The organism is Streptomyces sp. NPDC001868 (assembly GCF_040297125.1).
Lineage (GTDB): Bacteria > Actinomycetota > Actinomycetes > Streptomycetales > Streptomycetaceae > Streptomyces.
Window position 1 is genome coordinate 57,547 of record NZ_JBEOYO010000004.1, and the last position, 57,671, is coordinate 115,217.

Sequence of the window (57,671 nt, forward strand, 5' to 3'; positions counted from 1 at the left end):
ACCACGCCGGTAGTTGTCGACGTAGTCGCCCACGATCTTGACGCCGGCCAGCGCGAGCGGGGCGACATAGCCGCGCAGGACGTTGAAGTGGCCGTTGAAGGCGGGGTCGGGCACGAGATGGACGCGTGGCTCGACGACGGTCTTCCCGAGGCCCTGGGCGCGCAGCCCGTCCTCGACGGCGTCGAGTATCTCGATGTCGGTCAGTTCGAGCCGGGCGATGTCCGAGCCGTTCAGAAAGCTGAACCAGACCGGTTGCATATGGTCTCTCCCTATGTCTGAAGCAGCCTCATTATGAAAGGGGCGATAAGGGGCATCCGAGGGCAATTCCTGGCATTCCTGGTCCGGCTTAGTGTGAACGTAACGTGCCGTTCACGGAATTCCATTGACTGTCATTCAGTCACCGACAACCCTGAATGGCCATATGCAGTCGGGTAAGGGGCAGTCTTGATCAGATTCGACGCGGTGAGCAAAAAGTATCCGAACGGCACGACAGCGGTGGACGAACTGTCGCTGGAGCTGGCCGAGGGTGGCATCACGGTCCTGGTCGGCCCTTCCGGCTGCGGCAAGACCACCACCCTGCGCATGATCAACCGCATGGTGGAGCCGACCGACGGCACCGTGAGCCTGCGCGGCCGGGACATCCGGGAGGTCAACGCGCCCGAACTGCGCCGGGGCATCGGGTATGTGATCCAGCACGCGGGGCTGTTCCCGCACCGCACCATCCTGGACAACATAGCGACCGTTCCGCTGCTGCTGGGGTGGGGCAAGAAGAAGGCGCGGGCCCGGGCGGCGGAACTGCTCGAACTGGTCGGCCTGCCCGCCGAGATGGCCAAGCGCTATCCGAACCAGCTCTCCGGCGGGCAGCAGCAGCGCGTCGGGGTGGCCAGGGCGCTGGGCGCCGACCCGCCGGTGCTGCTGATGGACGAACCGTTCAGCGCGGTCGACCCGATCGTGCGGGCGGAACTCCAGGCCGAGTTCATCCGGCTGCAGAAGGAGCTGCACAAGACGATCGTGTTCGTCACCCATGACATCGACGAGGCGATCAAACTCGGCGACAACATCGCCGTGTTCCGCACCGGCGGCAAGCTCGCCCAGTTCGACACACCCGAGCGGCTGCTCGCCAGTCCCGCCGACGACTTCGTGGCCGACTTCGTGGGGCAGGACCGGGGCATCCGCCGGCTCTCCTTCGTCGACGCGGCCGAACTGCCGCTGCGCGACGGCCCGGTGCTGCCGGCCACCTCGTCCGTAGCCGAGGCGCGGGCGGTGGACGCGCCCTGGATACTGGTCGTCGACGAGGCCCGCCGCCCGCTCGGCTGGACCGCGACCGACGCGCTGCCGGACACCGGCACCCTCGCGGACGCGCCCCTGACCCCCCTCGGCCACACCTTCAGCCTGGTCGGCGACTCCGCACGCGCCGCCCTCGACTCGGCCCTGCTGTCCCCCGCCCGCCTCGCGGTGGCCGTCGACGCGGAGGGCGCGTTCGCGGGAGTCGCCGACGCGCACGAGCTGTCGGCCGGAGCGGTCGCGGCGGAGCGGTCCGCTGACAAGCCGGCCCCGGACAGGACCGCCCTCGCCAAGTCGGCCCCCGCCGACACCCCGGGCGGCGGTGACCGATGAGCGACGACGAACCGCTGATCCGGTGGCAGTGGATAGCCGACCACACGGCCGAACTCGCCGAGTACACCGGCATCCATCTCAGACTCGGCCTGCTGCCGGTGCTGTTCGGGCTGATCATCTCCGTGCCGCTCGGCATCCTGTGCCACCGCTGGCGCTGGCTCTATCCGCCGGTGCTGACCGTGTCGAACATCCTGTACTCGATCCCCTCCCTCGCCCTGTTCATGATCTTCGTCCGCTACACCGGGCTGACCGAACAGACGGTGATGATCCCGCTGACGCTCTACACCCTGTCGGTGCTGGTGCCCAACGTCGTCGACGGCCTCGCCTCGGTCCCCGAACCCGTACGGCTCGCGGCCACCGCGATGGGCTTGGGTGCCGTACGCCGGGTCGTCCAGGTCGAGTTGCCGATCGCCGTCCCCGTCGTCATCGCCGGCGTACGCGTCGCCGCCGTCTCGTCCATCAGCCTCGTCGCCGTGGGACAGCTGATCGGACAGGGCGGCCTCGGCTACTACATCACCCGCGGCCTCCAACTCGACTTCCCCACCCCGATCGTCACCGCGATCGTCCTGATCATGCTGCTGGCGCTCACCACCGACGCTCTGCTGGTCCTGGCGCAGCGACTGCTCACCCCGTGGTCCCGGAACAAGGTGAGGTCGGCATGAACGACTTCCTCAACCAGATGGAGCTCGTGGGGGACTGGCTGACGTCCTCGGCGCAGTGGCACGGCGACGAGGGCATCCCCAGCCGGCTGCTGGAGCATCTCACCTACAGCGGACTGTCGTTGCTGTTCGCCGCCCTCATCGGGCTGACCTTCGGACTGCTCGTCGGACACACCGGCCGGGGCGCCTTCGCCGTGGCCACCGTGGCGAACCTCGCCCGCGCGATCCCGACGTTCGGCCTGGTCGTCCTCGTCGTCACCCTCGCCGGGCTCAGCACCACGCCCGTCCTGGTCGCCCTGGTCGCACTCGCGGTCCCGCCGATCCTCATCAACACCTTCGAGGGCGTACGGGGCGTGGACCCCGCCACCCGGGACGCCGCGCGCGGGGTCGGTATGACCGAGTGGGAGGTCCTGATCCGGGTCGAGGTGCCGATGGCGCTGCCGTTGATCCTCCTCGGACTGCGGGTCGCCGCGATCCAGGTCGTGGCCACCGCTACCGTCGCCGCCTACCCCGGGCTCGGCGGGCTCGGCCGCTACATCGTCGACGGACTCTCCCGTAACGACTACGGGCTGGTCATCGGCGGCTCCGCCGTCGTCGTCACCCTCGCGCTCGTCGTGCAGATCGCGTTCACCGCACTGCGACGCGTCATGGTCTCGCCGGGCCTACGGGTCTCGGCGTCGAAGTCCTGAACCCCCGAATGCCGAACTCCAGAACTGCTGAATTTTTCGAGCCCCCGGGCTCCGAGAGAGGAAAAACCCATGCGAGGCATGTACCGAGGCGCCGCGTTCGGCCTGATCACCGCGCTCACGCTGACCGCCTGCGGCGGTGGCGGTGACAGCGACGACAATCCGCTGGCCGGCGACAGCGGCGGCGGGGAGGGCAAGTCCATCGTCGTCGGCTCGGCGAACTTCCCCGAGAACCAGCTGCTCGCCGAGATCTACGCACAGGCCCTGGAGGACAAGGGCCTGAAGGTGACCCGGAAATTCGACATCGGCGCCCGCGAGGTCTACTACGACCAGGTGGTCAAGGGCGGCATCGGCGTCTTCCCCGAGTACAACGGCGCCCTGCTCTCCGTGGCGGTCGACAAGAACAGCACCGCGACCAGCACCGAGGACATCAACGCCGAACTGAAGGAGAAACTCCCCTCGTCGGTGGAGATCCTCGACTCCGCCGCGGCCGAGGACAAGGACTCGGTGACGGTCACCGCCGAGACCGCCGCCAAGTACAACCTCAAGACCCTCGCCGACCTCAAGCCGGTCGCCGGGGACATGACGATCGGCGCCGGGTCGGAGTTCAAGACCCGTACCCAGGGCGGCGTCGGCCTGAAGAAGGTCTACGGCGTGGACTTCGGGAAGTTCCAGCCGCTCGACGCGGGTGCCCAGACCACCCTGGTGAAGCTGCTCAAGGACGGCAAGGTGCAGGCCGCCAACCTCTACACCACCGACCCCGCCATCGTCGCGGACAAGCTGGTGGTCCTGGAGGACCCGAAGCACCTCTTCTCCTCGCAGAACGTCACCCCCCTCGTCTACAAGAACGCGGTGAACGACAAGGCGAAGGAGGCGCTCAACGCCGTCTCCGCCAAGCTCACCACCGACGACCTGCTGGAGATGATGAAGAAGCTCGTCAACGACAAGGAGGACGCCGACACCGTCGCCGAGGAATGGCTGACGTCCGCCGGTCTCGCGGGCTGACCTTCCCGGTCACACCGACACCGACACCGTCCGCCCTCCGCTCCTGCCCGGCACCGCGCACCGGCCACCCCGCCGGGCAGGGGGAGGGGACCGCGCACGCCGACCGGCTGGGGGACCATGGGGGACCAGATGACTGACGGAGGCAGTGGGGGCGGCGCGTCCGCGCGGCTGCAGCAGCTCTTCGAAGGCCGCCGGCTCACCCCGACCCAACGCCGTATCGCGCACTGCCTGGTCCTGCAGGCGGCGGACGTGCCCTTTCTGTCGAGCGTGGAACTGGCCCACCTCGCCGGGGTCAGCCAGCCGTCGGTGACCCGCTTCGCGGTCGCCCTCGGGTTCGACGGCTATCCGGCCCTGCGCGCCCATCTGCGGGCGGTCGCGCCCGCCGGGCACGGCTTCGACGGGCGGTCGGCCAACCCGTACCAGCGCGCCGTACAGGCCGAGATCGACAATCTGCGGCACCTGGCGTCCCTGCTCACCGACCCCGGACCCGTCGAACGCGCGGGCCGGCTGCTCGCCGCCTCCCGGCCCCTGCCGGTGCTCGGGCTGCGCGCCTCCGCCGCCCAGGCCCGGGGCTTCGCCTACTTCGCGGCGAAGGTCCACAGCGACGTGCGGCTGTTCGACGAGGGTGGTTCGCTGCTCGCCGACCGCATCGACACGGCCCGGCAGGCAGGCGCGAGCGCGCTGCTGTGCTTCGCGCTGCCCCGCCACCCGCGTGAACTTCTCGACGCCCTCGCCCACGCCCGTGGTGCCGGGCTGACGGTGGTGACCGTCGCCGACGGCACCTTCGCCCCGGTCGCCGCCCACAGCGATCTGCTGCTCCCCGCCGCCGTGGGCACCGGCCTGGTCTTCGACACCGTCGGCGCCCCCATGCTGCTGGGCCAGGTCCTCCTGGAGGCGATGTGCGACGCCCTCCCGGACGCCCAGGCCCGACTGGAGGAGTTCGACGCGCGGGCCGCGGCGCGCGGACTGTTCGTCGACTGACGGACAGGGCCCCACGAGCCGCCGGCCTCACTCGGCGGAGCGCAGCATCTTCCAGACACGGGGACGTACGACGCCGTCGGTGACCAGCAGCCCCTTGTCCCGCTGGAAGCTCTGGACTGCGGCCTCCGTCCCGGCGTCGAACTCGCCGTCCACGCCGCCGCCCCCGATGCCGTAGCCGCGCTTGGTCAGCATGCACTGCACCTGGAGGACGCGGTTGCCGGTGTCGCCCAGGCGGGTGCGTCCGTTGCCGTTGTAGTACGCGCAGTCCGAGAGCCAGGCCGGGGCCGCGGGCTCGGAGGTCGCGTCGGTCGCGGGCGGCGTGTTCTCGGTGGGCGCGCCGGTGCCGGGGGCGGGTGTGGAGGGGTCGGTGTGCGGGTCGTCGTCGGTGGTGCCGGACGCGTCGGGGTGTGGGGTGTCGCCGTCCGCCGGGGGCCGTTCGTCCTTGCCGGACACCTCCGAGACCGCCGACCCGCCGTCCGGGTCGGCGTCCGCCCCGTCCGGGCTCTCGGCCGCCGGGACCGAGACGGTGTCGCCGGGCCGGGCGTCGGCCGACGCCGTCGAACCCCTCTGCGGCGAGGCCTCGGTGACGGCCGGGCCGGGGAGGGTGAGGAAGGCGACACCGGCGGCCGCCAGGCAGAGAGCCAGACCGGCGGCTCCGATCAGCACCCGCTTCCGACGGGTTCGGGTGTGGGGCGGCGCGGGAGGTAAAGGCTGAGCCGGTGCGTCGGCGGACGGACTCGGCGGTGCGCCGGCGGCGGCCGGGGCCGACGCCTCGACCGGCGGTGCGGGGGCGGCCTGTTCGAGCGGAACGCGGCGCAGCGTCTCGTACGCCCGCTGCCGGGCGAGCACTCTGCCGCCCAGCGGTTCCGGCCAGTTGACCACCTCGGACGGTCCGGCCGCCTCGGGGCCCGGGGAGCCGGACGCGGTGGCCCCGGACGCGGTGGTCCCGGACTCCCGGATGCCTGCCTCGGCCGCCTCGATCAGCCGACCGGGTGTCGGCCGCTGTCCGGGTTCCTTGGACAGACAGGCGGTGAGCAGGGAGGCGAGCGCCGTGTCGGTCGCCGCGATCTCGGCGAGCACCTTCGGGTTGGGCTCCTCGAACGCCACCCGGTGCATGACGTCGACGCCCGTGCCATCGCCGAACGGGGCGCTGCCTGTCGCCGCGAAGACCAGGGTGCAGGCCAGGGAGAACACGTCCGAGGCCGTGTCGCACGCGCCGGTCCGCAGATACTCCGGCGACATGTAGGCCGGGGTGCCGACCCGGTTGCCCGTGCCGGTGATCGCGCTCGCGTCGGCGGCCTTCGCGATACCGAAGTCGATGACGTGCGCGCCCCGGGCGGACAGCAGCACGTTGGACGGCTTCAGGTCCCGGTGCACGATCCCCGCGGCGGAGAGATCGGCGAGCGCCTGCCCCAGCTCCGCCACCAGCCGCCGCACGGCGACGACCGGCAGCGGGCCGTCCTCGTGCACGGCGACCGCCAGATCGAGCCCCGGCAGATACTCGGTGGCCATCCACAGCAGTTCGTCCCGGAAGCCCGTGCCGGCCAGCCGGGGCATGCGCGGTGTGCGCACCCGGCTGTGCACCGCCGCCTCCTGCTCGAACCGGCGGCGGAACCGGACGTCCTCCGCGTACTCGGGCCTGATCACCTTCACCGCGACCAGCTGCGGCCCGCCGTCCGTGGGGCGCGCCAGATAGACGCGCCCCATCCCGCCGCTGCCGAGCAGCCCCAGCGGCACATAGGGACCGATACGGTCCGGGTCGCCGGGCCGCAGGGGCAGAGCGCCCGCCTGTCGCAGCGCCGGAGCCCTGTCCGCCGTCGATGATGGCGGCACCGGCCGCTGCTCTGACACAACACCCCCGAAGTGACTCTTGGCGTACGTCAGTTCGCCCCCAGTAAGTTGAGGCTAGCTCAGCTCGGGCCCGCGGTCCGGGTTTCGGTCACTTCCGCCCCACCAGTGGTTCAGGAGGCCGCGCGTCGCACCTCCGCCGTGCCCGAGCCGACCGGGCCGATCCGCAGCACGGTCCCGGTGAGGTCGGTGAACGACTCGACCTTCACGTCCCCCTTCCCGGCGTGTCCTCGGCGCGGCGCACCCGGACCGACACCGGCCCGCGTACGGAGGGCACGGTGCCGTCGACCTCGGTCAGCGACACTCGGAGAGCTGGTTGATCAGCGCGTCGCCCTCGTACGGGCCGCGCTCACGGGTGGGCGTGTCCGTGTAGAAGTCGCCGAGGGTGGCCTCGATGGAGTAGCGGCACAGCTCCGGGACCCGGTCCAGATCCGCGTTCGAGCCGCGGAACGAGGCGTCCGAGTCGTCCCGGTCGAGCTTCCAGGCACGGCCGGTGACGACCGCCTTCGACAGATCGAGCGAGGTGCGCAACTCGGCCCAGCGGAAGCCCCGGTAGCCCCAGTGCTCGGACCTCGGCGGGCCCGGGCTCGGCCGGTGCACCGCCCTCCGTGATAATCACTTCGCCACGTTCGCCGGAAACGCCGGAGGCCACCGTTGCCGTCCACGCTGTACGACTTCGCGACCTGGGAGCCGCTGCTGCGGGTCCTGCGGGCCGACAAGGCGAAGTCCCTCGCCGCGCCCGGAGGTTACGTGACCGGACGGGTCGGCCTCCACGGCTGGAGCCTGCCGCTGACCCGGCGGACGCCACCGCCCGGGCAGGCGGCCCAGATGGAGGACTCGCAGAACGAGTACGACGCCGTCGCCCGGATCCACGGCGCGCTCATCGAGGCCGGCGTCGACGACATCGCGTTCACGGCGGAGATCGCGCCGAGCGGGCGGGCCGTGCTCCGGCTGCTCGGCCCCAGCCCCGCCGTGGAGCCCGGCGTCGGCACTGTGCACCCCGCCGCGCTGATCCTGGTCGAGGGCGCCGTCGCCGAGCCCTGGCGCCGCGCGCCCGAGCCGGCGCCCGACGCGGCCCCGGCCCCGACCGTGGATCCCGCGCTCCTGGAGCGGACGCTCCGCGAGCGGATACCCGATGCCGTCGGCGCCACCGAGGAGGAGCTCGCCGCCACGGAGGCCCGCCTCGGCGTCGTCCTGCCCGACGAACTCAAGGCGCTCTACCGGGTGACACGGGCCCGGTGGGAGGACTGGGACGGCGACTACGCCGTCGCCGACCGGGTGTTCGAGGCGGTGGGCTGTGAACTCCTGCCTCTGGAGGGGCTGTACCTCGCCGAGCCGGAGACCCGGCCGGCCATGTGGTCGTTCGCGGCGATGGACGCGGTCGTCACCCTGCCCGACGCCGAGGTGCAGGGGCTGGTCGGCTCGCCCGGCTGGATCGTCTTCGGCGACAACGGCGGCGGCGACCGGATCGCGGTGGACCTGACCCCGGGGCCGCGCGGACATCTGGGCCAGATCATCCTCATCGGCCACGAGGAGCACACCGGCGCCGACCTGGTCGCCGACTCGCTCACGGACATGGTACTGAACGGCCCCGACGAAAACCCGAGGCGGCACCGTCGCGATGACGAACCGCCGCTGGTGGCCCACGTCAACCACCGTGCCATCACCGCCGTCGAGGCCGCCGCCCACCCCGGTCTGGAGGTGCTGAGCCTCGGGGTCTGGGACGGCGAACCGTTCGGCCTCGCCCCCGTCATCGGGCTGCCCCGCCTGAGAACCCTCTCCGCCTACCCGGGGACGCTCGCCGACCCGTTGGAGATCTCCCGGCTGACCGGCCTGGAGTTTCTGGAACTCCCGCCCGAGGAATGGCGCGTCCTCCTCGACGCCGGAGCGGTTCCGCGCACCCTGCTGGCCGCCGCCGTCGTCGTCCACGGGAACCCGCACCCGCTCCCGATCGTCGACCTGGCCAACGAGATCCTCGCCCTCTGGGACCGCCCCCTGATCGTCCCGACGCTCCTCGAAGACGACCTCGGACCCCTCTCCTAGGCCCTTGCGGCGCCGGGGGGCGAACTCCCTGGGCCCGTCCGGTGCGTGGCGGACTCCCGGGGCCTGTCCGGTGCTGGTGGGCGGACCCCCGAGGCCGTCCGGTACCGGTGGACGGACCCGGCGTTCCGCTGTCACCGGGCTCGGCTAGAGTCTCGCCTCACCTCGGCCGGACGTCCTGGCCGGGGCTGTGCGCTGGGGGTACGGCACCATGGGGCCCGAAAGAACGGACCTGCCCGGTTACGAGATCCAGGAAGTCCTGGGCCAGGGCGGATTCGCCACCGTGTACCGGGCACGGCAGCTGGCCGTGGGCCGGGAGGTCGCGCTGAAGGTCGACAGCAGGGTGCTGTCCACACCGCGCGACCGGCAGCGCTTCCTGCGCGAGGTCACGGCCGCCGGGCAACTGTCCGGGCACCCGCACGTCGTCCCGGTGTACGACGCCGGCGTCCTCGCCGACAACCGCCCCTACATGGTGCTGGAGCTGTGCCCCGGCGGCTCCCTCGGCGACCGGCTGCACCGGCAGGGCGCGTTCCCCGCCAAGGAGGCGCGCGACATCGGTGTGGGCCTCGCCGACGCGGTGGCCGCCGCCCACGCCACCGGGGTGCTGCACCGCGACATCAAGCCCGGCAACGTCATGGTCAACCGGTACGGCGGAGTCGCCCTCACCGACTTCGGCCTCGCCGCCATGCCCCGGCCCGGACGCGAACTGTCCGTGACCCGGGAGGCGTTGACCCCCGCGTACGCGCCGCCCGAGGCCTTCCACATGGCCGACCCCAGCCCCGCCGGCGATGTGTACTCCCTGGCCGCGACCGTCTACGCCCTGCTGTGCGGCCGCCCGCCGCACTACCCGGAGGACGGCACCCAGCTCAGCCTCGCCGAACTGATCGTGCGCCACACCTGGCCGTACGCCGACCTCCCCGGACTGCCGCCCGCCTTCAACTCGGCGCTCCGGCACGCCCTCGCCCCCGACCCCGCCCACCGCCAGTCCGACGCGGGCGCGTTCCGCGACGCCCTCGCCGCGGTGGACCTCGACACCGTGGACCTGCGAGGCGGGGCGGGAGACGGCGGCGGCTTCGGACCGGCGCCCGCCATGACGACGGTTCCGGGGTACCGGGGCGCACCGCCCACGACGATGCCGCCCTACGGGGGAGCCCCGCCCACTACGATGCCGCCCTACGGGGGAGCCCCGCCCACGACCATGCCGCCGTACGGAGGTGCGCCGCCCACGACGACCCCGCCTGGCGGGGCCGTGCCGCCGGGCGGGGGCGGTACGACCGTGGCTCCCGGGGCGGGTGGCACCACCGTCGTGCCGGGGCCCGGCTCCCGGCCCGGTGGCGACGGCGACGGCGGGCGGAAGGGGTCGGCGCGGCGCAGACCGGCGGTGATCGCCGTCCTCGCGGCCGTGGCCGTCTCCGTGAGCGTGTCGGTCACCGTGGTGACGTACGAGCGCGACGAGCGGAACAGCGGGGGCGGTGACTCCTCCTCGGCCGCCTCGCCGTCCTCCGGCGCCACGGCCGAGGGCAAGGGCAAGGGCACGTCGGAGTTCGGGGTGGCGACCACGACGGAGAACTGCCCCGCGACGGATGTCGACGGTGTGGGCGGCCGGTGCGTCGCGACCCCGGAGTGCTGGAGCGGCATCGTCGACATCTCCGGCATCGTCACCGTCAGCCGCGCGGACTGCCAGACCAAGCACGTGTGGGAGACCTTCGCGATCGCGCCGCTGCCGGAGGACGGCATGACCAACAACGCCCGGGACCTGATCAAGCACCCGGACGTCAAGGCGCTGTGCTCGCAGAAGGTCATGGCCGCGACGATGACCGCCGAGGGCCGTGGGGTCGCGGACGAGTGGAACGTCGACATCATCCCGCCGTCGACGGCGGAGTGGGACAAGGGGCTGCGCGTCCTCCGCTGTGTGGCCGCGGCGGTCACGGACGACGGCGAGAAGACGGGGAGCCAGTTCGCGGTCAGCGGTTGAACATGGGACATGCCCCTGTCACCTGGGACAGACCTCCGATCACCAGTCAGTGACGGGACTCTCATGGCACGTCGGCCACAATGCCGCGACCATGGTGTTCCTCACCAGGCAGGCCGAAGGGAACGGGAATGCTCCGCAAGGTACTGGTCGCCAACCGAGGCGAGATCGCGATCCGGGCGTTCCGCGCCGGCTACGAGGTGGGCGCGCGGACGGTCGCCGTCTTCCCCCACGAGGACCGCAACTCGCTGCACCGGCTCAAGGCCGACGAGGCCTATGAGATCGGCGAACCGGGACACCCCGTGCGGGCGTATCTCTCCGTCGAGGAGATCGTGCGCGCCGCCCGCCTCGCGGGCGCCGACGCCGTCTACCCGGGCTACGGCTTCCTGTCCGAGAACCCCGAGCTGGCCCGGGCCTGTGAGGAAGCGGGCATCACGTTCGTCGGCCCCAGCGCGCACATCCTGGAGCTGACCGGCAACAAGGCGCGCGCGGTGGCCGCAGCCCGCGCCGCCGGCGTACCGGTCCTCGGCTCCTCCGAGCCCTCCACCGACGTGGACGAACTGGTCCGCGCCGCCGACGACATCGGTTTCCCCGTCTTCGTCAAGGCCGTCGCCGGCGGTGGCGGTCGCGGGATGCGCCGCGTCGAGGACCCCGCCGCGCTGCGCGAGTCCATCGAGGCCGCCTCCCGCGAGGCCGCGTCCGCGTTCGGCGACCCCACCGTCTTCCTGGAGAAGGCCGTCGTCGAGCCCCGCCACATCGAGGTGCAGATCCTCGCCGACGGGCACGGCAACGTCATCCACCTCTTCGAGCGCGACTGTTCGGTGCAGCGCCGCCACCAGAAGGTCATCGAGCTGGCCCCGGCCCCGAACCTCGACCCGGCCCTGCGCGACCGGATCTGCGCCGACGCGGTCCGTTTCGCCCGGGAGATCGGCTACCGCAACGCCGGCACCGTCGAGTTCCTCCTCGACCGCGACGGCAACCACGTCTTCATCGAGATGAACCCCCGTATCCAGGTCGAGCACACGGTCACCGAGGAGGTCACCGACGTCGACCTCGTGCAGGCCCAGCTCCGTATCGCCGCCGGCGCCACCCTCGCCGACCTCGGGCTCTCCCAGGAGACGGTCACCCTGCGTGGCGCGGCCCTTCAGTGCCGTATCACCACCGAGGACCCGGCGAACGGCTTCCGCCCGGACACCGGCCGGATCAGTGCCTACCGCTCGCCCGGCGGCTCCGGCATCCGCCTCGACGGCGGCACCACCCACGCCGGTACGGAGATCAGCGCCCACTTCGACTCCATGCTGGTCAAACTGACCTGCCGGGGCCGGGACTTCACCACCGCCGTCAACCGGGCCCGGCGCGCGGTCGCCGAGTTCCGGATCCGGGGCGTGGCCACGAACATCCCGTTCCTCCAGGCGGTCCTCGACGACCCGGACTTCCAGTCCGGCAACGTCACCACCTCGTTCATCGAGCAGCGCCCGCATCTGCTCACCTCCCGGCACTCCGCCGACCGGGGCACCAAGCTGCTCACCTATCTGGCGGACGTCACGGTGAACAAGCCGCACGGCGAGCGGCCCGCCCTGATCGACCCGTCCACCAAGCTGCCGCGGCCCACCGTCGCCGAACCCCCGGCCGGCTCCAAGCAGAAGCTCGTCGAGCTGGGCCCGGAGGGCTTCGCCCGCTGGCTGCGCGAGTCGCCGACCATCGGCGTCACCGACACCACGTTCCGGGACGCCCACCAGTCGCTGCTGGCCACCCGGGTCCGTACGAAGGACATGCTCGCCGTCGCCCCCGTGGTCGCCCGGACCCTGCCGCAGCTGCTCTCCCTGGAGTGCTGGGGCGGCGCCACCTACGACGTCGCCCTGCGCTTCCTCGCCGAGGACCCCTGGGAGCGGCTGGCCGCCTTCCGTGCCGCCGCCCCGAACATCTGCCTCCAGATGCTGCTGCGGGGCCGCAACACCGTCGGCTACACGCCGTACCCGACCGAGGTCACCGACGCCTTCGTCCAGGAGGCCACCGAGACCGGGATCGACATCTTCCGGATCTTCGACGCGCTCAACGACGTGGGCCAGATGCGGCCCGCCATCGACGCCGTACGCGCCACCGGAACGGCCGTCGCCGAGGTCGCCCTCTGCTACACCTCCGATCTCTCCAACCCCGCCGAGCAGCTCTACACGCTCGACTACTACCTCCGGCTGGCCGAGCAGATCGTCGAGGCCGGCGCCCACGTCCTGGCCGTCAAGGACATGGCGGGCCTGCTGCGCGCCCCCGCCGCCACCAAGCTCGTCACCGCCCTGCGCCGCGAGTTCGACCTGCCGGTGCACATCCACACCCACGACACGGCGGGCGGCCAGCTCGCCACCTACCTGGCCGCGATCCAGGCCGGCGCCGACGCCGTCGACGGGGCCGTGGCCTCCATGGCGGGCACCACCTCGCAGCCCTCACTGTCGGCGATCGTGGCCGCGACGGACTACTCCGACCGGCCCACCGGACTTGACCTCCAGGCCGTCGGCGACCTGGAGCCCTACTGGGAGAGCGTCCGCCGCATCTACGCCCCCTTCGAGGCGGGCCTCGCCTCACCCACCGGCCGCGTCTACGACCACGAGATCCCCGGCGGCCAGCTCTCCAACCTGCGCACCCAGGCCGTCGCGCTCGGCCTCGGCGACCGCTTCGAGGACATCGAGGCGATGTACACCGCCGCCGACCGCATCCTCGGCCACCTGGTGAAGGTCACCCCGTCCTCCAAGGTGGTCGGTGACCTCGCCCTGCACCTCGTCGGCGCCGGAGTGACCCCCGCCGACTTCGAGGCCACCCCGGACCGGTTCGACATCCCGGACTCCGTCATCGGCTTCCTGCGCGGCGAGCTGGGCACCCCGCCCGGCGGCTGGCCCGAGCCGTTCCGCAGCAAGGCCCTTCAGGGCCGCGCCGACGCCAAGCCCGTCCAGGACCTGAACGCCGAGGACCGCACCGGACTGGAGAAGGACCGCCGCGCCACCCTCAACCGGCTCCTCTTCCCCGGCCCGACCCGCGAGTTCGAGACCCACCGCCAGACCTACGGCGACACCAGCGTCCTCGACAGCAAGGACTTCTTCTACGGCCTCGGCCCCGGCAAGGAGTACGCCGTCGACCTGGAGCCCGGCGTCCGGCTCCTCATCGGTCTGGAAGCCGTCGGCGAGGCCGACGAACGCGGCATGCGCACGGTGATGTCCACCCTCAACGGCCAGCTCCGCCCCATCCAGATCCGCGACAAGGCCGCCTCCTCCGACATCCCCGTCACCGAGAAGGCCGACCGCTCCAACCCCGGCCATGTCGCCGCCCCGTTCGCCGGAGTGGTCACCCTCGCGGTCGCCGAGGGCGACGAGGTCGCGGCCGGTGCCACGGTCGCCACCATCGAGGCCATGAAGATGGAGGCCACCATCACCGTCCCGAAGGCCGGCCGGGTCTCCCGCCTGGCCATCAACAAGATCCAGCAGGTGGAGGGCGGCGACCTGCTCGTCGAGATCGTCTGACCCGCACGCGGGCGGTGGCCCGACCTACGCCCCGGGCGCGATGCCCCGCACGAAGTCGGACAGCGGCAGTTCGGCGGTGTCGCCCCGGGTGCCGCGTACGAGGACGCGGTCGGCGGTCAGATCGGCCACCGCCGTGCACAGGGTCATCAGCGGGTCGCCGCCGGTGGCCGTGCGATGGACCCCGTGCGGGAGAGGAGCGCCGGTGAGGGCGTTCAGGAACCAGGCGCCCGAAGGCTCCGGGCCGTCGGCGCTCAGCGACTCCAGCGCGCGGCCCCGGGCGAGGCTCTCCTCGTGGCGGCCGAGGGAGTCGGCGGACGAGCCGGCGTCCGCCGTGTCCAGGGCGTCGGGCAGGTGGCGCAGATGGTTCGTGTGCCAGTGCAGCGGCTCGGCGGGCATCGCCTCGACGAGGGCGGTCCGGCCGCCCGCCGTCTCCGCGACCACGACCCGGCCGGTCGCGCACTCCCCGAGCGCGTAGGAGAAGCCACCCGCGCCGGGACGTGTGCGCAGATGCTCCAACGCGGCGTCCAGCGTCGGGGCCTGCTGCATGGCGCGGGCGACGAAGTGACGTCCGGCGCCGCCGGGCACCGGACGGGCGACCTGGAGGTGGTTGATGCCCCAGACGAGGCCATGACCGGTGGCCGTGAAGGCGTTCGCGGGCAGGAAACCCGGATACCACTGGACCGTCACCGGCGCGAGCCCGTCGAGCACGAGGGTGAGCAGCATCAGCCGTCCGTCGAGCGCGGGCGCGCCGTCCTCGTTGTGCGCGACGAAGGAGTGCTCGCCCCGCCAGATCAGGTCCGAGCAGCCGGTTCCGTCGCCGGTGCCCAGATCGCCCCGGAGATTGGCCAGGAGCAGATCGTCGAAGGCGACCCCCGCGCCCTCCGCCAGGGCCTCCAACTCCGCCCATTCCAGCGGATGTTGCTCACGCGTGGCCCGCACGACCCGGTCGAGCCGGGCGGCGCCCTCCGCCGTACCGATCCGGCGGCGCAGCGCCTCCCGCTCCGGCATCCCCTCCTCGACGGCCCGGACGTCCGCCCGCGCGGTCTCGCCGAGCGCCCGGAACGCGTCCCGCCGGGGCCCCGACACCACGAGCCAGCGCAGCCCGGCCAGCCGCTGCTCCCGTACGACGACACCCATCCGCCACGCCTCCCCGCGCACCAGGGCACTCAGGCGCGGGGGAAGAACTCCAGCACCGCCGTGCCGCCTTCGAGGGACTTTACGCGGAACCCGAGTCCGTTGAGGCCGCCGGTTCCGCCCTCACCGATCGAGGAGCTGAGGAAGGTGCCCGCCCCCGAGGACCGGAGCACCACGGTGTCGTCGGTGACCTTCGTGACCCGCAGATCGCCGACACCGAACCGGCTGTCGACCTTGATGGACAGGGGCTTGGACACGGCGATCTCGCAGCGGCCGTCGAAGCAGGCGCCGACATCGGTGCCGTCGGCCGCCTCGGATCCACCGTCGCGGTCGTCGCGGTCGTCGCGGTCGCCATCGCCCTTGGGACTGTCGCTGTCGCCGTCATCGGTTTCGGTGGCGGAGGTCGTGGGGGAGGTCGGCCGTTCCGCCTCCGGCGGCGGTGTGCCCGTACCGTCGCCCCCGCCCGTCGCGGACGGTGTGCGGGTCGTGGACGACGGCTCCGTCCCCTCCCCGGAGCCGTCGTCCTGACCGCCGCCCCCGCCGCAGCCGGTGAGTACCACCGCCAGGGTCGCCGCCACCGCGAAGCCGAACCGGCCCTTGCCCGTGCCCATATGACGACCCTTCACTTCACTTCGACCCGTAACTCGTCCTCACTCGTCCTCTTAAACTACGAGCGTTCGGCGAAGTTACTGCGGGTGGCGACGAGCGATGTCGTGAAGGTGTGCCGTGGGGTGGTGAGGAGCTGCCGGGCGGGCCCCTGTTCGACGATCTCGCCCGCGTCCATGACCGCGATGCGGTGGGCGACGGCGGCGGTCTCCAGGTCGTGGGTGATCAGGATCAGGGCCGGTCGGGTGCGCCCCGGCCCTGCGTCCGTCTCGGCGTCGTGGCTGTCGCTGTCGCCGTCGTCGAGCAGGCCCGTGAGGACGTCGAGGATGCCGCGTCGGGTGACCGTGTCGAGGCCTGAGGTGATCTCGTCGCAGATCAGGACGCGGGGGTGGGCGAGGAGGGCGCGGGCCAGGGCGGCACGCTGGAGTTCGCCGCCGGAGAGCTGGGCGGGGCGCCGGCGTACCAGTTCCGGTGGGAGGCCGAGGCGTGTCAGGGTGGTCAGCGCCTCGGCCTCGGCGGTACCGGTGTCCACGCCGCGCAGCCGGACCGCCGTGCGGGCGACCTGGCACAGGATCGGGCGGTGCTCGTCGAAGGCGGCGCGGGCGTCCTGGAAGACGTACTGCACCGCCGCCAACTGCCCCCGGCCACGGTCGCGCAGGCTGCGCGGCAGGGGAGTGCCGTCGAGGAGGATCACGCCGTCGTGGTCGCGGTGGAGACCGGCGAGACAGCGGGCGAGGGTGGTCTTGCCGCTGCCCGAGCGGCCGACGACGGCCAGCAACTCCCCGGCGCGCAGGGCGAGTTCGGGTACGCGTACGGTGATCGGCGTGTGGCGGGAGCCGTCCCGGTGGCGGGCCGTGAGGTCGCGGACGCGCAGCACGGCCGCCGAGCCGACCGGGTCGGCGGCCTCGTCCCCGGGCTTCTCCTCCACCTCCGCACTGGTCAACAACGGCTGTGCGGCGAGGAGTTGGCGGGTCCACTCGTGCCGGGGTGCCGACCACACCCGCTGTGTGGGGCCCGACTCCACGACCCGCCCCGCTCGCATCACATGAACCTCGTCGGCGAGCGCGTGGACGACGTCGAGGTCGTGGCTGAGCAGGACGACCGCGATGCCGCGCGCCGCGACCGCCGCCAGCTGCTCCACGATGAGGCTCTTGGTCAACGCGTCCTGGCCGGTGGTGGGTTCGTCGGCGACGACGACCCGGGCGCCGAGCAGGAGGGCCTGTGCGAGGACGACGCGTTGCTGCTGGCCGCCGGAGAGCTGGTGCGGGTAGCGGCGCAACAAGGGTTCGGCGTCGGGCAGTTGGGCATCGGAGAGGGCGCGCAGCACGCGTTCCCGGGCCGCTGCCCGGCGTGCGGCGCGAGGCAGGTGGCCCACCTGCGTGCGGGCGATGTCGGTCAGCAGGGCGCTGATCCTGCGGGCCGGGTTGAGCACGGCCGCCGGATGCTGGGGCACGTACCCGACGAGGCCGTCAGCCGCCACCCGGACGTCGCCGGTGACACGGGCGCCCGCCGGGAACTCGCCGAGCAGCGCCAGCCCGGTGGTCGTCTTCCCGCTCCCCGAGGCGCCCACCAGCGCGATGACGCCGCCGGGCGGCACGCGCAGGCTCACCCCGTCGACGATCGCCCGGCCGCCCACCTCGACCCGTAGGTCCGTGATCTCGGCCAGGGCTGCCGAGTCGGTCCGGCCGGTCTCGTGGTCGTACCGCTTCACGAGCGTCGTTCCTTCCGTGCCCGGCGGTCGCCGGGCTTCTCCAGCGCGGCGTCGAAGAGGAGATTGGTCCCCGTGGTCAGCGCGACGATCAGCAGGGCGGGGACGACCACGGCCCACGGCTGTACGAACAGCCCCGTACGGTTGCGGTCGACCATCACCGCCCAGTCGGCGGCGTCCGGGGCCACCCCGACACCGAGGAACGCGGCCGTGGCGACCAGATACAGCACCCCGGTCAGCCGGGTGCCGGCGTCGGCGCCGAGGGTGCGCAGAATGGTGCGGCCGACATGGCCGACGGCCGTGTGCCACCAGCTCTCGCCCTGGAGGCGTAGTGCCTCGACGACCGGCCGGGCGGCGGCCTCCGTGGCGGCGGCACGCACCAGGCGGGCCGCGTCCGGCACATTGACCAGCGCCACGAGGAGCGCGACACCCACGGCTCCGGGCGTGAACACGGAGGCGACCAGCAGGATCAGCAGCAGCGACGGGACCGCGATCAGCACGTCCAAGGGCCGCATCAGCAACTCCTCCAGCCAGCGCCGGTGCGTCAGCGCGGCGAGCAGACCGACCGGCAGCGCGATCAGATAGGCGAGGGCCCCGGCGCCGAGCGCGGTCAGCACGACCGGCCGGCCGCCGTGCAGCACCTGCCGCCACACGTCCCGGCCCACGAAGTCCGTGCCGAGCCAGTGCCCGTCGCCGAGCGTGAAGGACGCGGCCCGCGCCCCCGGCTCCCCCGCGAACACCGGTCCCAGGAGGGCGAGGAGGAGAGGTACGGCGATGACCGCGACGCCGAGCGCGAAGCGGCCGGTACGCCGTCCCGGGCCGATGCCGCCGGTGCCGGTGGCTGTCACGCGGCCACCCCCGCCCGGGGTGCCAGCCGCCGCGCGACCACGTCCGCGCCCAGGTTGAGCACGACGGTCAGCACGCCGAAGACGACGGCGAGGCCCTGGACGACGGGGACATCGCGTTCGGCGACGGCGTTGAGGAGGACGGTACCGAGTCCGGGGATCACGAAGAGGGCCTCCACGACGATGACGCCGCACAGCAACCAGTCGACGGTGCGGGCGAGTTGCTGGGCTGCGGGGGCGAGGGCGTTCGGGAGGGCGTGGGCGTAGCGGACACGGGCGCCGGGGACGCCGTACCGGTGGGCGTGGGCGACGTACGGGGAGGCGAGGGCGTCGACCATGCCGGCGCGGACCAGCCGGACCAGGGAGCAGACCGGCCGGGAGAGCAGGACGAGGACGGGGAGGACGAGCGCGGCCGGGTGGGCGAGGAGGTCGGTGCCGTAGCCGACGGCGGTCGGCGGCAGCCAGCCCAGCTTCAGCGCGAACACGGTCACCAGCAGCACCCCGAGGGCGAACTCGGGAACCGCGTACACGGCCAGCGTCAGGGAGCTGACCAGCCGGTCGACGAGTCCGCCCTCGTGCCGGGCGGCCAGTACGCCGAGGCCGAAGCCGATCGGCACGAGCAGGGCCACGGTGAGCGCGGCCAGCAGCAGGGTCGGGCCGAAGCCGTCGGCGATGTACCCGGCGACCGGGCGGCCGGAGGTCAGCGAGGTCCCGAAGTCGCCGTGCGGCAGGCCGAGCGCCCAGTCGGCCAGCCGCTCGTGCACCGGCCGGTCGAGGTGCATCGCCTCGCGGATGGCGGCGATGCGCGCCGGGTCCGGCTGGTCGCCGGCCAGGGCCACCGCCGCGTCGCCCGGCAGCGCCTCGGTGAGCGCGAAGACCAGCAGCACGACGGCCACGGTCTGCGCGGCACCGAGGAGGAGCCGCCGGGCGACGAAGGAGCGAAGGCTGCCTCCACTCACGCGAGCCACACCTTGTCAAAGCGCGCCCAGTCGAGCGTGTTGGCGGGCGCCTTGACCTCAACTCCCTTCACTGTCTTGGCCGTTCCGATGATCCAGTCGGCGAATCCCCAGATCAGGAAGCCGCCCTCGGCGTACAGCCTGCGCTGCATCCGCTCGTACACGGCGGCCCGCTCGGTCTTGTCGCGGGTGGACTGCGCCTGCTGGTACAGCGCGTCGAAGTCCTTGTGTCGCCACTTGGTGGCGTTGGTGGTGGAGTCGGTGAGCAGCCGCTGCGAGAGGTGCGCCTCGATGGGCATGGCGCCGGAGCGGTAGCAGGCGAGGGTGCCGGAGTCGAGGATGTCGCTCCAGTACGAGTCCTTGCTGCCCATCTTCACATCGATCGTGACGCCCGCCTTCGCGGCCTGGTCGCGGAAGATGCTGGCCGCCTCGGTGAACCCGGCGGCCACGGCCGAGGTGTCCAGCGTGACCTTCAGCTTCTCGGCGCCGGCCTGCTTCAGCAGGGCCCGGGCCCGGTCGAGGTCCTGCTCGCGCTGCGGGAGGTCGGCGGCGTAGTACTCGTATCCCTTGCCGAACAGGTCGTTGCCGACCACGCCCGCCCCGGACAGTGCCCCGTCGACGAGTTCCTGACGGTCGGCGATCAGGAAGAAGGCCTCCCGCACCCGCTTGTCGTCGAAGGGCGCCCGGTCCGTCTTCATGCAGAAGGCCTGCATGGCGCTGTTGCGGAGCCGGACGATCTCGATCTGCCCCTTGCCCTCATGGGCGCGGGCGGTGGTGGGGTTCAGCTCGTGCGCGTACTCGACCTGGCCGCCGAGGAGCGCGTTGACACGGGCCGACTCCTCGTTGGCGACGACGAATTCGAGCTCGTCGAGGTGTGCGGCGCCCTCCCAGTAGGCGTCGTAGCGGCGGAGGACCGCCGAGCGGCCGGGGGAGAAGGACACGAATCGGAAGGGGCCGGAGCCGATCGGCTTCGTGTCGAAGTCGGTGGCGTTCTTCCCCGTGGCCGCCCCCGCGTTCTCCGGCACGATGTACGCGCCGAACGCGGCCAGCACATTGGGGAATTCGGCGGTCGGCCGCTTCAGCACGAACTCGATGGCCCGCTCACCGGTGGCCCGGCTCGCGTCGAGGTCGATGGGTTCCAGGGACGCCTTCGCGCGGAACGCCTTCTCGGGGTCGGCGATCCGGCGGTAGCTGTACAGCACGTCCTTCGCGGTGACCGGGCTGCCGTCGTGGAAGGTCGCCTCGCGCAGGGTGACCTGCCAGCGGTCCAGGGCCTTGTTCGGCTCCCACTTCGCGGCGAGACGCGGCTGCGCGGACAGGTCGGCCCCGTAGTCGGCGAGCTTGTCGAACAGCGCCTTGGCTCTCGCGACGTCGGCGAACAGACTGGCCAGATGCGGGTCGAGGGTCTCACTGGCGCCGCCGCCCGCGAACGCGGCCCGCAGCCGCCCGCCCCGCTTGGGTGTGCCGTCGTCGTCGCTCGCCTCGGAATCGGTACCGTCTGAGCCGCACGCCGTCAGGGCGAACGCGCCGAGCGTGGCGGCACCCGTGGCGGCGAGGAAACCGCGTCGGCGCAGACCGGGGAAGAGTTCTTCGTGCATGAGGGTTCCTTGCGTGGATGGGGATGAGGGATCAGCGGGCGGAGGTGAGGCGTGCGACGAGGTGCAGCCGGTCCGCGTCCGTCGAGCGACCGGGCAACTGCCCGTCCTGCCACGGCGGTTCGGTGCGCGGGCCCGGACCGTCGTGCAGTTCGAGCACCTCGAAGCCGTGCGCGGCCAGAGCGCGGCGCAGCTCCTGCGGGAACAACAGCCGCCAGGCGGACCGCTGTTCGGCGGGCGCCGCGCCGTCGTCGGAGGTCCAGACGCGGGTACGGCGCAGCAGTTGGGCGGTGCGGTCCACGGTGAGCGTGGTGGTGGACCGGTAGGCCGTGCCCTGCCAGGTGAAGGCGTTCACGGCCGGGGTGTCGAGCAGATCCGTACGGCCCAGGAAGTAGGCGCCGTTGCGCATCTCCGCGACCAGCAGCCCGCCGGGGGCGAGCGCCTGGCGGCAGGAGGCGAGGAAGCCGTCGAGCTGGGGGTCGGTGTGGCAGTACAGCAGGGAGCTGTCCAGGCAGACGACCGCGTCGAAGGCCGCCCGTCCCAGGTCGAAGCCGTGCAGATCGGCCTGTACGTAGACGGGACCGGGGTGCCGGGCCCGGGCGTGGGCGAGCATCGGCTCGGAGAGGTCGGCGCCGGTCACCGTACGGCCGGCGGCGTGCAGATGGGCGGCGTCGCGCCCGGTTCCGCAGCCCATGTCCAGGACCCGTGGTCCGGCCCGGTGGCGCCGCAGACAGTCCTCGGCCCAGCGTCCGGCCAGCCGCCCGGGATCGGGGAAGCGGGCCTCGTACAGCTCGGGGTTGTCGGTGAGGAGGTTGCCGTCCGTCATGAGCCGCTCCTCCCGGCAGCCGAAGCGGTGGAAGGGGCGGGGACGGCGGGCGCGGGGCTCGCGGGCAACGCCCCCAGCCGGTGCAGCCAGGCCACTCCGCTCGCCGAGACCAGCCCGAACAGGGCGCAGCACACCCAGGGCAGCCAGGCGTGGCCGCCACGCTCCCCGGCGTCCATGGCCCAGCCGACGAAGGTGTTGCCGGCGGCCGCCGCGATGCCCGAGACGACGTAGAAGATCCCGAAGTAGGTGCCGGTCAGCTCGGGGCGTCCGAAGCGGGGGATCAGCTCCATCACGAACGGGGAGGCGATCATCAGGCCGAGGTAGAGGAGCAGCGCGCCGAGCAGAACGGGTACGGCGGCGAGCCACCCGGAGGCGCCGAATCCGATCCCGAGGGCCGGTGGCAGGAACGCCAGACCTGTGACGGCGAGTCCGACACCGATCCAACGGGCCCTGTCGCCACGTGACTTGAGCGCTTTGGTGATGCGCAGCTGCAGCGCGAGGTTGGCGAGCGTGCCGACGAGGAAGACGAGACCGGCGGCGCCGTCCCAGCCGGTGGCCTCCCGTGCCCCGGCCGGCAGCAGCAGATACAGCTGGTTCTCCAGGGTGAACATGCCGACCATGGCGAGCGCGAACGCCAGGAAGGCCCGGTTGCCGAGCACCTCCCGCCAGTCCCCGAGGACACCGCCGCCGCTCGGCTCCACCTTCCGGGCGGGCAGGACGAGGGCCTGCGCGACGGTGAGGACCGCGAAGATCCCGGCGGCGGTCAGCGCGGAGGTACGGAAGTCCACGAGCAGGAGCACACTGCCCAGCAGTGGCCCGATCAGCGCCCCCGTCGTCGCGAAGACGTTGAACAGCGCGAACGCCTCCGCCTTGCGCTCCCCGGCCTCCTGCGACAGATAGGCCCGCACCGCCGGGTTGAACAGCGCTCCGGCGAGCCCGCTGAGCACCGACGCGGCCAGCAGTACGGCCAGCCCGTCGCCGAGCGCGAACAGCCCGAACCCGACGGTCCGCAACGCACACCCGGCGATGATGACGCCCCGGGCGCCGAGCCGGTCCGAGGCGGAGCCGCCGATGATGAACAGGCCCTGCTGGCTGAGGTTCCGCACGCCCAGGACGATGCCGACGACGGCCGCCGACATGCCCAGGTTCTCGGTGAGGTGGGTGGCGAGGTAGGGGATCAGGAGGTAGAAGCCGATGTTGACGCCGAGCTGATTGACCAGGAGGAGTCGGACGGCGAACGGGAAGCGGCGTATCTCATGCCACGTCTGCACGGCGTATCTCCTCCGTTCCGGTGCGCGTTGCGTGGCTTGTTCCGGTGCTTGTTCCGACGGTTGTTTCGACGCGTGCTTCGGCGACCGCTCCAGTGGCCGTTCCGGAGGCCGCGCGGGGGTGAACTCCCAGCCCCGGCAGGTCGGTTGTGCGGACGAACCCGTCGGTGCCCCCGATGCCGGTCCACGGGTCGTGGGCGAGCAGGAGATGGCCGTCGAGGTCCACCCAGCGGGCCCGGTCGGCGAGGTGGACGGCGGGCGCGAGGCCGAGGCTGCTGGCGGTGAGGCAGCCGAGCATCAGCTCGGTGCCGCTGCCCTCGATCGACTCGGCGATGCGGAGGGCCGCGTGGACGCCCCCGCACTTGGCGAGCTTGACGTTGACCCCGTGCACGCGCCCCGCCAGCCGCCGGACGTCCTCCAGGCCGACCGCGTCCTCGTCGGCGATCACGGGCAGCGGCGAACGCTCGGCGAGGGCGGCCAGCGCCTCCGGATCACCTGGTGCGAGGGGCTGCTCCACGGCCTCCACGCCCAGCTCCGCGAAGCGCGGCAGCAGGGCGCCCGCCTGGGCCACCGTCCACGCGCCGTTGGGGTCGAGGAGCAGCCGGACCCGGGGCGCGGCGTCCCGGACGACCCGGACGCGCTCGATGTCCTCCTCCGGGTCCGGCGCCCCGGCCTTGACCTTGACGACCTCGAAGCCGCTCGCGGCGAGGCGGCGCGCCTCGGCCCCGGCACGCATCGGCGAGGTGATGCCGATGGTCCGGGCGGTGGCCGCCACCGGAGCGGACGGCGCGCCCAGCAGACGGTGCACGGGGCTGCCCGCCCGCTTGCCGACGAGATCGAGGAGCGCGGCGCCGACGGCGGCCGTCACGGCGGGAGGAGTCTCCGGGGAACCGGCCGGCTCACCACTCCGCAGGGCCTCCAGCGCGCTCTCCGGATCCCGGAACCGTACGAGGTCGGTGGCGACGTCAGCGAAGAGCCGCTCCAGGGTGTCGGCGTCGAGGCCGTAGTAGACGCTGGTGACGGCCTCGCCGTGACCGGTGAGCCCGTCGTGCTCGACGGTCAGCCACACCGCGTCCCGCGCGGACATGGTGGAGCGGGAGATGCGCAACGGCTCGGTGAGTTCGAGGCGTACGGTGCGCTGGGTGACCTTCACGGGCTCTCTTCCGGACGGGGGACCTCATGGGGGACCGGGGGGACCTTGAGCGGGTCGGTGACCCTGCCGCAGCGGACCCAGCCGACGGCCTCGGCCGCCCCGGGGTGGGGGATCTCGACGGGCCGGACGGCGGCGGAGGCGGGGTCGATGCCGTGGGCGGTGGCGAAGTCGTCGTCGTAGACGCTGCCGAGGTAGCGGTGCGGGCCGTCCGGGAAGACGGTGGCGACGACGGCGCCCGGGTGGACACGGGCCGCCCAGGCGGCGACGACCGCGACCGCGCCGGTGCTCCAGCCGCCGCTGACGAAGCTGCCCCGGGCGAGACGACGGCAGCTGTCGACGGCCTCCGCAGGGCCGACCCAGTGCACCTCGTCGAAGGCGTCGTAGGCCACGTTGCGCGGATGGATACTGCTGCCCAGACCGCGCATCAGTCTCGGCCGGGCGGGCTGGCCGAAGATCGTCGAGCCGGTGGAGTCGACGCCGATGAGCCGCAGCGCGGGCCAGTGCCGCCGCAGCGGGCCGATGATGCCCGCGCTGTGGCCGCCGGTGCCGACGCTGCACACCAGGATGTCCAAGTGGTCCAGCTGGACGGCGAGTTCGGCGGCGAGGGAGGCGTAACCCGCGGTGTTGTCGGGGTTGTTGTACTGGTCGGGCCAGTACGCCCCCGGCAGCACGGCGAGCAGTTCCCGCAACCGTGCGAGGCGTGCCGCCTGCCAGCCGCCCCGGGGTGCCGGGCGGTCCACCAGCTCCAGCCGTACGCCGTGGGAGCGCAGCAACTGCCGCATGGACGGCTCCAGTTCACTGTCGCCGACCAGGACGACAGGGTGGCCGAGGGCCTGTCCGGCGAAGGCCAGTCCGATGCCCAGGGTGCCGGATGTCGACTCCACCACCGGTGCGCCGGGCCGCAGTTCACCGCGCTCGCGGGCACCCAGCAGCATGGACACGGCAGCCCGCGCCTTCATCCCGCCGGCCGCGAGCCCCTCCAGCTTGGCCCAGAACCCCGGCTGCGGACCGGGCAGATCGGCGGTGATGCGCGCCAGCGGCGTCCGCCCGACGAGCGACAGCAGCTCCGGGCGGGCGACGGAACGGAGAACGGTCGACGAGGTCATCGGCCGTCACCCGATCCTGGACAGGCAACCGGGCCGGAAACCGGGCAAGAAACCGGGCCGGCATCCGCCCCGCCGACTTCGTCCGCCCCGTCCGCTCCCTCAGCCCAGTCCGCTCCCTCGGCTCCGTCCCGACGGTAGCGGTGCAGCGTGCCCGGCCCCGCGTCCAGCCAGAAGAAGGGATACGGCTCCGCGCACACCGCGCTCACCCCGTGCCCGAGGAACCGGGGCAGCACCGCACTGCCCGTCTGGGCGAACATCACCAACTGCTTGCCGGACGACAGCGCGTGCCGCCGCAGGGTCTCGAAGCTGCCGTTGCCCAAGGTCATCCCGGAGACCAGCAGCGCGTCACAGCGGTCGGCCGCGCCGAGCGCGTCGGTGACGATCTCCTCGCCCCACTCCGTGACCCCGCCCTTGAGGTCGCACGGCACATAGCGCAGCCCGCGTGAACGCAGCGCCTCCAGAAGGGAGTTGACGACCCCGACCACGAGCACGGTCGCTCCCGCCGGCAGATCGAGCAGCTCGACGACGGCCCGGGCCCGGGCCCGCGACTTGTCCAGCGACGTACCGGCCGGCAGCGGGAACGGCCGCGCCCCGTTCTCCGGTGTGTGCGGGCCGACATGCATCAGATAGGCGTCCAGCGCGGCCACCCGCACCGGAAGCAGCGGATGTTCCAGGAGCCGGGCGACGTCGGCGCCGACACAGTCGTCGATCGCCGCGTCCGGCAGCGCACCGGGTTCGACCGCGCAGGACCCCACGGCCCCGGCGAGACGCAGACTGAGCACCTCGTTGCGGTAGCCGGTGCCCCGCCCGTCGTGCCGCACGGCCTGCCGGGTCACGAACGCCACGGCGATGCGCAGCGTCCGTGGATCCGGGCCGAGCCGACCGGCACGGGCACCCTCCACCAGCTCCTCGTACGTGACCGCGCGGGCCACCGGGACGACGGCGGTCACCGGATCACCAGCGTGGAGCGCAACTCGCCCAACAGCGCCTCGACCCGGCCGCGCGCACCTGGTCCGTCGGGGTCGCCCACCATGACATGGCCGAGATACTCGTTGTTGCTGCCGGCCGACTTGACCTGCCGTCCCGGTTCGGCGAGCTGGACCTCCAACACATTTGTGGCGTCGGCGAGTTGCCCGCCGTCCAGCGCTTCGAGGGTGCCCGAGGTCTCCGGTACGAGGAAGCCGACGGCGGCGCTGCGCAGCCCGGTCTCCCGGCGCCGCAGATCGGGTGCGCGGCCGAGGGCCACCTCCACGGCGGCCGCGGCGAGGTCGATGCCGGTGACATGGCGGATCAGCTCGGTGATGCGGTTCCCGGCGGGCCGGGGGTTCACCTCGACCACGCGGGGACCGGCCGGGGTCAGCTTGATCTCGGTGTGCGCGACGACGCCGTCGGTGAGCCCGAGCGCCTTGAGCGCGCCCAGCGCGGTCTGTTCGGCGGCCTCCGCGTCGGCGGAGCTGAGGGCGGCGGGGAACATGTGCCCGGTCTCGATGAACGCGGGTGCCCCGCCGATGCTCTTGTCGGTGACACCCACGACCTGCACGGCCCCCGCGTGCGACACGGTCTCGACGCTCACCTCGGGACCGGTCAGCAGCTCTTCGAGGAGGACGGCCGGCACCCGCCGCTGCCCGCGCGCGTTCAGCGGAAAGTCGGCCAACTGTCGTACGGCGGCGGCGAGTTCGGTCTCGTTGTCCACGCGCCGTACGTACATGCCCGCGCACAGGTCGACGGGTTTCACGACCAGCGGATAGCCGATCTCCCGCGCGGCCCGGGCGAGGTCGGCCCACTCCTCGTGGAGGGCGAAACGGGGTCCGGGCACGTCGGCGTCGGCGAGGACACGGCGGGTGGCGTCCTTGCGGCAGGCGTTGGCCACGGCCTCCGGGCCCGGCCCGGGGAGCCCGAGGTGTCCGGCGATCCGGGCCACCGTCGGCAGGTAGTAGTCGCAGGACGAGATCACCCCGTCGAAGCCGAACACCGTGTGCAGGCGGTCGACCTCCGGCAGGAGGGTGTCGAGGTCGTTGGTGTCGGCCGTGACCACGTTCCGTGCGCCGAGCAGTGGATGGGCCGTGCCCTCGGGCGCCGAGCGCAGATAGTGGTGCAGGTCGCGGGTGAGGAACGTGAACTCGTGACCGCCTTCCCGGATGGCCCGTGGCAGCAGCCTGCTCATCGATCCGACCCAGCTCTCGACCACCAACAGATGAGCCACAGCTCCCCTTTTCGTGCGGTGCGTTCAGGCATCAGGGCAGCCCGACGACACCTCGAAGAGGAGGAGGCGCCCGGCTTGACATGCTCACCTTATCGATAATCGTTTTCATTGTCATGGGGAGATTGTGGCGTCAGAGTTCGCCGAACGGGTGCCGCTCGGCGAACTCCGGGGCGGTCATCCCGAACAGCACCAGGTCGTGATGGCGCCCGGCGAAGAACTCGTGGTCGCGCTGCCGTCCCTCCTCGACGAAGCCGAGCCCGCGGTGCAGGGCGAGCGACGCCTCGTTGTAGGCGAAGACACCCGTCTCGCACTTGTGATAGCGCCGCTCGCCGAACATGAAGCGCAACAGCAGCACGATCGCCTCGGACGCGTACCCGCGCCGCTGATGGTCCCCGCTGATCCCGATGCCGTAGGAGAACCTGCCGGCGCGCGGAACGGTGTGGTGGGTCGACAGGGCACCGACCGTTTCGCCGTCGTCCAGCGACTCGATCGCCAGCCGGAAGATGTCGTCGTCCGGCGGGGCGACGGCCTGCTCCGCCGCCCACACCCGATACCCCTCGGCGGAACGCGGCGGATGGAGCGCGTCCACCGACCGCTGGTGCTCCGTGAACCCGTCCATCCGCATGAACGCCCGCCAGTCCTCGGGCTCGATGCCGCGCAGCCGTACCCGCTTGCCCGTCCAGAATGAGGTCATCTGCCCATGCCAGCAGGCCTTTTGACATGCCGTCCACCGATTTCGGGCGGAGGTCGTTGCCCTCGGGGGCTCATCCGATCTCGACCACACGGGCCCAGTCGGGCGGAGAATCCGGTACGTAGTCGGGGTCCTCCTCGTCCCACGAGTTCCGTTGGTGATGCCGGGGAAACAGGCCGACCACCGTCCGGCACGGTGGCCGGGAGGCGGGCCAGCGGGTCTGTCCGTCGGTGAGGACCACGATGACGTCGGGCTTGGGGTGGCTGCGGAGTGCCTTGGTGAAGCCGGCGCGCAGGTTCGTACCGCCGCCGCCCAGCAGGGGGATGCCCTCGGCCTTGCACAGCGGGTGGGCGATCCGGGCCGCCGCGTCGCACGGCACGACGGTGACCAGGTCACGGCGACCGCCCACGGCGCGGGAGATCGCCGCGACCTCCAGGAGCGCGCTGCCCAGTTCCGTGTCACTCACCGACCCGGAGGTGTCGATGATCACGGAGACATGGGGCGGCCGTCGCCGCAGACTCGGCAGCACGGTTCCCGGCACGCTCGCCGAGCGCCGCGAGGGCCGGCCGTAGGTGTAGTCCTCGCCCGCGCCGGGCGCCGAGGCCGCCGACCGGACGGCCGCACCCAGCAACTCCCGCCATGCCTGCGGCGGATGGAACGCCTCCTCCGCCCACCGCTGCCAGCCCGCCGACGCGGACCCCGGACGGCCGGTGATGCCCTGCGCCACCCGGAACCGGACCGCGTCCCGTTCCTGCGCGCTCAGGCCGTGCGCCCCGTCCGGCCCCAGCTCCCAGCCCCGTTCCAGCCCGTCGGCGCCACTGCCGCAGTCCAGCCACGCCCACTCGCCTGTCTGCGCCCCCAGTTGGAAATGGCGCAGATAGTCCTCCATCAACTGCCCCTCGGGCAGCTTCAGGAGCGCCGGAACGACGACCCCCTCGGGTGTGGCCAGCCCGTCGCCGAACACGTCGTCGTTGATCTCGCAGTCGGCGGCGATGTTCATCCGCAGCCGCTCCCCGGGACCGGTCAGCCCGTGCTTCTCGGCGAACCGGTCGCTGCGCCCGTGATGGTCGCGCAGCAGATGCGACACCTCGTGCACCCACACCCCGGCCAGCTCCTCCACCGGCGTACGCTCCACGAACCTCGGGGAGACGTAGCACCGCCAGTGCCGGTCCACACCCATGGTGGGCACCTGCCGGGACTCGACGGTGTGCAGCGCGAACAGCGCCGTCGCCAGATAGGGCCGGGCCCGCGCCGCCTGCAGCCGGGCGGTGTAGAGCTTGTCGAGGTCGAGGGCCTGGACCTCTGTCGTGCCGGTGCTCATCGGCGGGCCCTCGTCCCCGTCTTGGCACGGGCCGCCGCCTGGTCGGCCCGCCTCGACAGGGTCACCACTCCGGCGAGGTTCTCGATCGCCGCCGGAACGTCCCAGTCGTCGCGGCGCAGCGCGGCGAGGGTCGTCGCGGGGACGACCACCAGATCCGGGGCCCCCGTCTCCAACGCGCCGACCAGCAGTGCCCACGCCGCGTCCCAGCGGGACTTCTCCGGGCGCGCCCGGACGGCAGCCACCACGGCGTCGAGCACGGCCTGCCGCAGATCCCCGCGCTGGGGCAGTTCGGCCGCCGCCGGGTCGGCGAGCAGCACCTCCGGATCCGGGAGGTCCAGCCGGTCCAGGCTCGCCAGCAACTCCAGCCCCGGACCATCGCCCACCGTGCCCCTGACCAGCAGCGACAGCACCTCGCGTGACACATCGGACGCGGTCGCGAAGGCGATCAGACGCAACGTCATCTCCCAGCTCCGGGGAGAGGGCCACGGCCCGCCCCGGCGGGTCTCGCTGGTGGGCAGCTGATGCACGAGCTTGGGACGTGCGGCCAGCAGCGCGCACACCGCACGGCGGGCGAAGTCCACGGCCTCCGACAGCCGCTCCGGCGCGAGCCGCGGCAGGGTGGCCCGGGGCCAGGTCCCCCCGAGACCCCGTACGACCACCTCGTGGTCGTGCGTCCACTGCAGGTGCACGAACCGGTTGGCCAGCGGCGGGCTCAGCTCCCAGCCGTCGGCCGCCGAGGACCTCGGGTTGGCGGCGGCCACGATCCGTACGCCGGGCGGCAGTTGGAGGGTGCCGATCCTGCGCTCCAGCACCAGCCGCAGCAGCGCGGCCTGTACGGCGGGCGGAGCCGTCGACAGCTCGTCCAGGAACAGCAGGCCCCGGCCGGCCCGCACCAGCCGTACCGCCCAGTCCGGCGGAGCCATCGGCACGCCCTGCTCGGCGGGGTCGTCGCCCACGATCGGCAGCCCCGAGAAGTCGGACGGCTCGTGCACACTGGCGATCACCGTCGTCAGCGGAAGGTCCAGGGCGGTCGCGAGCTGCGTCAGCGCCGCCGTCTTGCCGATCCCCGGCTCGCCCCACAGCAGGACGGGCAGGTCGGCGGCGACGGCCAGGGTCAGCGCCTCCAGCTGGGTGTCGGGGCGCGGTTCGGTGGTCGTGGTGCGCAGCAGGCTCAACAGGTCGCCCGCTACGGCGAGTTGGGAGAACTGGTCGGCATCGGGGTCGGTGTCGGCGTAGGTGGTGGGCAGGGCGAACTGGGTGCGTGTGGGCATGTCTGATCACCTCGGGGTGTAGTGGGCTGAACTGAACGTGAGTGGTGAGCGGGCGGGGACCCGGATCCTGGATCCCGGGTCCCTGGTCGCCGTCAGAAGAAGGTCGCGACGCGGGGGCGTCGGTGCCGGGGAGGCCGGCGGCCGACATTGGCGCGGACCCGGCCGCGGGTGGGGTCGGTGAGGCCGGCCCGGTACAGGCCGTAGGCGATCCGCCGTTGCGCGGCCACCTCCAGCTCGTCCCGCAGAGCGCCGTCGCGCAGCACCGCCTCGGGACCGAGCAGCCCCTCGACGACGGCCAGCGCACCGGCGATGTCCCCGTGGTCCAGGCGTTCGCGCACACCGGAGAGACAGTCCGGGCGACGGTGTGCCTCGTCGATGGCCCGCAGGCAGGGGAGGGGCGTACCGGTCAGCTCGACCAGCAGTTCCTCGCGCCGGATCTCGGCGGGGTCATGGTCCAGTGCGACCAGGACGCCGTCGACCAGGCCGATCCGGTGCCGCTCTCCCCGGCACTCCACGATCCGCGGTCGCCCCGCCCGGTCCGGCGCCTCGGCCGGACCCGACGGCACGTGGTCCGGCACCAGCGCCGACACGACCAGCGGATGCAGTCGTCCGACGTCGATGGCACCGGCCCGGATCAGCGCCAGATCGGGTGGCACCCAGGTCGCGGCGTCGGGCAGGACGGGCAGCGAGGTGGCGGCGCCGTCGTCGCCGGTCATGGCCGTGATCCGGAGAGAGGCCGACCCGTTGCCGAGTTCCGCATGGGCGTTCGCGTCCAGGTCCAGGAGGAGTCGGCGTCGGGCGCCGCATCGTACGAGGACGGTACCGGTGGACCGCCCCTCGGCGCGCAGCACGATCGCCGCCTCGTCCGCCCACCGTTCGACGGCACAACCGAGCTCCGAGGCCGCCGCCGCGTCCTCCGACCCGGCGTCCTCCGACCCCGGCCGGTCCGATTGCGGTTCGTCCCACCCCGGTTCGTCCCATCCCGGCGGCCACGGTCCCGGCGGCAGGTCCGCTCCGGAGCGGACCCGCAGCTCATCCGCCCTGCGCGCGTCCCACAGATGACGGTGCAGATCGAGCCGGTAGCGACGGCTGGGGCGTGGATGGGGATGGCCGCGGGCGCCGTCCTTGGAGCGGGACCCGTCCCACAGCGCGAGCCCGATGCGCTGCCCGGCGTCCGCCCAGGCGGGCGGGGTCCGGGCCACGAGGTGCACGGGATGCGGATCGGCGGGCCCCGCCGCGTGGTAGCGGGCCAGGGTGATGGTCAGGCCCGGACGCAGCAGTCCGTCGGGTGCGATCCTCGGCATGTGCCAGCGCAGCAGGTCGGGCGCCAAATGCCGTAGATCCGACCGGACTCGGGCCGCCAGCTTCTTGCCGTGCCTGTTCGCCAGGGAACGCAGGTCGAGATCGATGTCGATGCCCGCGGCGGCGCATGCCCCCGCCCAGTCGCCGACGGCTCGGCGGGCGGTCGCGGTCTCGATCATGGAGGGTGGCACGGCGAACTCGCGCACGCGCGACCAGTAGGTGAGCCGGGAGTCCCCGTTCGCGACATGAGTGAGCATCAGCACTCACCTTGCGCGGACGGGACCCCCATTCTGCCGAGGGAATGAGTAGTCATCGCGGTGACCGTAGCGCCATCCGTGCCGGTCCCGCACCCTGTTTTCGACCTGGTGCGCGGGCGCACCCGCTGACACCCTGGAACAACCCGCCGCATCCGCTGGTCCCAGGAGGCCGCCATGACCCAGCCGTCCGTCCTCGCAGCCCTGGTGTCCGGGATGCGCAGCGGCGCGATCGAGGTCGTGGACCTCACCTCGCCGCTGTCGTCGCAGACGCCGGTGATCCAGCTGCCTCCCGGGTTCGGCCAGACCCAGGTGTTCGAACTGGAGGAGATCAGCCACTACGACGACCGGGGCCCGGCCTGGTACTGGAACAACTTCCGCAGCGGTGAGCACACCGGCACCCACTTCGACGCACCCGTCCACTGGGTCTCCGGGAAGGAACTCGACGACGTGGCGTCCGTACCGGCCCGCCGCCTGATCGCCCCCGCGGCCGTACTGGACTTCACCGCCCACGCCGCGAAGGACCCCGACTTCCTCGTCGAGATCGACCACATCAAGGCCTGGGAGAGCGACAACGGCCCCCTGCCCGACGGGGGTTGGCTGTTCCTGCGGACCGGCTGGGACGCCCGCGCCCACTCCCAGGAGACGTTCCTCAACGCCGACGAAGGCGGCCCGCACACCCCCGGCCTGTCGCCGGACTGCGCCCGCTGGGTGGCCGAGGAGACACCGGTGATCGGCCTCGGCGTGGAGACGGTCGGCACCGACGCCGGACGCGCGCACTCCTTCGACCCGGCGTTCCCCTGCCACTCCTACTTCCTCGGCAACGACAAGTACGGCCTGACCCAGCTCCGCAACCTGGCCGCACTGCCCCCGACCGGCGCCGTCGTCATCGCCGGGCCGCTGCCCATCGTCGCGGGATCCGGGGCGCCCGCGCGGGTCCTGGCCCTGGTGGAGCGCTCATGAAGGTCGCCGAGGCCGTGGGCCGGGCCCTCCACGCGTCCGGCGTCGACCATGTCTTCGGCGTGGTCGGCTCCGGCAACTTCCATCTGACCAACGCCCTGGTGGCGGCCGGAGCCCGCTTCGTCGCCGCACGCCACGAGGGCGGCGCGGCGACCATGGCCGACGCCTACGCCCGCACCACCGGCACCGTCGCCGCGCTCAGCGTCCACCAGGGCCCCGGCCTGACCAACGCCGTCACCGGCATCGCCGAGGCCGCCAAGAGCCGCACCCCGCTGCTCGTCCTGGCCGCCGAGGTGACCCAGCCGCACTCCAACTTCCGTATCGACCAAGAGGCGTTGGCGCGAGCCGTGGGCGCGGTCACCGCCCGTGTGACGTCGGCGGAGACCGCGGTGGAGGAGGCCTGCGAGGCCGTACGACGCGCCCTGCACGACCGGCGGACGGTCCTCCTCAACCTGCCCCTGGAGGTGCAGGCCCTGGAGGTCCCCGAAGCCGGCCTGCCGTCCTCCATCGCCCCGCCACCCGCACGGGAGGCCACCGTACCGGACCCGGCCCAAGTCGCGGCGCTGGCAAGGGAGTTGGGGAAGTCCAGGCGTCCCGTGTTCGTGGCGGGCCGGGGCGCGCGCACCCCCGGCGCCCGGGACGCGCTCACCGCCCTCGCCGACCGGCACGGCGCCCTCCTCGCCACCTCGGCGGTCGCCCACGGCCTCTTCCACGACAACCCCTGGTCCCTCGGCATCTCCGGCGGCTTCGCCTCACCCCTCACCACCGAACTGATCCGGGGCGCCGACCTGATCGTCGGCTGGGGCTGCGCCCTGACCATGTGGACGACGCGCCACGGCACCCTGATCGGCCCCGACACGACCGTCGTCCAGGTCGACGACGACCCGTCCGCGCCCGGCACCCACCGGCCCGTCGACCTGGGCGTCATCGGGGACGTGGAACTGACGGCCCTGCGCGCCCTCGCCGAAGACGGTGCCGGCACCCCGGCGCACCCGCGGGGCTACCGCACCGCCGACACCGAGGCCGCCCTCGCCGCCAGCGTACGGTGGCGGGACGTGCCGTACGACGACGAGGGCGACCGGGAGCGGATCGACCCGCGCACCCTGAGCATCGCCCTCGACGACCTCCTGCCCGCCGAGCGCGTGATCGGCGTGGACTCCGGCAACTTCATGGGCCACCCCAGCGCCTATCTGTCGGTCCCCGACCACCAGGGCTTCTGCTTCACCCAGGCCTTCCAGTCCATCGGCCTCGGCCTCGCCACCACCGTCGGCGCGGCCCTCGCCCGGCCCGACCGGCTGCCGGTGGCGGCCCTCGGCGACGGCGGCGCCCTGATGAGCGCCGTCGAACTCGACACCGTGCGACGCCTCGGCCTGCCCATGGTGGTGGTCGTCTACAACGACGAGGCCTACGGAGCGGAGGTCCATCACTTCGGCCCCGCCGGGCACCCCCTCGACACGGTCACCTTCCCGCCGACCGACCTCGCCGCCCTGGCCCGCGGTTACGGTTTCGAGGCGGTCACCGTACGCACCGTCGCCGACCTGAAACCCGTCGAGGACTGGCTCACCGGCCCCCGCGCGTCGCCCCTGCTGATCGACGCCAAGGTGACCCGCGACCACGGTTCCTGGTGGCTGGAGGAGGCGTTCCGGGGGCACTGACCGGGTCACCGGCCGGGGCCGGGCGGCACCGGCGCTCAAGTGGTGACCGTCAGGGCACCGGCGTACGGTCGAACAGTGACCGCAGCGGTGGACGGAACCGTTCATCGAACTCTGCCCTTGCGAATCGCCATGAGCAACCCGCAGCCCTCTTCCCCAGCGCGCACCACCACCCGGGAAACAGGTGGTGGCGGGAGTGCGATGGCGCTGTTCGTCATCGCGTCGTGTCAGTTGATGGTGGTGCTGGACATCACCATCGTGAACATCGCGCTGCCGGACATCCAGCGTTCGCTGGACTTCTCCACGACGAGCCTGGCCTGGGTCGTCAACGCGTACACCCTGACCTTCGGCGGCCTGTTGCTGCTGGGCGGGCGGGCCGGTGACATCCTCGGCCGGCGGCGGGTCTTCATCTTCGGTGTGCTGCTCTTCGTCCTGGCCTCGCTCCTCGGCGGTCTCGCCCAGAACGCCGGCCAACTCCTCGCCGCCCGCGCCCTCCAGGGCGTCGGCGGCGCCATCGCGTCCCCGACCTCCCTCGCGCTGATCAGTACGACGTTCCGTGAAGGACCGGAACGCAACCGGGCGTTCGGGGTGTTCGCGGCGGTCTCGGCGGGCGGCGGCGCGATCGGACTGCTCGCGGGCGGTGTCCTCGTGGAGTGGCTGAACTGGCGGTGGGTGCTCTTCGTCAACGTGCCGATCGGACTGCTGATCGTGCTGGCGACCCCTCGCTGGATCAAGGAGTCCGAACGCCACCCCGGGCACTTCGACATCACCGGCGCGCTGACCTCCACCCTGGGCATGGTGCTCCTGGTGTACGGCTTCATCCGGGCCGCGCAGGAGGGCTGGCGGGACGGGCTGACGCTGGCCTCGTTCGCCGGGGCCGTCGTCTTCCTCGCCCTGTTCATCCTGGTCGAGAGGCGTTCGAAGCAGCCGATCACCCCGCTGCACATGTTCCGTGACCGGAACCGCGCGGGCACGTACGGGATCATGCTGTGCCTCGCCGCCGCGATCTTCGGCATGTTCTTCTTCCTGACGCTCTTCGTGCAGAACGTGCTGGACTTCAGCCCGTTGCAGGCCGGGCTCGCCTTCCTGCCGGTCAGCGCGGTCATCGCGGTCGGCGCCGGACTGGCCTCGAAGTTCCTGCCCACCTACGGGCCCAAACCGTTCATGGTGGTGGGCGCGATCCTGTCCGCGATCGGGCTCGCCTGGCTGACCCTGACCGACGTCCACTCCACCTACGCCGGAAGCGTCCTCGGCCCGATGCTCGTCTTCAGCCTCGGCATGGGCATGGAGTTCGTCGCGCTGACCCTGATGGCGCTGTCGAACGTCCCCACCCCCGAGACCGGCGCGGCCTCCGGGCTCCTCAACGCCACCCAGCAGGTGGGCGGTTCGCTCGGCCTCTCCATCCTCGTCACGATGTACGGCACGGCCAGCACCAACGAGGCCGAGGACCAGGTCCCGGACTTCCTGTCCCAGGCGACCCCGGCCCAGCGCCTGGAGTTCGAACGGACCGGGCAGCTCCCGCCGCCCTGGTCCCACGAGGTCCTCACCGCGGGCGTCTCGGCCGCCTTCGTCATGGCCGCGATCTTCACCGTCATCGCCGCCCTGATCGCCGCACTCGCCATCCAGGTCCGGCCCTCCGACCTGGAGCGCCTGAAGGGCGGCGTCGGGCCGGGCCCCGGCTAGCGCTCCCCTCACCCGAACCCGCCATCGTTGTCACCCGCGCGACAGGACCGTCGCGCGAGTGGCTTGATGTGTCCGTGGCAGAGGGGGGCGGCGACCTTCGGCAGGGGCTGCGCCCCCTGCCTCTCAGGCCCGCAGGCCGTCCATGACGAGGTCGAGGAGACGGGTGGCGCGGGGCTGCCAGTCCTGCCGGGGGTCGATCTGCCAGAGGCCGGCGATCGCGAGGAAGAAGTCGTCCGCGGTGACTCCGGGGCGGACCGTTCCGGCCTCCTCGCCCGCGCGCAGCAGGAGTTCGGCGGCTTCGGACACGGGGGTGTGCTCCGGCTTGTCGGGGCTGCCGGGACCGCAGGTCGCCTGGCGGATCGCGTCCGCGAGGCCCGCCTTGGTCATGGCGAACCGGGCGAGACGGTCCATCCACTCGCGCAGCGCCCGGTCCGGCTCACGGTCGGCGAGCAACTCGGCGGCGGAGTCGGCGACCTGCCGCATCTCGTGCCGGTAGACCTCCAGGACGAGGGCCTCCCGGGTGGGGAAGTGACGGTAGAACGTGCCTTGTCCGACGCACGCCTTCCTGGCGATCCGGCTCAAAGGCGTGTCCGCGGAGCGCGTCAGCTCGACCAGAGCCACCGCCAGGATGCGCTCACGGTTCCGCTGCGCGTCCGAGCGCAGAGAGGCGCCCTTCTTCTGCCACACGCGGCCTCCTCACGGGTCCCTGGCCGAAACCCGCACTTGTTAAAGCGGACAACTGTCCGTTACGTTTTTTCGGAGAGGACAGCTGTCCGGTTGCTTCATCGTAGCGTCGGCGCGTCCGGCGCCGGCACCCCCGGCTGTCCACCGTCACCGATTCGACCGCCTGCCGGGGCGAGTCCCTTCGACATGCCCCCGGATACGCGAAAGAAGGCTGATCATGTCCCCAGCCACCTCCTCGACGTACAGCGCCATCACCCTGAACATCAACGGCGAGAAGCACACGCTCTCGGTCGACCACCGCACCACCCTGCTCGACGCGCTGCGTGAGCGGCTCGACATGACCGGTACCAAGAAGGGCTGTGACCAGGGGCAGTGCGGTGCCTGCACCGTCCTGGTCGACGGACGTCGCAACGTCTCCTGTCTGCAACTGGCGGTGGCGGCCGAGGGGCGTGAGATCACCACCATCGAGGGTGTCGCCGACGGGGACGAACTCCACCCCGTACAGCAGGCGTTCCTCGAACTCGACGGGTTCCAGTGCGGCTACTGCACGCCGGGCCAGATCTGTTCGGCGATCGCGGTGATCGAGGAGCACGCGGCGGGCTGGCCCAGCGCGGTCACCGACGACGTCCGCCCCGAGGCGGCGCCACCACCGCTGAGCGCCGTGGAGATCCGGGAGCGGATGAGCGGCAACCTGTGCCGCTGCGGCGCGTACGTGTCCATCGTCGAGGCGGTCGCCCGGGCCGCCGCCGAGAGCACTGTGAAGGCCAAGGAGGCCGTGGCGTGAGGGAGTTCGACTACCGGCGCGCCCACGACGTCTCCGGCGCCCTCGCCCTGCTGGGCGCCGGCCCCGAGGCCCGTTTCCTGGGCGGCGGCACCAATCTCGTAGACCTGATGAAGACCGGCGTCGAGCGGCCCGCCCGGCTCGTCGACGTCCGCGAACTGCCCCTGGACAGGGTCGAGTCGACCGCGAGCGGCGGACTGCGGATCGGCGCGACCGTCACCAACAGCGACCTCGCCGCCCACCCCGAAGTCCGCCGCCGCTACCCGGCGTTGACACAGGCGGTCCTGGCCGGCGCCTCCGGGCAACTGCGCAACATGGCCACCGTCGGCGGCAACCTCCTGCAGCGCACCCGCTGCGGCTACTTCGCCGACATCACCAAGCCCTGCAACAAGCGGGTCCCCGGCAGCGGCTGCCCCGCCATCGAGGGCGAGCACCACAACCACGCCATCCTGGGCGCCTCCGGGCACTGCGTGGCCACCCACCCCTCCGACATGGGCGTGGCCCTGGCCGCCTTCGACGCCGTCGTGTCGTACGAGACGGCCGACGGCCCCGGCGAGCTGCCGTTCGCCGACTTCTACCTCCCCGTCGGAGACACCCCGCACATCGAGACCGCCCTGCCGCCCGGCGCGCTGATCACCGGCATCACCCTGCCGCCCGCCCCGGTCGCCGCCCGCTCCCGCTACCGCAAGGTCCGCGAGCGCGCCTCGTACGCCTTCGCCATCGGCTCCATCGCCGCCGCCCTCGACGTTCAGGGCGGCGTCGTACGGGATGTGCGGCTGGCCTTCGGGGCGGTCGCGTCCCGGCCGTGGCGGGCGTACGCGGCGGAGCGGGTGCTGACCGGGGCGTCCGCCGACGCCGAGACCTTCGCCGCCGCCGCGGACGCCGAACTGGCCGACGCGAAGCCGCTGCCGCACAACGGCTACAAGGTGACGCTGATGCGCAACCTGGTGGTGGCCGTCCTGTCCGAACTCAGCACCGACCCCGGCACCGAACCCACCTCCGAACCCACCGAGGAGGCCACCCGATGACCACCGCCCCCACGGCACACAAAGGCGCCGTCGGCACCGCGCACACCCGCGTCGAGGGCCGCGACAAGGTCACCGGAGCCGCCCGCTACGCCGGGGAGATCCCCTTCACCGGCCTCGCCCACGGCTGGCTCGTGCTGTCCACCGTCGCCCGCGGCCGGATCCGTTCCGTGGAGACCGGACCCGTTCTCGGGATGCCGGGCGTGCTCACGGTCCTGACCCATGAGAACGCCCCGCGCGTCGAGACCGACTACCCGGGCCTCATGGGCATGAAGCCCGACCCGACCACCGCCGTCTTCCAGCACGACCGGGTGCCGCACCTGGGCTGGCCGGTCGCGCTGGTCGTCGCCGAGACCTCCGAGCAGGCCAGGGAGGCCGCCGAGGCCCTCGTCGTGCAGTACGAACAGGAGCCGCACGACGTCGCGTTCGACGCCGAGCACCCGGACGCGTACCCGGCATCCGCCTTCGGCCCGGCCGTGATCGAGAAGGGCGACCTGGAGGCCGAACTCGCCGCCTCCGCCGTCGTCCTGGACGCCGAGTACACCACCCCCGAGGAACACCACAACCCGATGGAACCGCACGCCGTGACGGTCCGCTGGGACGCGGGACGGCTCGACGTCGTCGACTCCAACCAGGGCACCATGTGGGTCGCGGGCGAACTCGCCAACCTGTTCTCCCTCGACCCCGCCTCGGTACGGGTGCGCTCCGAACACGTCGGGGGCGGCTTCGGCAGCAAGGGCGTCCGCGCCCACCAGGTCGCCGCCGTGATGGCCGCGACCGTCCTCCAGCGCCCGGTCCGGGTGGTCATGACCCGCCGTCAGATGTTCTCCCTCGCCGGATACCGCAGCCCCACCGTCCAGCGGGTCCGGCTCGGCGCAGACCCCGACGGCCGGCTGCGGGCGCTGGAACACCGCTCCCAGAGCGTCACCTCCACCGTCCACGAGTTCATCGAGCCGGCTGCCGGACCGGCCCGCGTGATGTACGACGCCGACGCCCACCACACGGCCAACCGGGTCGTACGGCTCGACGTGCCCACCCCGACGTGGATGCGCGCGCCCGGCGAGGCACCGGGGTCGTTCGCCCTGGAGTCGGCGTTCGACGAACTCGCCGCGAAACTGGACATCGACCCCATCGAGCTGCGCGCCCGCAACGAACCCGAGCGCGGCCCCGTCTCCGGGCTCCCGTTCGCCGGCCGCAATCTGCACGACTGCTTCCGCGAGGGCGCCCGCAGGTTCGGCTGGGCCGACCGCGACCCGCGCCCCGGAGTGCGCCGCGACGGCCGCTGGCTGCTCGGCACCGGTACGGCGGCGGCCTCCTTCGGCGCGGGAGCCGGACCGTCCACGGCCGCCCTGACGGCCGAGGCCGACGGCTCCTTCACCGTGCGGATCAACGCGGCCGACATCGGCACCGGCGCCCGCACCGCGCTCACCCTGATCGCCGCCGACGCCCTGGAGGTGGCACCCGACCTCGTCCAAGTGCGGCTCGGGGACAGCGACTTCGGCCCGGCCATGATCGCCGGCGGTTCCATGGGCACCCGCTCCTGGGCCTGGGCGGTCATGGCCGCCGGCGCCGAACTACGGGAACGGCTCGCCCCGGGCGCCGCCGTTCCCCCGGAGGGCATCACCGTCCGCTCCGACACCACCGCGGCCCTCGGCGCCCTCGCTCAGAAGGAACGCCACTCCTACGGCGCCCAGTTCGCCGAGGTCGCCGTGGACCCCGCCACCGGCGAGGTACGTGTACGCCGCATGCTCGGCGTCTTCGCGGCCGGCCGGATCGTCAACCCGCTCACCGCCCGCAACCAGCTCATCGGCGGCATGATCTGGGGCATCTCCATGGCCCTGCACGAGGAGGCGGTACGCGACCGGGCGTCCGGCGGCCACTACGGCGCCGACCTCGCCGGCTACCACGTCGCCGCGCACGCCGACATCCCCGCCGTCGAGGCGGACTGGGTGGACGACCCCGACCCCGACGACCCCGTCGGCATCAAGGGCATCGGCGAGATCGGCATCGTCGGCGCGGCGGCGGCCGTCGCCAACGCCGTCTGGCACGCGACGGGCGTACGCCACCGCCGACTGCCGATCCGGCCGGACCGCGTGCTCATGGCGGGCCGGCATGCTTGACCTGGCCACCGAGCTGAGCGCGTGGGCCGAGGAGGGCCGCGACTTCGCCGTCGCCACCGTCGTGGCGGTCAGCGGCAGCGCCCCGCGCGGCCCCGGCGCTGCCCTCGCCGTCGACAGCGGGGGCACGGCGATCGGTTCGGTCTCCGGCGGGTGCGTCGAGGGCGCGGTGTACGAGCTGTGCCAACAGGCCCTGGCGGACGGCGAATCCGTCCTCCAGCGCTTCGGGTACAGCGACGAGGACGCCTTCGCCGTCGGCCTGACCTGTGGCGGCGTCATCGACATCCTGGTCACGCCGGTCACCGCCGGGTCACCGGCCCGAGCGGTGCTGCGCGCCGCGCTCTCGGCCGCCGACCGGGGCGAGCCGACGGCCGTCGCCCGCGTTGTCCGGGGCCCGGCCGAACTCCTCGGACAGGCCCTGCTCGTACGCCCTGACGGCTCCCGCGAGGGCGGTCTCGGCGGGCACCCCGACCTGGACCGGACGGCCGCCGCCGAGGCACGGGCCATGCTGGACGGCGGACGCACGGGCACGGTCGAGCTGTCGGCGGACGGCTCGCGCTGCGCCGGCGGGCTCACCCTCCTCGTGGAGACGAGGGTGCCGCCGCCCCGCATGATCGTGTTCGGGGCGATCGACTTCGCGGCGGCGCTGGTGCGTGCGGGGAAGTTCCTCGGTCATCACGTCACCGTGTGCGACGCCCGGCCGGTGTTCGCCACCCGGGCCCGTTTCCCGGAGGCCGACGACATCGTCGTGGACTGGCCGCACCGCTACCTCCGGCGCACCGGGACCGACAGCCGTACGGTCCTGTGTGTCCTCACCCACGACGCCAAGTTCGACATCCCGCTGCTGAAGACGGCTCTGCGGATGCCGGTCGCGTTCGTGGGGGCGATGGGCTCCCGCCGCACCCACGCCGACCGCGACCGGCGGCTGCGCGAAGTCGGCCTCACCGACCGGGAGTTGGCCCGGCTCAGGTCCCCGATCGGGCTCGACCTCGGCGCCCGTACGCCCGAGGAGACGGCCCTGTCGATCGCGGCGGAGATCGTCGCGGCCCGGCGCGGCGGCACGGGTGTACCGCTGACCGGTTCGGGGACGCCGATCCATCGGGAGGCCGAGGAGCGGGGGACGGGGGAGCGGGGAGCCGTGGCGGCGGCCTGAGCACCTCGGGACTGCGGCGGTAGTGCGTCGGTGGTGAGTCGGCAGCGCCTCGGTCTGAGTACCTGGGCCGGGGCGACTGAGTAGGTGGCCGGATGCCCCGCACCCCGGGACGCTGATGCACTGTCGTCATGGACACGCACCCCTCGCGCCCGCGCCCCCTCCGGAACGTCACCGCCACGGCCACCGCCACCGGTTCGGCCCTCGCGGTGGTACTGCTGCCGGTGCTGGTCGGGGCGTTGGTGGCGCGGTCGGCAGGCGCCGACCCGATGGCGTCGGTCAACGCGCTGATCGCGGGCGGCGGGGAACGCGCGAAGCTCTCCCGGAGCCATCTGCCCGTCCTGCGGGGCCTCCGCACGGCGCCCCGCAGAGCGGTCGGGCACCTCGCCCGGCGGCCGTTGTCGCCCCACGGCCGCCGGGCGAGGCTGTGGCTACTGGCCGGCCGTGAGGACGTACGTGTTGAGGTTCCCCACGGTGGTCAGCGGTGACGGCGAGCCCAGCTCGTAGCGGTCCACGGCGAGGTAGTTGGGCTTCTTGCGGGCGGCCGGGGTGCAGAAGTTCTGCGCGCGGTTGCCCAGCTTGGCGTTGTCCGTCTCGGCCGTGCCGCCGATCGTGTAGTCGCGGAAGTGGTTCATGACGAACAACGGATGGAAGGCCGTCGAGTCCGTGGTGAGCGGGCGGCTCGTGCCCCAGCGGCTGTAGCAGGACCAGTCGGAGCCGCCGAGGCCGCCGCCCATGGACCAGTGGTTCTCCACGGTCCACTCGCGCTGGTACATCACTCCGAACGTGTTCCGGGTGGCGTGACCGGCGGAGACGTCGCTCGCGCGCGTACGGTCGCTGAAGACCAGCAACTGCTTGCCCCGGGCGGCCAGATCCGCCATCGTCGGCCAGCCGTTCGTCGCCACACCCTCCTGGTCCGGCCGGTACAGCACGTCGGACAGCCCGCTCACGGAGGCCAGCGACGACTTGAGCACGTCGGAGGCGGTGTAGTCCTCCAGGAAGACGGTGACGAACTGACCCGGGTTGGCCTTGAGGAAGTCGACCATGCGCTGGAGGTCGGTGGCGAGCGGAACCGGGCTGCCGACCCCGTCGCAGCTGTTGTGACAGAGCACCGCCTTCCCCGACACGGTGTACGCGTCCAGCATGAACCCCCTTACACCGTCCGTGAGTTGCCGGCTCACACCGCGCGCCTGGTTGGGGAAGAGGCTGACCGGGAACGAGGCGAAGTTCCCGTCGACACCGTTGGCGTAGGCGTTGTGCGAGGTGAGGAACGCGACCTGGTCGAGGGTGCGGGTGTCGGTGGACGGCATGGCCGACGTGGCGTAGGCGACCGGAGTGAGGAACCAGCGGGCGTGGTCCCCGCTCGACCCGAGCTGCACGAGCGCGGAGTCGGTGGACGAGCCGGTCAGATACTGCGAGGTCCCGGGCACCCCGATGGTGTACGTGCGGTTCGCGGCCTCGGTGATCGTCCAGGTGGTGCCGTCCGCGCCACAGGTCGTGGTCACCGCCGAGGTGCCGTTGCGCCCGAGACAGATCCCCGACTCGTCGGCGTTGCGCAGCTGATGGCCGCCACCGACGGCGACCGGAGTCCACTGCTGGTGGTCCTCGTTGCCCTTGGGGTTGTGCGCGGCGACCGTACCGCCGCTGTCCGCCGCGTTGAGGCCGGTGACGGAGTTCTGCAGATACACCGAGTGCGTGGGGACCGCCGCGCCGGCGGGGCCCGAGAACGCGACGGGCACACCCAGCGCGAGCGCGGCGGCCGTGCACAGGGCGCGGGCGCGCGAACGGGGACGGGGATGGGGACGGGACAGGCTCACGGGGTTCCTTCCACTCCGGCACACCGGGGCGCGGCGGCGGGTTGATGTCAGAGGCATGACACACCAGTGCCGGGTTCGGCACCAGCCCCGTCACATGAAGACCTGATGAGCGCGAACTCGTTGTCTTCGAACGGGACTTCACCAGTGGAAGTTTGAAGTTCAAGCAAGTCTTGCGGATTCTGTGCGAAAGATCTGTTTAAACTCTGGAATCCGTTCGAAGAGAGATCACGCGTGAGTGAACCGACAGCCCCTGTCTGCCCCCAGTGCGATACGCCCCGGGCGACGGACGGCACCCCGGCCTGTTCCTGCGGCCGCCTCGCGTCGGAGGCTCACCGGGACATCCGCACGGCGCAGGCGGAGGCCGCGGAGGACTTCGATCCGGTACGCATACGACCGTTCGTGAAGGTCGGCGACGAGACCGAGACGGCCGACTCCCCGGTGGCTCCGGACGACGAACCGCGGCCGAGCGTGTCGGAGGCCGACGATGCGCCGACGACCCCGGCGGAGCCGCCCCAGGAGCCCCAGAGAGCGCTGGAACCCCCCGTCCCGCTGGACGTCGAGGACGAACAGCCTCCCGCCGACCGCGCCCAGGGCGATCGCCGACGGCGCCGATGGGTGTTGGCGGCGGGGGCGGGCGCCGCCGCGGCGGCTGTCCTGGTGACCGGAGGAATCATCGGCGGCCTCTTCTCGTACGAGGCTCCCACCCGGGACGGCTCGGGCCCCGGCGACGTCAGGGCCGACCTGCCGGAGGCGGCGGCCGGTGCGGACAGTGCGGAGACCTCGTCGACGGCGCCGGTGACCCCGTCCCGTACGACCTCCACGGCCTCCTCTTCGCCGAGCTCGTCCACCTCGCCGGACGCGACCCCGACCGAGAGCCGGGCCACCCCCACCCCCACCCGCTCCGGCACCCCGACCAGAACCCCGTCCGGCGGCGACGCCACCGTCACGGCGGCCCCCGCGCCCACCCTGTCCGCCGGGCGGCCCCCCGTCCTCGGCCTCGGCGACCAGGGCGCGGAGGTCACCGAACTCCAGCTCCGCCTGCGCCAGATCGGCTTCTACAACGGCGCCACCGACGGCGACTACGACCGCGAGGTCGAGAGCGCGGTCCGCGGCTACCAGCTCACCCGTGTCCTCCTGGACGACGAGCCGGGCGTCTACGGGGAGGCGACACGCGCGTCACTCGAATCCGAGACGTCGGAGCCCTGACCCCGCTCCCCACCCGCACCGGGCAGCGGCGGCGCGTGCCGTACGGCGGGGCTGGCGGTGGCGGTGACCGCGACGACCAGTGACAGGGCGGTCAGCACGAGCACCGAGTCGGTCGGGCCGAGCGTCGTGAGCAACTGACCGGCGCCCAGGGAGGCCAGGGGCAGGACGCCGTAGGAGAGGGTCATGACCGCGCTGGTGACGCGGCCCAGCAGCTCGTCGGGCACCAGGACGGTCAGATACGTGATGATCACGACGTTCCACAGCGGCCCGATGAACGCGCAGGCGGCGCCGACGGCCCCCAGGAGCAGCGGATCGGCCGTGAGGGCGAACAGGGGCAGGAGCGCGGTCCAGACCCAGTTGACGCCGATGATGACGGCCTTCGGCGACAGATGACGATGGAGCCTGGTCGCCGCGAGCGCGCCGAGCAGTCCGCCACCGCTGTAGACGCCGAGCATCAGACCGACCGACGCGGACGTGGCTCCGTGGTGCCGCGCGAGGACGACCAGGATCAGCACCAGGGCGTGGAAGATGAGATTGCTGGCGGCGATCAGCAGGATGGCGGCACGGACGAGCGGGTGCCGCCAGACCCAGCGCAGCCCCGCGACCGTCGCCTGCCACAGCGGCTCCGGAGGGGCCTTCGGCCGGTTCCGGAGATCACTGCGGATGAACAGCAGTCCGACGGACGCGACGGCGTAGGAGACCGCGTCGGCCAGGAACGGCAGGGCCCAGTCGATGCCGAAGAGCAGGCCGCCGAGCGGAGGCCCGGCCAGCGCCGCGCCGCGACTCCGCGCCTCGTTGTGGGCCACCGCCGTGGCCAGCATCGCCACCGGGACGATCTTCGGGAGGGCGGCGCGCTCGGCCAGCCCGAAGAAGACGAAGCACAGCCCCTGCACGAAGGCGACCACGGCGAGATGTCCGACCGTGAGGACGCCGGACCACAGGGCGATCGGGACGGTGGCCAGGGCCAGCCCCGCGACGCACTCGCTGACCAGCAGGATCGTACGGCGGTTCCACCGGTCCACCAGAGGGCCGGCCGGGAGGTGGGCGAGGAGGAAGGGGAGGGTGCCGGCCGCGCCCACGAGCCCGGCGTCCGAGGGGGACCCGGTGATCGCGAGCACGAGCAGCGGCATCGCCGTCGCGCTGATCTGCGCGCCCAGCGTCGAGACGATCTGACCGCTCCACAGGGCGACGAACTCGCGGTTGCGCCATAACGAGGCCCGCCCGGCGGCCTCCTGGGCGGCGGGAGCCGTCACGGCGCCTCCCCGTCCTCCGGCGGTGTGGGGAACGCGTGGAACACCACCGAGATGTGCCGGCCGCCCCCGGACGTCTCTCCCGGGTCCCGGTTCCAGCGGGTGAGGAAGGCGACGTACTCCTCGCCGAACCGCTTCAGCTCCTCGGCCGTGAGCGTCGTACCGCCGAAGGAGTGCATGGCCGCGGTGGCGAACTCACCGAACGACTCCCGGTCGGCGAGATACGCGGCCAGGTCGTGTTCCGCGCGGCCCATCCACCGCCGGCCGATCTCCTCGGCGGCGGCGGCGACTTCGGTGTCCGCCGCAGAGCGGGGCAGCCGTATGTCCTGCCGCACGGCCCGCCAGTACTTCCGGCGCCCGGCCGAACGGCCCGTGTCCTCCTCGACGAACCCGAACCGGGCCAACTGCCGCAGGTGGTAGCTGGTCGCCCCGCGGTCCTCGCCGAACTCGGCGGCCAGATCGGCGGAGGTGGCGGAGCCATGGCGCTGCAGCCAGGTCAGCAGCCGCTGGCGCAGCGGGTGGGCGAGGGCCTTGAGCGCGTGGATGTCGGAGAGGAGGCGTGGTCGCGGTTCGGGCATGGTTGAGAAGATACCTATGCAAAGAAACCTTCTCAACCATGCCGTGAACCCTGTCGGTTCACTCAGATCCGGTCCGCGACGATCAGCAGGTACTGGAAGCTGCCGTTCTCGTAGGCGGTGATGAAGGTGTCCTCGATGCCGGTGACGAGGTGGTCGGCCTGTTTGCGGAGTTCCCAGTAGGGGAGGGCCGCGGCGGTGAGGTCCATGACGTGGACGGGGACGAGGCGGTTGCGGGACAGGGCGCGGAAGTACTCCGAGCGGGGGTGGATGTCGCAGATGTAGTGGGCGTTGATGAGGGACACCTCGCGGGAGGCGCGGCCGTAGGTGTCGTTGTAGCAGCCGGTGATCGTGACGTACCGGCCGCCTCGGCGCAGCAGCCGGGCGTGCTCGGCGAAGAGCAGGTCCAACTCGACGTACATGGTGGACTCGTTGTTCCAGGACGCCGCGAACTCACCGGTGGGCAGGCCCGTGTCGAGCATGTCGCGGTGGTGGTGACGGACCCGGTCGTCGATTCCTCGCCGACGGGCCTGTTCGTCGGCGAAGTCCGCCTGCTTGCGGGAGATGGTGACGCCGTCGGCCCGGCAGCCGTACCGCAGATGGGCCACCACGCTGCCGCCGCCGCGCCCGCAGCCGGCGTCGAAGACGCGGTCGGCGGGGGAGAGGGGGCCGAGATGGCGGGCCAGCAGTTCGGCCTGGGCCTGCTCCAGGCGGTGCAGTTCGGCGGTGATACGCGCGCGGCGAAGCGCCGGATCGGGGTCGTCGTCGAGGACGGACCAGTCCGCGTCGCCGATGCCGTAGTGGTGGTGGTACAGGTCGTCGATCTCGCCGAGTTCGAGGTTGACCGGGTTCTCCTCGGCGTTCCAGTAGTCCGCGACCCGGTTCTGGTACACGGACTGGGCCGGGGAGGGCGCCGGGGCCGGCGACGGTGCTGCGGTCGGGGTGACGGCGTCGATGATGCTCAACGGTGGCTCCTCCGGTGATGTCGGGCGTCGGCCTTGCCGGGGCGTTACCAGTAGTCGGGCAGGCTGTAGCGGTCGGTGTTGGTGGCGTGCCACTCGTGGTTGCCGGCCACCCAGGCGGCGAGACCGGTGGCGTAGCGCCCGATCGGCGGGGAGGTCGCGGACAGGGCCCCGGACTCCTCCTCGAACGCCTCCATGATCCGGTTGTGGATCTCCACGGCCTCCAGATAGCCGGCCTTCAGCCCGCACCGCTCGTTGGCGGCGATCACCATGGGCAGGTTGAGATGGTCCGGGTCGTTCGCCAACTCCTTGGTGAAGGAGTACAGGTCGTTGACGATCGTGGCCGCGTTCCCGGCCAGCGCGGTGATCCGCTGGACCTCCGGCCGGGCGTAGAGCGCCTCCGGCAGCTCCCAGCCGTCCACGGCGTCGACGACCGTCAGACAGGGCCGGAAGTTGTTGAACTGCCGCATCACCAGGTACTCCCAGACCCGCGGCATATGGCCGGTCTCCGCCCAGGAGGCCTCGCCGAGATACCCCAGATGCAGCCGGGCCAGATCGTGGACGAGCCGGTCGGTCTGGCTGGGCGAGGCGAGGGCGGCGTAGTCCCGCAGCGCGAAGTGGTACGACCGCAGCGGCCCGTCGGCCCGTACGCCGCTGCCCCACCGCTCCTCCATCTCCGGGGTGCTGTGCAGCGGGTCGAGCGCCGACTGGGCCATGACCAGCCGGCCCCCGAGACCGCGCGGCGAGCCGCCCTTGCCCTCGTCGACCTCGCAGTAGAGGTTGTCGACCAGGTGCTCGGCGAGCAGCAACTTCCCCGCCGCGGTGAGGTGTTCGAGGCCGGCGGCGCCCGGATGCGCGAGCACGATCGCCCGGCCCATCCCGAACCCCGCGAACTGCCCCGTCCACTCCCGGGGGAACAGATCCAGCCGCTCCGCCCACGCCTCCAGCCTGCGGTCGACCTCGGCGACCTTCTCGGGGTCGGCGGGCACGGCGGGCCGGTACAGCAGCCCCGGGACCGCGCCGCTCCGGCGCGCCCGCCGTGAACGGGCGGGGCTGGGCGGCCCCGGCAGCCGGGTCCTGGGCGGCGCGTCGGCCACTGACGGTTCGCTCATTCGGGCATCCACCCGACCTGTACGTTCTCCAGGATCCCGGCAGCGTCGGGCACCAGCACCGCCATCGAGTAGTAGGCGGTGACCAGGTAGCTCATGATCGCGGTGGTGTCGATGCCCATGAACCGTACGTTCAGCGAGGGCTCGAACTCCTCGGGCAGGCCCGTCTGGTGGAGCCCGACGACGCCCTGGTCCTTCTCGCCGGTGCGCAGCGCGATGATGCTGGTGGTGTGCTGCGGGGAGATCGGGATCTTGCTGCACGGGAAGAGCGGCACCCCGCGCCACGCGGGCACCTCGTGCCCGTCGACGTTCACCGTGCCGGGCACCAGACCACGCCGGTTGCACTGCCGGAAGAAGGCCGCGATCGCCTTCGGATGGGCCAGATAGAGGCGGGTCTTGCGGCGCATGGAGAGGAGTTCGTCCATGTCGTCCGGGGTCGGCGGCCCGGAGAAGGTGCTGATGCGCTGGCCGTAGTCGATGTTGTGCAGCAGCCCGAACTCGCGGTTGTTGACGAGCTCCCACTCTTGCCGTTCGCGGATCTCCTCGATGGTCAGACGGAGTTGCTGCTCCGTCTGGTTCATCGGGTGGTTGTAGAGGTCCGCGACCCGGGTGTGGACGCGCAACACCGTCTGGGTGAGGGAGAGTTCGTACTCGCGCGGCGCGAGGTCGTAGTCGACGAAGCCGCCCGGCAGCGTCAACTCGCCCACATGCCCGGCCTCCAGGGGCACATCGGCCTCGCCCTTGCGGTTCACGGGCTTGCGCTGCTGTTCGGTGAAGGCGTGGAACTGGGCCGCGAGGGACGGCGTGCGCTCCACGAACGCCATCAGCACGTCCCAGTTGAGCGCCAGCACCACCCCCGCCGTGTCGGCCCGCACCGAGCTGAGCCACAGCGGGTCGGCGTGGCCGATGGCCTCGTCACCGAGACCGTCGCCGTCGCTGATGACGCCGAGGACCTCCTCCTCGCCGTACTTGCCGGTGGTGTAGCGCGTGAACCGGCCGTGCACCACGAGATACGCCTCGGTCACCGGCTGCCCGGCGTCCACCAGGACCTGGCCGGCGCGCACCTCGCGCACCCGGAACTTGGCGGAGATCTCCCTGAGGGCCGCGAAGTCGGAGTAGCCGCGCAGCGCGGGGAGTTCGGTGAGGGTCTCCGGGATGACCTTGACGTCGTCGGCACCGTTCTGGTCGAACTGCACCCGGCCCCGGCCGATCCGCAGCTGCAGACGCCGGTTGACCCGGTAGGTGCCGCCCTTGATGTCGACCCACGGCAGCGTCTTGAGCAGCCATCGCGAGGTGATGGCCTGCATCTGCGGTTCGGACTTGGTGGTCGTCGCGAGCTGCCGCGCGGCCCGGGTGCTGAGACTGGTGAACTGCGGTTCGTCGGCGGGTTCCGGTGCGCTTTCGGCGGAGCTTACGGGGGCGGTCACATTCCCTCCCGATCGGTGAGCGGAGGTGCGTGGACGTACGGACACGTGCGGGGAGCGCCTGGACAGGGACGGACGTCGGGTGCTCTGGACAGGGACGGACGTCGGGTGCTGTCGAGGCAGGGAACTCGGGTGGCGCGCTTACGACGTGGTCGTGGGCGGATTCCGAGGCGAAGGCCGCCGGAAGGCGGCCGTGAGGCGACATGTGCGGATGGGCGGTGCGTGTCGCGGATAAAGCCAAACAGGCGGGACGGCCGGTCGGGCACCGCGTGCAAGGGGCGACTTCGTATCCCGGAGATGCGGAAACCACCGCCTGAGGCAGACCACCGGCGGCCCCGTGTTCGCACGCCCCTCACTCGCCTCCGACAACCGGCGCGGAGGGCGCGCGATGCCATGCACGCGACCACGCGCCCGACCCCGCACGCGACCACGCACCTGAACCCGCACGCGAACCCGACGCGCGAGGGGCCGCCCGGAGGCGGCCCCTGATCAGCGGCGATTCACCGACATGGTGGTCTCGGGCGATTCACCAGCGCGGCAGTCTCCGCTCGTACCCCGGCTGGATCCGCCGCATGTACCCGGTGTCGTCCCGGGACCGCATGCCCGAGTCGACGTACAGCCGGTGCAGCCGGTCGAGGGCGTCGTGGTCCAGCTCCACGCCCAGCCCGGGCCCGGTGGGCACGGCGACCTCCCCGTCCCGGAACTCCAGTGCGCCGGGGACGATCACGTCGTCCGCCGAGTTCCACGGGTAGTGCGTGTCGCAGGAGTGGTCGAGGTGGGGGACGGCCGCCGCGACATGCGTCATCGCGGCCAGGCTGATGCCCAGGTGCGAGTTGGAGTGCATGGACAGGGCGAGCCCGAACGCCTCGCAGACGGCGGCCAGTTCACGGGTACGGCGCAGTCCGCCCCAGTAGTGGTGGTCGGTGAGGAGCACCTGGATCGCGTCCTGCTCGACCGCGGGCCTCAGATGCTCCCAGGCGACCACGCACATATTGGTGGCGAGCGGCATCGGCGACTCCTGCGCCACCTCCGCCATACCGGTGATGGTCGCGGTCGGGTCCTCCAAGTACTCCAGTACGCCGTCGAGTCGGCGGGCCACGTACCGGGAGGTCTCCACCGTCCAGGCCGTGTTGGGGTCCAGCCTGAGCGGCTGCCCGGGGAAGGCCTCCGCGAGCGCCCTGACGGCGGCGATCTCCTCGTCCGGCGGGAAGACCCCGCCCTTGAGCTTGAACGACCGGAACCCGTACCGCTGTCGCATCAGCCGGGCCTGCTCGACGACACCGGCCGGGTCCAGCGCCTCGCCCCAGTCGTCCCCGACCGCCGGGCGGCCGTCGAGCGCCGGGTGCTCGGCCCACTTGTAGAAGAGGTACGCGGCGAAGGGCACGGAGTCGCGGACCCGGCCGCCGAGCAGGTCGACGACCGGGCGGCCGAGCAGCTTGCCCTGCGCGTCGAGGCAGGCCACCTCGACCGCCGAGGTGGTCCAGCCGCGCTCGTGGGAGCCGGGCACGGTCGGCAGCAGCGCGGCATCGATCGCGGCCGAGACGGCGGTGGTGTCGAAGACGTCCAGACCGGCCACCGCCTCGGCCGCCACCCGAAGTCGCTCCAGGCGGACGGTGCCGCCCGTCGACTCGCCGAGCCCCACCGTGCCGTCCTCCAGGAGGAGTTGGAGGACGGTCCGCAGGGCGAGGGGCTCGTGGACGCCGTTGGAGTTGAGCAGTGGCGGGTCGCGGAAGGCGATCGGGGTGACGATCAGCTCCCGGATGCGGGTCCCCGGGGTGCCGGCGCGGTTCGGGGTGCCGGGGAGGTCCGGGGTGAACGGGAGGTCCGGGAGGTTCGGGGTCACGCGCCCACCACCTCAAGACCGTGGTCGAGCAGCTTCGCCAGCCGGGCGAGGTGCTCCGGCGTCGGGTCGACCAGCGGTGCCCGTACGCCGCCGACGTCAAGGCCGCGCAGGGTCACCCCGGCCTTGACCAGGGCCACGGCGTATCCGGGGACCTCGTCGCGCAGTTCGACCAGCGGACCGTAGAACTCGTCGAGGAGCGTGGCGACCAGCGCCTCGTCGCCCTCGGCCAGGGCCCGGTGGAAGGCGAGGGCGATCTCCGGGGCGAAGGCGAACACGGCGGAGGAGTACAGGGCGACGCCGATGCCCTGGTAGGCGGGCGCGGTGAGCTCGGCGGTGGGCAGCCCGTTGAAGAACTGGAAGCCCTCCGTGCCCGGCACGGCCCGTACCGCGCGCACGATCCGGTGCATCCGCTCGATGTCCCCGATGCCGTCCTTGAGGCCGACGACCCCGGGCAGGGCGGCGATCTCGGCGGCGGTGTCCGCGGTGAGGCGGGCGGTGCCACGCTGGTAGAAGATCACCGGCAGACCGGTGGCCGCCGTGACCTCCTCGACGTACCGCACCAGACCCCGCTGCGGCGCGCTCACCAGATAGGGCGGCAGCAGCAGGATGCCGTCGGCGCCCGCGCGTTCGACCCGGGCCGCCTGGTCGCGGGCGACCGGTGGCGGGCCCCCGGCGGCGGCGAGCACGGGAACCCGCCCGGCAGTCGCCGCCACGGCGACCCGGGTGGCCCGCTCGATCTCCTCGGCCGTCAGCGCGTGGAACTCACCGGTGCCGCAGGCGACGAACACGCCCCCGGCACCGGCCGCGACCCCGGCCTCGATGTGCTGTGCGAGCCGTTCCTCGTCCAGCGAACCGTCCGCAGCGAACGGCGTGACCGGAAAGAACAGCACTCCTTGGAACTTCATGTCTTCCTCGAATGTGGGGGGTGTGGTTCAACCCTGCGTGGCCCCGGCCGTTCATATTCATGAACGTGCTTCATGGATCTAAATGATCGGCCAAGCTACGGAGCGTTCCGTTTGCATGTCAAGACATGGGTAGGAGATTTCACCGGCGCCACACCCGAGCCGTACGGGACCCTGTTCCGAGCCGTACGGGAGCCTGTGAAGCGCCTGAGCGACATGAGAGCGAGACCGGGAGGTGGTGCGCCGTGGCCGATCACACGGCACCGGGGACCCTGGCGACGCGGCTCACCGGCCGCCCGGCCACCGGCGAGCGCCGGCTGTCCGGCACGCTCGTCGAGGTCGCCCTCGACGACGGCCGGGTGGTGCTCGTCAAGCTGGGCGACGGCCCCGGCGCGGCCCAGGCCGAGGCGGCGGGCCTGCGCTGGCTCGCGGAGGCGGACACGGTCCGCGTCCCGAGGGTCTACGGCCACGACGCCGGCCGCCTGGTGATCGACCGGGTGGAGCAGGGGGCACCGAGTGCCGAGGCGGCGGTCCGTCTCGGCGCCGGGCTGGCCGCCCTGCACACCGCCGGCGCACCCTCCTTCGGCGCTCCTCCGCCCGGCGGCCCGAGCCGGGCGTACATCGGCCGCGCCCCCATGCGGAACGTCCCCGGCACCGACTGGCCGGCCTGGTACGCCGAGCACCGTGTGCTGCCGTATCTGCGCCGCGCGGTCGACGACGGCACGATCCGCCCGGCCGAGGCCGCCCTGATCGAGGACGTCTGCGCCCGGCTGCCCGACCTCGCGGGCCCCGCCGAGCCGCCCGCCCGGCTGCACGGCGATCTCTGGAACGGCAACGTCCTGTGGGGCGCAGACGGCCATGTCCGGCTCATCGACCCGGCCGCGCACGGCGGCCACCGGGAGACCGACCTGGCGATGCTGGCTCTCTTCGGCTGCCCGTATCTGGGGCACATCCTCGACGGCTACCAGCGGGCGGTGCCCCTCGCGGACGGCTGGCAGGACCGCGTCGGCCTCCACCAGCTCTTCCCGCTGCTGGTGCACGCGGTGCTCTTCGGCCGTGGCTACGCGGAACAGGCCCTGGAAACGGCTCGGGCGGCGCTCGCGCGATGAGCGCGGGCGCCGCCCGGAGCGACGTCGAGGGCGAGGAGAGCGAAAGGACTTGATTTCATTTGGAGTGAATGAGAAGGAAGCCCCTTCATGGCCTCGCCACGGGCAACGCTAGCACTCAGCCCGGGATCAAGTCGCGCAGATTTTCGAGGGTGATGACCCGGGAGTCCGGGTGCAGCCCCTCGGGACGTTCGAGACCGATGTACGTCACGGGCTCGTCCGGGACCGGCTCGCCGACCCACAGATCCATGACCGTGGTGTCGTCGGACATCAGGTCGATCAGATACCCGACCGTCAGCTGCTCGCGCTCCACGAGGGCACGCACCACCTTGGACACCGACACCTGGTTCTCCTCGACCCGGTTGGCGTCCGAGATGCCCCTCAGATACAGGTGCAGCCACTTCGCCCGCCACACGCCGTCGTCCCCACGCAGGAACACCAGCGGCAGCGCCACCCGGCCCATCCCGCGCAGCTCCGACTTCATCCGCACCGTGCGCGGCTCGAACGGCCGGCCCTTCCGCTCACCGTCGCGCACCATGAAGCCGAAGAACGACTCCTCGACCTCCTCGAAGCCCTCGCCCGCGTAGACGTTGACCTGCGGCACGACGAACGGGCCGCGCACCCGGTCCAGGGACAGGTTGATGAACTCCGAGGCCCCCTCCGGCGCCTCGGTGATGTCGCCCGAGTGCTCGCCCCCGACCGCGGTCAGGGCGGTGTAGGAGAGCCAGCCGTCGGTGCTGTAGTCGGCATGGAGAAGCAGCGCCGAGAGGTCGAAGTCGGTGCGCCGCTCGGTCTCCTTCCAGTACACGAAGAAACGCAGCTGCTCGCCGTCGACCTCCGAGACGGAACCACGCGGCAGCACGCCGAGCCCGGCCGCGGTCGCCCGGCCGCTGAGCGGGAGCGCCACATCGATGACGTCGGGGTCGACCAGCAGCCGGCCCGGCGCCGGGAGCCGACGGCGCAGCTCGGCGTCGAGGGCGGCGATCAGCCGGTCGCGGTCGGCCGCCGGTACGGGTGGCCGGTGGTCCGGGGTCACCCAGGCGCGGCCCCGGCGGTTGACGAAGATACGGGGCTCGTCGCTCTCCCGCTCCCGGTTGTGGAAGTGCTCGCGCACCGAGAGCACGACCCGGCCGGAGACCTCGGGGGCGACCTCCAGCGCGGCGGCCAGCACCGCGTCCCGCTCCTCCTGGTCGGCGGCGATACGCAGCAGCAGGTCCAGGGCACGGAACAGCCTGCCCGGCGCGGACTTCAGCAGCGTCGCCGCACCGGCGACATCGAACTCGTCGAGCAGCTTCTCGACCCGGCTGCCGAAGGACCGCGCCTCCTGCTCGCCCCGCGCCACGGCGAACACCTCGGCGGCGTGCGGCCAGCGCGGGTACTCGTGCGGGTGGAGGCGCTCACCGAGCCGCTTGAACGGCTCCCGGTGCGCGTGCACATCGGCGAGCTTCGCGGGATTCGCCGCGACCACGGCGTCGAGGCCCGCGAGCAGCCCCCGGCGCACCGGCCGCGACAGCGCCCGGAACCGGGTCGGCTCCTGGAGTGTCACGTCACCGCCCGACAGCGCGCAGGCCAGCCGCAGCACATCGGTGACGGTGTCGAGGAGGAGGTCCGCGCCGGCACCGAGCCGGGCCTCGTTGACCACCGCCCGGTTCTCCCGGACCGGGATCGCCTCCGGCTGGGGGCCGAGCGCGCACCGCTCGGCGAGCACCTTGAGGTCACGCAGATCGTCCTCGCCCAGCGGGGTCGTGCTGCCCGCAAGAGCCAGGTACAGGGCGGTGAGTTCGTCGTCCAGCTCCCCGCCGAGATGCAGCACGGTCACCCGGTCGCCCGCCGAGGCGATCAGCTCGTCCTGCGCCGCGAGCAGCTCCTCGTAGGTGTGCTGGTAGCGGCCGTACGTGGGGAGGCTGAGCAGGTCCAGCACCCCGTGCGCCAGCTGCGTCAGCACGTTCTCGCGGGACTTCTCGTCGCCGAGCGCCTTCGCCACGCACCGCGTCCAGAACTCCTCGGTGTCCGGCACGTTCGCCGGGAAGTCGATGAAGTAGGAGTTGTGCCGGACATGGTCGCCCACCATCTCGCTCACGGTCCGCAACGTCCGCCGTGCGGTGTGCACGACCGCGGCCTCGGACAGCCCCGACAATCGGGCCAGCAGCTCCGCCGAGAGCTTGAAGCCCACGTCCATCAGGGCGGCGTCGAACTGCCGCGCGGCGGCGGTGCCTTCGCCGGTGGACCCCTGGGGGGCGGGAAGGCGGTGGGTGTGCCGGATGACCAGCGATGCGAGACTTTGCGCCATTCGGGGATGATCGCAGAGGTGTGCGAACGGGCGCATGGGAGTTTTTTCGTACGGGACCGGTTGTGCACCGGGGGCTGCGAGGGAGGGGGCGGGGGCTGCTGTCGTGTGTCGGCTGCGGGTCGTGAGGGGCTGGTCGCGCAGTTCCCCGAGCCCCTGAGCGTGGCTGCCCCGGACGCCCGGCTATCCGGTCCCGGCGCTGCGGAGATCCTTGACCCGCTTCAGTTTGCCCACCGAGCGTTCCAGGGTTTCCGGGTCCATCACCGTCACCTCCACCGTGACGCCCACGCCGTCCTTGACGGCCTGGGTGATCGCGGAGGCCGCCGATGTCCGCTGCTCCGGGCGGGCGTCCGGCCGTGCCTCGACCTGGACGGTCATGTGGTCCAGGCGGCCCCGCCGGGTCAGCTGGATCTGGAAGTGCGGGGCCACGGCGGGTGTGCGCAGGACGATCTCCTCGATCTGGGTGGGGAAGACGTTCACCCCGCGCAGGATGATCATGTCGTCGCAGCGGCCGGTGACCTTGCGCATCCGGCGGAAGGCGGGGCGGGCGGTGCCGGGGAGCAGACGGGTCAGATCGCGGGTGCG

Annotated in this window: 48 protein-coding genes (2 of these 48 only partly in view); 18 read left to right on the forward strand and 30 right to left on the reverse strand. The window is 72.4% G+C overall.

Features of this window, described 5'->3' with window-relative positions; genetic code table 11:
* Nucleotides 1-258 carry the beginning of an ornithine cyclodeaminase family protein gene (locus ABT147_RS06750; RefSeq protein WP_351403093.1) on the reverse strand. It extends 744 nt beyond the left edge of the window, so the window shows 258 of its 1,002 coding nt (coding positions 1-258); its start codon is at nt 256-258; its stop codon lies beyond the left edge, outside the window.
* Nucleotides 259-444: 186 nt separating this feature from the next.
* Here ABT147_RS06750 and ABT147_RS06755 point away from each other — a divergent pair, with 186 nt between their 5' ends.
* From ABT147_RS06755 to ABT147_RS06775, 5 genes are all read left to right on the forward strand, one after another.
* On the forward strand, nt 445-1,617 hold the full coding sequence (locus tag ABT147_RS06755) for an ABC transporter ATP-binding protein (RefSeq protein ID WP_351403095.1): 1,173 nt from the start codon (nt 445-447) through the stop codon (nt 1,615-1,617).
* Nucleotides 1,614-2,279, forward strand: coding sequence for an ABC transporter permease (locus tag ABT147_RS06760; protein ID WP_351403096.1), 666 nt, complete (start codon nt 1,614-1,616; stop codon nt 2,277-2,279). Before ABT147_RS06755 ends, ABT147_RS06760 begins: the two co-directional genes overlap by 4 nt.
* Nucleotides 2,276-2,965, forward strand: a complete 690-nt coding sequence (locus ABT147_RS06765; RefSeq protein ID WP_351403097.1) for an ABC transporter permease — start codon at nt 2,276-2,278, stop codon at nt 2,963-2,965. The genes ABT147_RS06760 and ABT147_RS06765 overlap by 4 nt, the downstream gene beginning before the upstream one ends.
* A gap of 78 nt (nt 2,966-3,043) precedes the next feature.
* The gene (locus ABT147_RS06770; RefSeq protein WP_351403326.1) at nt 3,044-3,967 is read left to right on the forward strand and encodes an ABC transporter substrate-binding protein; all 924 of its coding nucleotides are present in this window, start codon (nt 3,044-3,046) and stop codon (nt 3,965-3,967) included.
* A 117-nt stretch (nt 3,968-4,084) separates the two neighbouring features.
* On the forward strand, nt 4,085-4,948 hold the full coding sequence (locus ABT147_RS06775; protein WP_502983041.1) for a MurR/RpiR family transcriptional regulator: 864 nt from the start codon (nt 4,085-4,087) through the stop codon (nt 4,946-4,948).
* 27 nt (nt 4,949-4,975) lie between these two features.
* Here ABT147_RS06775 and ABT147_RS06780 read toward each other — a convergent pair whose 3' ends face one another.
* A complete protein-coding gene (locus ABT147_RS06780; RefSeq protein WP_351403099.1) occupies nt 4,976-6,781 on the reverse strand; it encodes a protein kinase domain-containing protein in 1,806 nt (601 codons plus the stop codon).
* Between the two features lie 309 nt (nt 6,782-7,090).
* Nucleotides 7,091-7,396, reverse strand: a complete 306-nt coding sequence (locus ABT147_RS06785; RefSeq protein WP_351403100.1) for an alpha-L-rhamnosidase-related protein — start codon at nt 7,394-7,396, stop codon at nt 7,091-7,093.
* A gap of 54 nt (nt 7,397-7,450) precedes the next feature.
* On the opposite strand from ABT147_RS06785, the gene ABT147_RS06790 reads away from it, so the two are divergent.
* The 3 genes from ABT147_RS06790 (at nt 7,451) to ABT147_RS06800 (ending at nt 14,314) form a co-directional block, all read left to right on the forward strand.
* Nucleotides 7,451-8,839, forward strand: a complete 1,389-nt coding sequence (locus ABT147_RS06790; protein WP_351403101.1) for an SMI1/KNR4 family protein — start codon at nt 7,451-7,453, stop codon at nt 8,837-8,839.
* Between the two features lie 208 nt (nt 8,840-9,047).
* On the forward strand, nt 9,048-10,811 hold the full coding sequence (locus ABT147_RS06795) for a serine/threonine-protein kinase (protein ID WP_351403103.1): 1,764 nt from the start codon (nt 9,048-9,050) through the stop codon (nt 10,809-10,811).
* A 128-nt stretch (nt 10,812-10,939) separates the two neighbouring features.
* Nucleotides 10,940-14,314: a pyruvate carboxylase gene (locus ABT147_RS06800; protein WP_351403104.1), complete on the forward strand. Its 3,375-nt coding sequence runs from the start codon at nt 10,940-10,942 to the stop codon at nt 14,312-14,314.
* A gap of 24 nt (nt 14,315-14,338) precedes the next feature.
* Here ABT147_RS06800 and ABT147_RS06805 read toward each other — a convergent pair whose 3' ends face one another.
* The 16 genes from ABT147_RS06805 to ABT147_RS06880 form a co-directional block, all read right to left on the reverse strand.
* Nucleotides 14,339-15,451, reverse strand: coding sequence for a C45 family autoproteolytic acyltransferase/hydrolase (locus ABT147_RS06805; protein ID WP_351403105.1), 1,113 nt, complete (start codon nt 15,449-15,451; stop codon nt 14,339-14,341).
* Between the two features lie 29 nt (nt 15,452-15,480).
* Nucleotides 15,481-16,059 carry a hypothetical protein gene (locus ABT147_RS06810; protein ID WP_351403106.1) on the reverse strand — a complete coding sequence of 193 codons (579 nt, stop codon included), beginning with the start codon at nt 16,057-16,059 and terminating at the stop codon, nt 15,481-15,483.
* Between the two features lie 56 nt (nt 16,060-16,115).
* Nucleotides 16,116-17,765 carry an ABC transporter ATP-binding protein gene (locus tag ABT147_RS06815; protein WP_351403107.1) on the reverse strand — a complete coding sequence of 550 codons (1,650 nt, stop codon included), beginning with the start codon at nt 17,763-17,765 and terminating at the stop codon, nt 16,116-16,118.
* Nucleotides 17,762-18,610 carry an ABC transporter permease gene (locus tag ABT147_RS06820; protein ID WP_351403108.1) on the reverse strand — a complete coding sequence of 283 codons (849 nt, stop codon included), beginning with the start codon at nt 18,608-18,610 and terminating at the stop codon, nt 17,762-17,764. The genes ABT147_RS06815 and ABT147_RS06820 overlap by 4 nt, the downstream gene beginning before the upstream one ends.
* The gene (locus ABT147_RS06825; RefSeq protein ID WP_351403109.1) at nt 18,607-19,566 is read right to left on the reverse strand and encodes an ABC transporter permease; all 960 of its coding nucleotides are present in this window, start codon (nt 19,564-19,566) and stop codon (nt 18,607-18,609) included. Before ABT147_RS06825 ends, ABT147_RS06820 begins: the two co-directional genes overlap by 4 nt.
* Nucleotides 19,563-21,161, reverse strand: a complete 1,599-nt coding sequence (locus ABT147_RS06830) for an ABC transporter substrate-binding protein (RefSeq protein WP_351403110.1) — start codon at nt 21,159-21,161, stop codon at nt 19,563-19,565. Before ABT147_RS06830 ends, ABT147_RS06825 begins: the two co-directional genes overlap by 4 nt.
* Before the next feature lie 31 nt (nt 21,162-21,192).
* Nucleotides 21,193-21,984 (reverse strand): class I SAM-dependent DNA methyltransferase, encoded by a 792-nt coding sequence (locus ABT147_RS06835; protein WP_351403111.1) that lies wholly within the window; start codon nt 21,982-21,984, stop codon nt 21,193-21,195.
* A complete protein-coding gene (locus ABT147_RS06840; protein WP_351403112.1) occupies nt 21,981-23,255 on the reverse strand; it encodes an MFS transporter in 1,275 nt (424 codons plus the stop codon). Before ABT147_RS06840 ends, ABT147_RS06835 begins: the two co-directional genes overlap by 4 nt.
* Nucleotides 23,239-24,405 (reverse strand): dipeptide epimerase, encoded by a 1,167-nt coding sequence (locus ABT147_RS06845; protein WP_351403113.1) that lies wholly within the window; start codon nt 24,403-24,405, stop codon nt 23,239-23,241. The genes ABT147_RS06840 and ABT147_RS06845 overlap by 17 nt, the downstream gene beginning before the upstream one ends.
* A complete protein-coding gene (locus ABT147_RS06850) occupies nt 24,402-25,511 on the reverse strand; it encodes a PLP-dependent cysteine synthase family protein (protein WP_351403114.1) in 1,110 nt (369 codons plus the stop codon). Before ABT147_RS06850 ends, ABT147_RS06845 begins: the two co-directional genes overlap by 4 nt.
* Nucleotides 25,508-26,461, reverse strand: coding sequence for a Rossmann-like domain-containing protein (locus tag ABT147_RS06855; protein ID WP_351403115.1), 954 nt, complete (start codon nt 26,459-26,461; stop codon nt 25,508-25,510). The genes ABT147_RS06850 and ABT147_RS06855 overlap by 4 nt, the downstream gene beginning before the upstream one ends.
* Nucleotides 26,458-27,714 carry an ATP-grasp domain-containing protein gene (locus ABT147_RS06860; RefSeq protein ID WP_351403116.1) on the reverse strand — a complete coding sequence of 419 codons (1,257 nt, stop codon included), beginning with the start codon at nt 27,712-27,714 and terminating at the stop codon, nt 26,458-26,460. Before ABT147_RS06860 ends, ABT147_RS06855 begins: the two co-directional genes overlap by 4 nt.
* Before the next feature lie 130 nt (nt 27,715-27,844).
* Complete coding sequence (locus tag ABT147_RS06865; protein WP_351403118.1) at nt 27,845-28,408, reverse strand: GNAT family N-acetyltransferase; 564 nt, start codon at nt 28,406-28,408, stop codon at nt 27,845-27,847.
* A 70-nt stretch (nt 28,409-28,478) separates the two neighbouring features.
* Nucleotides 28,479-29,726: a vWA domain-containing protein gene (locus ABT147_RS06870; protein ID WP_351403119.1), complete on the reverse strand. Its 1,248-nt coding sequence runs from the start codon at nt 29,724-29,726 to the stop codon at nt 28,479-28,481.
* Complete coding sequence (locus tag ABT147_RS06875; protein ID WP_351403120.1) at nt 29,723-30,997, reverse strand: AAA family ATPase; 1,275 nt, start codon at nt 30,995-30,997, stop codon at nt 29,723-29,725. The genes ABT147_RS06870 and ABT147_RS06875 overlap by 4 nt, the downstream gene beginning before the upstream one ends.
* A 92-nt stretch (nt 30,998-31,089) precedes the next feature.
* On the reverse strand, nt 31,090-32,556 hold the full coding sequence (locus ABT147_RS06880) for a hypothetical protein (protein ID WP_351403121.1): 1,467 nt from the start codon (nt 32,554-32,556) through the stop codon (nt 31,090-31,092).
* A gap of 174 nt (nt 32,557-32,730) precedes the next feature.
* On the opposite strand from ABT147_RS06880, the gene ABT147_RS06885 reads away from it, so the two are divergent.
* From ABT147_RS06885 to ABT147_RS06895, 3 genes are all read left to right on the forward strand, one after another.
* Nucleotides 32,731-33,516: a cyclase family protein gene (locus ABT147_RS06885; RefSeq protein WP_351403122.1), complete on the forward strand. Its 786-nt coding sequence runs from the start codon at nt 32,731-32,733 to the stop codon at nt 33,514-33,516.
* Complete coding sequence (locus tag ABT147_RS06890) at nt 33,513-35,168, forward strand: thiamine pyrophosphate-binding protein (RefSeq protein WP_351403123.1); 1,656 nt, start codon at nt 33,513-33,515, stop codon at nt 35,166-35,168. Before ABT147_RS06885 ends, ABT147_RS06890 begins: the two co-directional genes overlap by 4 nt.
* A gap of 198 nt (nt 35,169-35,366) precedes the next feature.
* Nucleotides 35,367-36,848 carry an MFS transporter gene (locus ABT147_RS06895; protein WP_351403124.1) on the forward strand — a complete coding sequence of 494 codons (1,482 nt, stop codon included), beginning with the start codon at nt 35,367-35,369 and terminating at the stop codon, nt 36,846-36,848.
* A 123-nt stretch (nt 36,849-36,971) separates the two neighbouring features.
* Here ABT147_RS06895 and ABT147_RS06900 read toward each other — a convergent pair whose 3' ends face one another.
* On the reverse strand, nt 36,972-37,535 hold the full coding sequence (locus ABT147_RS06900; RefSeq protein WP_351403125.1) for a TetR/AcrR family transcriptional regulator: 564 nt from the start codon (nt 37,533-37,535) through the stop codon (nt 36,972-36,974).
* 214 nt (nt 37,536-37,749) lie between these two features.
* Between ABT147_RS06900 and ABT147_RS06905 the strand changes: the two genes are divergently transcribed.
* The 5 genes from ABT147_RS06905 (at nt 37,750) to ABT147_RS06925 (ending at nt 43,093) form a co-directional block, all read left to right on the forward strand.
* Nucleotides 37,750-38,316 (forward strand): (2Fe-2S)-binding protein, encoded by a 567-nt coding sequence (locus tag ABT147_RS06905; protein ID WP_351403126.1) that lies wholly within the window; start codon nt 37,750-37,752, stop codon nt 38,314-38,316.
* Complete coding sequence (locus ABT147_RS06910) at nt 38,313-39,341, forward strand: FAD binding domain-containing protein (protein WP_351403127.1); 1,029 nt, start codon at nt 38,313-38,315, stop codon at nt 39,339-39,341. Before ABT147_RS06905 ends, ABT147_RS06910 begins: the two co-directional genes overlap by 4 nt.
* Nucleotides 39,338-41,458 (forward strand): xanthine dehydrogenase family protein molybdopterin-binding subunit, encoded by a 2,121-nt coding sequence (locus tag ABT147_RS06915; protein WP_351403128.1) that lies wholly within the window; start codon nt 39,338-39,340, stop codon nt 41,456-41,458. Before ABT147_RS06910 ends, ABT147_RS06915 begins: the two co-directional genes overlap by 4 nt.
* The gene (locus ABT147_RS06920) at nt 41,451-42,608 is read left to right on the forward strand and encodes an XdhC family protein (RefSeq protein ID WP_351403129.1); all 1,158 of its coding nucleotides are present in this window, start codon (nt 41,451-41,453) and stop codon (nt 42,606-42,608) included. Before ABT147_RS06915 ends, ABT147_RS06920 begins: the two co-directional genes overlap by 8 nt.
* A gap of 128 nt (nt 42,609-42,736) precedes the next feature.
* Complete coding sequence (locus ABT147_RS06925; protein WP_351403130.1) at nt 42,737-43,093, forward strand: hypothetical protein; 357 nt, start codon at nt 42,737-42,739, stop codon at nt 43,091-43,093.
* Here the strand turns inward: ABT147_RS06925 and ABT147_RS06930 are convergent.
* Nucleotides 43,037-44,422: a phosphoinositide-specific phospholipase C-related protein gene (locus tag ABT147_RS06930; protein WP_351403131.1), complete on the reverse strand. Its 1,386-nt coding sequence runs from the start codon at nt 44,420-44,422 to the stop codon at nt 43,037-43,039. The genes ABT147_RS06925 and ABT147_RS06930 overlap by 57 nt on opposite strands.
* 231 nt (nt 44,423-44,653) lie before the next feature.
* Between ABT147_RS06930 and ABT147_RS06935 the strand changes: the two genes are divergently transcribed.
* Nucleotides 44,654-45,628, forward strand: coding sequence for a peptidoglycan-binding domain-containing protein (locus tag ABT147_RS06935; RefSeq protein WP_351403132.1), 975 nt, complete (start codon nt 44,654-44,656; stop codon nt 45,626-45,628).
* Here the strand turns inward: ABT147_RS06935 and ABT147_RS06940 are convergent.
* From ABT147_RS06940 to ABT147_RS06970, 7 genes are all read right to left on the reverse strand, one after another.
* Nucleotides 45,577-46,881, reverse strand: coding sequence for an MFS transporter (locus tag ABT147_RS06940; protein WP_351403134.1), 1,305 nt, complete (start codon nt 46,879-46,881; stop codon nt 45,577-45,579). The two genes, ABT147_RS06935 and ABT147_RS06940, sit on opposite strands and share 52 nt — an antisense overlap.
* Entirely contained in the window at nt 46,878-47,456 is a 579-nt protein-coding gene (locus tag ABT147_RS06945) for an ArsR/SmtB family transcription factor (protein WP_351403135.1), read from the reverse strand. The genes ABT147_RS06940 and ABT147_RS06945 overlap by 4 nt, the downstream gene beginning before the upstream one ends.
* 62 nt (nt 47,457-47,518) lie before the next feature.
* On the reverse strand, nt 47,519-48,418 hold the full coding sequence (locus tag ABT147_RS06950; RefSeq protein ID WP_502983042.1) for a geranyl diphosphate 2-C-methyltransferase: 900 nt from the start codon (nt 48,416-48,418) through the stop codon (nt 47,519-47,521).
* A gap of 44 nt (nt 48,419-48,462) precedes the next feature.
* Nucleotides 48,463-49,527 carry a family 2 encapsulin nanocompartment cargo protein terpene cyclase gene (locus ABT147_RS06955; protein WP_351403136.1) on the reverse strand — a complete coding sequence of 355 codons (1,065 nt, stop codon included), beginning with the start codon at nt 49,525-49,527 and terminating at the stop codon, nt 48,463-48,465.
* Nucleotides 49,524-50,951, reverse strand: a complete 1,428-nt coding sequence (locus tag ABT147_RS06960; protein WP_351403137.1) for a family 2B encapsulin nanocompartment shell protein — start codon at nt 50,949-50,951, stop codon at nt 49,524-49,526. The genes ABT147_RS06955 and ABT147_RS06960 overlap by 4 nt, the downstream gene beginning before the upstream one ends.
* 523 nt (nt 50,952-51,474) lie before the next feature.
* Nucleotides 51,475-52,710, reverse strand: coding sequence for a glucarate dehydratase family protein (locus tag ABT147_RS06965; RefSeq protein ID WP_351403328.1), 1,236 nt, complete (start codon nt 52,708-52,710; stop codon nt 51,475-51,477).
* Between the two features lie 77 nt (nt 52,711-52,787).
* Nucleotides 52,788-53,696, reverse strand: a complete 909-nt coding sequence (locus ABT147_RS06970; RefSeq protein WP_351403139.1) for a 5-dehydro-4-deoxyglucarate dehydratase — start codon at nt 53,694-53,696, stop codon at nt 52,788-52,790.
* A gap of 242 nt (nt 53,697-53,938) precedes the next feature.
* Here ABT147_RS06970 and ABT147_RS06975 point away from each other — a divergent pair, with 242 nt between their 5' ends.
* On the forward strand, nt 53,939-54,802 hold the full coding sequence (locus ABT147_RS06975) for a fructosamine kinase family protein (protein WP_351403140.1): 864 nt from the start codon (nt 53,939-53,941) through the stop codon (nt 54,800-54,802).
* A gap of 115 nt (nt 54,803-54,917) precedes the next feature.
* On the opposite strand, the gene ABT147_RS06980 is transcribed toward ABT147_RS06975, so the two are convergent.
* Together ABT147_RS06980 and paaK are read right to left on the reverse strand one after the other, a co-directional pair.
* Nucleotides 54,918-57,089 carry a TerD family protein gene (locus ABT147_RS06980; RefSeq protein WP_351403141.1) on the reverse strand — a complete coding sequence of 724 codons (2,172 nt, stop codon included), beginning with the start codon at nt 57,087-57,089 and terminating at the stop codon, nt 54,918-54,920.
* Nucleotides 57,090-57,269: 180 nt separating this feature from the next.
* A protein-coding gene (gene paaK, locus ABT147_RS06985) for a phenylacetate--CoA ligase PaaK (protein WP_351403142.1) crosses the window boundary here: on the reverse strand, nt 57,270-57,671 show its 3' portion. Its footprint extends 921 nt past the window's final position; the window shows 402 of its 1,323 coding nt (coding positions 922-1,323); the start codon falls outside the window, past its right edge; it ends in the stop codon at nt 57,270-57,272.

Excerpts from the sequence above, each read along its gene's own strand:
- ABT147_RS06760 (WP_351403096.1), top strand. The coding sequence starts at position 1,614 with ATGAGCGACGACGAACCGCTGATCCGGTGGCAGTGGATAGCCGACCAC.
- ABT147_RS06765 (WP_351403097.1), top strand. The coding sequence starts at position 2,276 with ATGAACGACTTCCTCAACCAGATGGAGCTCGTGGGGGACTGGCTGACG.
- ABT147_RS06770 (WP_351403326.1), top strand. The coding sequence starts at position 3,044 with ATGTACCGAGGCGCCGCGTTCGGCCTGATCACCGCGCTCACGCTGACC.
- ABT147_RS06775 (WP_502983041.1), top strand. The coding sequence starts at position 4,085 with ATGGGGGACCAGATGACTGACGGAGGCAGTGGGGGCGGCGCGTCCGCG.
- ABT147_RS06795 (WP_351403103.1), top strand. The coding sequence starts at position 9,048 with ATGGGGCCCGAAAGAACGGACCTGCCCGGTTACGAGATCCAGGAAGTC.
- ABT147_RS06800 (WP_351403104.1), top strand. The coding sequence starts at position 10,940 with ATGCTCCGCAAGGTACTGGTCGCCAACCGAGGCGAGATCGCGATCCGG.
- ABT147_RS06805 (WP_351403105.1), bottom strand. The coding sequence starts at position 15,451 with ATGGGTGTCGTCGTACGGGAGCAGCGGCTGGCCGGGCTGCGCTGGCTC.
- ABT147_RS06810 (WP_351403106.1), bottom strand. The coding sequence starts at position 16,059 with ATGGGCACGGGCAAGGGCCGGTTCGGCTTCGCGGTGGCGGCGACCCTG.
- ABT147_RS06830 (WP_351403110.1), bottom strand. The coding sequence starts at position 21,161 with ATGCACGAAGAACTCTTCCCCGGTCTGCGCCGACGCGGTTTCCTCGCC.
- ABT147_RS06835 (WP_351403111.1), bottom strand. The coding sequence starts at position 21,984 with ATGACGGACGGCAACCTCCTCACCGACAACCCCGAGCTGTACGAGGCC.
- ABT147_RS06850 (WP_351403114.1), bottom strand. The coding sequence starts at position 25,511 with ATGACCTCGTCGACCGTTCTCCGTTCCGTCGCCCGCCCGGAGCTGCTG.
- ABT147_RS06865 (WP_351403118.1), bottom strand. The coding sequence starts at position 28,408 with ATGACCTCATTCTGGACGGGCAAGCGGGTACGGCTGCGCGGCATCGAG.
- ABT147_RS06870 (WP_351403119.1), bottom strand. The coding sequence starts at position 29,726 with ATGAGCACCGGCACGACAGAGGTCCAGGCCCTCGACCTCGACAAGCTC.
- ABT147_RS06875 (WP_351403120.1), bottom strand. The coding sequence starts at position 30,997 with ATGCCCACACGCACCCAGTTCGCCCTGCCCACCACCTACGCCGACACC.
- ABT147_RS06880 (WP_351403121.1), bottom strand. The coding sequence starts at position 32,556 with ATGCTCACTCATGTCGCGAACGGGGACTCCCGGCTCACCTACTGGTCG.
- ABT147_RS06885 (WP_351403122.1), top strand. The coding sequence starts at position 32,731 with ATGACCCAGCCGTCCGTCCTCGCAGCCCTGGTGTCCGGGATGCGCAGC.
- ABT147_RS06890 (WP_351403123.1), top strand. The coding sequence starts at position 33,513 with ATGAAGGTCGCCGAGGCCGTGGGCCGGGCCCTCCACGCGTCCGGCGTC.
- ABT147_RS06895 (WP_351403124.1), top strand. The coding sequence starts at position 35,367 with ATGGCGCTGTTCGTCATCGCGTCGTGTCAGTTGATGGTGGTGCTGGAC.
- ABT147_RS06905 (WP_351403126.1), top strand. The coding sequence starts at position 37,750 with ATGTCCCCAGCCACCTCCTCGACGTACAGCGCCATCACCCTGAACATC.
- ABT147_RS06915 (WP_351403128.1), top strand. The coding sequence starts at position 39,338 with ATGACCACCGCCCCCACGGCACACAAAGGCGCCGTCGGCACCGCGCAC.
- ABT147_RS06920 (WP_351403129.1), top strand. The coding sequence starts at position 41,451 with ATGCTTGACCTGGCCACCGAGCTGAGCGCGTGGGCCGAGGAGGGCCGC.
- ABT147_RS06925 (WP_351403130.1), top strand. The coding sequence starts at position 42,737 with ATGGACACGCACCCCTCGCGCCCGCGCCCCCTCCGGAACGTCACCGCC.
- ABT147_RS06945 (WP_351403135.1), bottom strand. The coding sequence starts at position 47,456 with ATGCCCGAACCGCGACCACGCCTCCTCTCCGACATCCACGCGCTCAAG.
- ABT147_RS06955 (WP_351403136.1), bottom strand. The coding sequence starts at position 49,527 with ATGAGCGAACCGTCAGTGGCCGACGCGCCGCCCAGGACCCGGCTGCCG.
- ABT147_RS06970 (WP_351403139.1), bottom strand. The coding sequence starts at position 53,696 with ATGAAGTTCCAAGGAGTGCTGTTCTTTCCGGTCACGCCGTTCGCTGCG.
- ABT147_RS06980 (WP_351403141.1), bottom strand. The coding sequence starts at position 57,089 with ATGGCGCAAAGTCTCGCATCGCTGGTCATCCGGCACACCCACCGCCTT.